Source organism: Parafrankia soli (genome assembly GCF_001854695.1).
In the GTDB taxonomy this organism is placed as follows: Bacteria; Actinomycetota; Actinomycetes; order Frankiales; family Frankiaceae; genus Parafrankia; species Parafrankia soli.
Genome location: NZ_MAXA01000091.1, coordinates 1 through 57,671 on the forward strand (window position 1 = coordinate 1; position 57,671 = coordinate 57,671).

Below are 57,671 nucleotides of genomic sequence, written 5' to 3' on the forward strand. Positions count from 1 at the left end.
GCGCGTCGACTCCGCCGTCGGGGTGACAGTCGAATGATGTATTCTGCCGGTCGTGGGGAGTCGGGTTGTGAAGCGGGCCTACAGGTACCGCTTCTACCCGACTGCCGAGCAGGCCGAGCAGTTGGCGARAACGYTCGGCTGYGTGCGCTACGTGTACAACCGGGCGTTGGCGGAGCGGCACCGGGCCTGGTTCCAGGAGTAGCGCCGGGTCACGCATGCCGAGACGGACACGATGCTGACGGCRTGGAAACGCGACCCGGAAACAGTGTGGCTGGCCGAGCCGTCGAAGGGGCCGYTGCAGGCGACGCTGCGGCATCTGCAGRCCGCCTACGTGAACTTCTGGGAGAAGCGGGCCGGCTACCCGTCCTTCAAGAAGAAGGGCAGGACCCTCGACTCGGCGACCTACTTCCGCAACTGCTTCGKTTTCCGCGACGGGCAGGTCAGGCTSGCGAAACAGGAYCWGCCGYTGGACATCGCCTGGTCGCGTCCGCTGCCCGAGGGYGCGGCGCCGTCCCAGGTGACGGTGTCGCGCAACGCCCGCGGCCAGTACCACMTCTCGATCCTGGTCGAGAAGACCATCACCAGCCTGCCTCCGTCGCCGGAACGGGTGGGGGTCGATGCGGGYGTSACGTCCCTGGTCGCCTTGTCGACGGGCGAGAAGGTGACCAACCCGCGGCACGAGCGGGCCGACCGTGCCCGGCTCGCCCGCGCGCRGCGGGAGCTGTCCCGYAAACGGAAGGGTTCGGTGAACCGGGCCAGGGCCCGGCTCGCGGTGGCGCGTGTCCACGGGCGGATCGCSGACCGGCGCCGGGATCATCTGCACAAGCTGTCCACGAGGATCATCCGCGAGAACCAAACGGTGGTCATCGAGGACCTGGCGGTCCGCACCATGGTCCGYAACCATTCGCTGGCACGGGCGATYTCSGACGCTTCCTGGTCGGAGCTGCGGCGGATGGTGGAGTACAAGGCCGACTGGTATGGCCGCACGGTGATSGCGGTCGACCGTTTCTACCCGAGCAGCAGGACCTGCTCGGCCTGTGGGTCGATCGTCGARARGCTGCCGTTGCACGTACGGGAGTGGGAGTGCCGCTGCGGYGCGCRCCACGACCGGGATGTCAACGCYGCGMRGAACATTCTGGCCGCGGGGCTCGCGGTGTCTGCCTGTGGAGACGGAGTGAGACCACCTCGCTCCTAGAGCGAGGAGGCGTCCGTTGGTGAAGCAGGAACCCGTATCGCAAGGTACGGGAATCCCCGGCCGTCAGGCCGGGGAGGATGTCAACCAGCTGATCGCGGCGGACGGCGTGGCCACGACCCGGGCCTGCCGGGGCAGCGGCGGCCGGTCGACCATCACGACCGGCAGCCGGAGCCGGCGCGCGGCCACCAGCTTGGCCGCCGTCAGCGAGCCGCCGCTGTCCTTGGTGACGACGGTGTCGACCTCGTGGCGGCGCAGCAGCGCGGTCTCCGCATCCACGGTGAAGGGGCCGCGGTCGAGCAGTACGCGCAGCCGTCGCGGGACCGGCCCCGGCGGCGGTTCGACGGATCGCGCCAGGAACCAGTGGTCGAGCCCGGCGAAGGCGGCGACCCCGGAACGGCCCACAGTGAGGAACACCCGGCGACCGCGCCGCTCTCCGGGCTTGCCGGGCTCGCCCGGTTCACCGAGTTCACCGGGATCGCTGGGCCCGCCGGGGCGGCCAGCGGCGAGCAGCGCGGCCGCCGCGGGCAGCGACGGCACCCGCCGCCAGTCGTCGCCGTCGCTCTCCGTCCAGCCGGGACGGCGCACCACCAGCAGCGGCACGCCGGTCGCGGCGCATGCTGCGACCGCCGCCGCCGTGATCCGCGCCGCGAAGGGATGGGTCGCGTCGACCACCGCGGCCACGTCATGTTCCCGCAGGAACTCGACCAGGCCGTCCGGGCCACCGAACCCACCGCTGCGGACGGTGGCCCCCGCCGGCACCGTCGACGCTGTCGGGGGCCACAGCCGGCCGGCGAGGGAGTAGACCACGTCGAGATCCGCGCGGTCGGCGAGGGCGGCGGCGAGCCGCCGGGCCTCGGCGGTGCCGCCCAACAGCAGCACGCGCCGGGTCATCGGCCGGCACCCGGCCGGCAGGCCCCGGGTGCTCGGTAGGGACCGGCCGGCTGCACAGCGCCAGTCTCTCCCATCCGCCCGTCTCATCAGCTCCGCTCCGCCCCATCAGCTCCGCCTCGTCTCGTCCGCTCCGTTCCGCAGGCCGTTCTTCACGGCCGCGCCTCCTCCCTTCCTCCCGGGTCGCCCGGTCGTCTTTCCCTGGTATTCGATCTCGCCTCTGCTGTCTCTCCGTGTGGTTCCTGGTGCCGTGCGCATCCGGGCATGCGCGAGGTCGCGCCGTCCGGCATTGGCGGGCTCGCGGGTTCTCACCCATCTGGGCGATGCGGCGGGCCGTCGGACGCGCGGCCGGGTGCCGTCCGGATACCGACCAAGTGCCGACCGGTGGGCGCCGCTGCGGCCATCCGGCACCCGACGCTTCGACTCCGTGCAGGTCATGGGACTGAAAGCCGTCGAACCGCGGCCGTCAAGTAGGCCGTAACGCGATCCACACGAGCGCACGGTCACACCCCGACCGGACCCAGACCACCCGCCCGAACAGGCGGTTGGCACGGTAGCCACCCATAAGATGCACGTGACTGCCTTAAACCCATTTCTTACGACATGGTCGTTCTTCCGACATGGTCGATTCGATTTGGGCGCGGCCCCGGGAGGGGGACGATGAGCGACACTCCGCAGAGCGCGGTCGGGGTGGGTCCAGGCGAGCCGGCAGCGCCCGCCAGTCGGATCGAACCCGTGCGCGATGCGGTGTTTACCCCGCTGACGCCGCACGATCCACACAGCGTGAGCCGATATCTGCTGCGAGCCCGGATCGGCGAAGGCGGCATGGGCGCGGTGTACCTGTCGTACACCCCCGGCGGACGTCCGATCGCCCTCAAGGTGGCCCGCCCGGAACTCGCGGCGGACCCCGACTTCCGCAGCCGGTTCTCGAAAGAGGTCGCGATCGCGCGGCGGGTCCAGGGGCCCTACACCGTTCCTGTGATCGACGCTGATCCCGAGGCCCTGCGCCCGTGGATCGCCACAGCCTATGTCGCCGCCCCCTCGCTGGCGGTCGCCGTGGTGCGCCAGGGCGCGCTCCCGTCGGCGACCGTGCTGATGCTGATCGCGGGCGTGGCCGAGGCACTGCAGTCCATACACCGGGCGGGTGTGATCCACCGCGACCTGAAGCCCGGCAACGTCATCCTGGCCGACGACGGGCCGCGCGTCATTGATTTCGGTGTGGCCCGCGCCATCGAGACATCGACCGCGGCCATGACCCAAACGGGTGTACGCATAGGAACACCCGCATTCATGTCACCGGAACAGGTCCGGGGAAAGCAGATCGACGCCGCGGGCGATGTCTTCGCACTCGGCTCGACCGCCTATTACGCCCTGACCGGACGTCCCCCGTTCGGGTCAGATGCCGCGGTGTTCCACCGCATCGAGCACCAACAGCCCGACTGGGACCACTGCCCGGACAACGTGCGGGAGGTACTCGCCCGTTGCCTCGCGAAGGACCCGGCGGAGCGGCCGACGTCCACGCAGGTCATCGAGCTGTGCCGATCCGCGATCACCGACGACCTGTACCTGCAGACCGGCGGCGGATGGCTGCCGCCCACGGTCGCGGCCGAGGTCACCCGGTACCGGATCTCCACGGTGCCCTCGCCGACCGCGAGCATGTCGGCGGTCCCGCCACCCACGTTCCAGTCGGCGCCGACGGGCGCGCCCGACGCGATGGACGCGCTGGGCACGCCGTTCCCGAGCGAGCCGAGCGACAACGTCGCCGCCCCCCACTCGGCGTCGTCCTACTCGTCGGCGTCGATCACCCACATCGCGCGTGCCCCTCATCCGCCCCATGCGCTCAACGCGGGGAACTCCCCGCGGGCCCTCAACGCGGCCCGCCAGCCACGGGCCCTGTGCGCACCCCGCGTCCCCCGCGCGATCGGGGCGGCGAGCGTCGCCGCCGGCGGCGCGGCCGGCGGCGCACAAGCCCTGGCCGGCCCACCGGCCGGTGGCTCCGGTGGCCTCAGCGGCCCTGGTAGCCCTGGCGGTGCCGGTGGTCCTGGCGGTGCCGGTGGTCCTGGCGGCCCTGGTAGCCGTCGCGGCGCCGGTGGCCCTGAGTCATCCGGCGCACCCGGCTCGCCGGGCGCGGCCGGTGCGTCCGACGAGCCCGGGAGGCTCGACGCCGCGGGTGCCGCGGCCGGTTACGACACCTCCGGTGGACTCGGAACGCCCGCCCCCAGTCCCGAGGACGGCGCGGGTATGCCGGAGTCCGTCGCGAACGGGATGAACGGTGCGCAGGCCGCGTTCGGGTCGTCCGCGGTTCGCGGCGCCCTCGCGGCCGCCGGCCCCTCCGCCCCCGCGAACGCTCCGGCTCAGCCATCCGGCAGATCCACACCGGACGGCCCTGCCGAGCCGAGCGCTCCCGCGGGGCCGAGCGCTCCCGCGGGGCCGAGCAAGGCCACCGGATCTCCGGGCACCGGCTCCTCCGGCCCGGCGGGTTCCCCCAGGCTCACGGACTCCCCCGGGCCCGGGCCCGCGGGCTCCGGCGGACTCACGGGTTCCGGCGGTTCCGGCGGTTCCGGCGGTTCCGCGGCGCCGGGCGGATCCGCGCCCCGGGCCGCCGCGGGCTCGGCTTTCCCTGGTTTGGCCCCGTCCCCGGGTTCGCCGGGTTCCGCCGGGGGCGCCGGCGCCCCCGGCCCAGCCGGGACCACCGACTCATCCGGCCCGGCCGCCCCAGGCGAGCAGGCCACGCCACGGAACGCACAGGACTCCCAGGACTCCCAGGACTCCCAGAACGCTCGGGACTGCGGGGGCGAGCGGGGTGCCGGGGGCGCGTCCGGGTCAGCCGGGTCGGACGGGCCACGGCAGGCCGGTGACCCCGCGTCCCCGTCCGACTCGGGCGACGGCGACCCGTCCGGGGCCCGCCGCCGCGGCCGCCGTCGGCGTCGCCGTCTGGTGACCGTCGTGCTGGCCCTGCTCGTCACCGTCAGCGCGGTGTTCTTCTGGCTGGCCTCCAAGCCGGCTGGCGGCGAGCCCGTCGCGCTCGTGGTCACCCCGTCGCAGGACGTCGGTACGGACGGTCCGGGCTCCCCCGAAGCGTCGCCGGGCGCCATCCGCCGGGAGTCGAGGACGACGCCGAGGGCTGCCGAAGCCTCGCCCACGGCCACGCCGACGCCGACCGTGGCCCCCGCCCCGAAGCCGGCGACCGGCGAGACCCCGCGGGCGGCACCCGTCGTCCCGCGGGTCTCCCCCACGCCCACTCAGCGGCTCAGCTGCCCCGCCAAACCCGCCACCAGGGCCAACGGTGACGGGACCGGTGTCCTGATCAACGCGAGCGTCCTGCGAGAGGGCCCGGCGGACACCTGCGGAGCGGTCGTGACGCTCGTGCGGGGCCGGAAGTTCTGGCTGTGGTGCAACGTCGTGACGAAGACCAACGACACGTGGTGGTGGGCACGCCTCGACGGGACCGAGACCTACGGCTGGGTCCGGGACGACGACATGAAGGTCGACTACACGGACGACGACGGCGACGGCAAGGTCCTCGTCTACAGCTGCGACGGCAAGGTCACCAAGAAGTAGGCCGGACGGGATCCGCGAGGTCAGCGGCCGCCGGGCGGCGCCCCGATGCCGGAGACCCGGGCCCCAGGACCTCCGCCACCAGCAGCGCGACGTCGTCGGTGAGCGCCGAGCCCGTCCACTCCCGGACCCGGGCGACAAGATCACCCAAGCAGTTGTCGAGGGTGGCGGGCCGGGCCAGCGCCGCGCCCACGGCCGGTAACAGCGGGAAGAACTCCCCCGACCCGGGATGGCGGGCCTCGGCGATGCCATCGGTGTAGAGCAGCACCCGGTCCCCGGGCTCGATCACGATCGAGGTGCTGTCGGCCCCGCCGACCAGAAGCCCGAGCGGCGGCCGCCTGCTGACCGCGGTCAGCGGTCGCGCGGACGTCCGGCGTACCAGGATCGGATCGGGGTGCCCGGCGTTGACCATGTCCATCCGGTCGCCGCGGATCTGCACGACGACGGCGGTGACGAAGTCGTCCAGGACGCTGATCTCGGCGACGACCCGGAAGCAGCCGAGCACCCGGCTGGCGATCCCGACCGCGTCCAGGCCCTTGCCGCGCACATCACCGATCAGCAGCCGGGTGCCCCACGGGCTGTCCACCACCTCGTAGAGATCACCGCCCACCATCGCCGCCAGCGGGGCTCCCCGCACCGCCCACCTGGCGATCAGGCGGCGTGCCCGCGGCCCACGCCCCTGCTGATCTGCCCCCCGGGGCGCGGCATCCGGCCCGCGTTCCGTCCCGGTCCCGGGCTCGGGCTCGGGCTCGGGCTCGGGCTTGGGCTCGGCGCCGGTGCGACGCTCGGTTTCGGTCCAGCGCGCGGGGTCGACCAGTCCGGTGCGAGGGCGGCCGGCCGGTCGCCAGTTGGGTGGGGTGCGGGGAGCGCGGGGTGGGTGATCAGGGGAGGAGGAGGGCGGGGGCAAGCTCGCCGAGGATCAGCGCGGCCAGCAGGACGGTGACGGCGTTGGACTCGCGCGGGGTCAGGTCCTGCTCGCCGACATGGTCACGCCGGCCGGTGTAGCCGGCGAAATACCACTTCATCACCGTCGCACCGGCTCCGGCGATCGCGAGGACGAGGGCGCCGGTCACCGGTAGCGACCAGCCGCCCACACCGTCCAGCAGCAGGTCCTCCCAGATGAAGCCGAGGGTCGCCGGGAACCCGATCGACGTCAGCCCGAACAGCAGGAACGCGACGGCGAGCCGCGGCGTGCGGGCGAAGCAGCCACCCGGGCCGGTCAGGAGCATCGGACCCCGCCGGGCCTCGGTCGCCGCGGCGATCATCGTCGCACCGCCCGCGGCGACGGCGCCGACCTGCCAGGCCAGGACGGCCCCCGACCGCGCCGGCTCGGACCCGATGAGAACTCCGCAGCTCACGATGCCGGAGAGCACCAGGCCGACCTGAGCCAGCGCGGACCGGACGTCCCGGGCGACGAGCCCGAGTCCGGCGCCCAGCAGGGCGGTCATCGCGGCCGCGGCGACGACCCAGCCGCGGTCCGGCACGGCCCGTCCGACCTCGGGGAGCAGCAGAACGCCCGCGGGCCCGGCGGCGAAGGCGACGACCAGCCCGGCTGGGGCCGTCCGGGCGAAGGGCTCGAACCACAGGTGCAGTGGCAGTAGGCACTGGCGGACACCAACGCCGGCCACGAGCAGCAGTGCGGCCGCTGTGCCGCCGAGCCCGTCGGCCAGGAGCAGCCCGGCGGCGCAGGCCCCGACTCCCACGAAGTGGTGCAGGGCGAACAGCCGGGTCGGGCCGCGGCCGGGGGCGCGCTCACGCATTTCCCGCCACACGACGCAGGCCGAAAGCGCCCACGAGATCACAGCCGCGACCGGATCAGCCACCGCCGTCGCCGCCGCGCCGCAGGCGAGAACGAGCATGATCCGCGCGAATGTCGCCTGGTCGTGAGAGGCGACCGCCCGCGCGTCGCCATGCGTTGCGGCGGTCAGGGGTGGGGTGATCGGGGCCAGTGCGGTGGCGCCGAGACCGGCCAGGCAGGTCACGAACGGCATCCACCACCCGGACCCGGGGGCGAGCAGGCCCACCTGGTGGCCGTCGGGCCACCCGGTCCAGCGGGTGACGGCCATCGTCGCGGCGACGCCGAGGGCCGTGACGGTGACGCACCCGGCCGCGGCGGCCCGGGCGGCCCGAGGGTCCGGCGCCCGCCGCGCCGCCACCGAGCCGGCGAGCAGGAAGGCGGCCGCGACGAACGGGACGACCGCGACGGTCACCAGGGCCCTCCTCCCCGGGGGCGGACGGGGCGGACATCCGCGGGGAACCGGGGCCGGTCCTCCTGGTGGCGCCAACGCGAGGCGCCGACGGTGGGCGAACCGTTCCTGGTGCGGAGGCGGTGCGTGGCGGGATCGTCGTCCCGGCGCGCCAGACCGCCCGGCCCCGGCCTCTCCGGCGCCTCCGGACCGTCGACCGTCTCCGGACCCCCGGGTGTCTCCGGACCGTCGACCGCGTCCGGACCGTCGGTCGCCTCCCGGCCGTCGACGGCCTCCGGACCATCGACCGTTGCCGCGGCGTCGGCAGTCCCTGGACCGTCGACCGCCTCCGGGGCGTCCGCCGTACCCACGACATCTACCGCCGGATCGCCAACCGTGCCCGGATCGTCCACAGCCTCCGGGGCGTCGGCCGTCTCCAGACCATCGACTGGACCCGGGCCGGTGACTGGGCTTCGGTCGCTCACCGAGCCCCGGTCGTCGGCCGCGCCCGGCCGATCGTGCTCGTCGGGGGCCCCGTCCGAGGGTGCGGCCGACCGCGCGGTACCCGACAGCGCGACATCCGACGGCGCGGCGCCTGGTGCGAGGTCGTCAGCCGCCGGGCGCGGGCCCGGCAGCCAGGGCGGTGCGGACGGTTCCGCATGGCGCGAAGGCGCCCCGGGACGGGACACCGCCGGCGGTAGGGCCTGGTCGGGAAGCTTGCGCAGGTTCGGTAGCCGGGACGAGGCCGCCGGCCGGGTCACCGGCGCAGACTCCTCGGCAGGCCCGCCGTGCTCCCCCGCCCCGGGGCACGCCGGATCCTCGGCGATCTCGGCGATCTCGGCACTGCCGGCGCTGCCGGCGGTCTCGGCCGCGGCGGGGGCCTCCTGCGGACCCGAGGCCTCCGCCACCTCAGCGACCTCCGCACCGGCAGCAGGCTCCGCCGTCTCCCCGACGATCGGCCGGGTCGTCAGGGCGGCCTCGCCCGGGACCGCGTTGTCCGTGCCGCACGGGTCAGGCCCGCACGGGTCAGGGCCGTAGAAGTCCAGGGCGTAGGAGTCGGCGCCGTAAGGCCCGGATCCGTGCCGGGCCCTGGGGTCGGCCGCGGGACGGCGCTCCGGTTCCGCGGGCGCGGTCCCAGCCCCAGCCCCGGCCGGCGGCTCCGCCCGCGTGTCGGCAGGCTGCCGCGGCCGGGCCCCGGCCGGGAGGTCCCCGGCGGCCCTGGCGGAGGCATCGCCGGTGGGGCTGGCCGGGACGTCCTCGACGGGCTTGATCGGGCCTGTCAGTGGCCGCATCGGGGGTCCCGGGGGGCGGGCCGGAGAGGGCGGGCCGGGGTCGGTGCCCCGGCCACCGATCAGGTCGGCGGCCTGTCGCTGCCAGCGGTCGATCGCCGTCAGCGCACGGGCGGCGGCTCCTCCGACTCGGCGAAGCACCACGTCTGCGTATCCCTTCTCGAACGCGTGCCGGTAGAGCCGGGGCTGCCACCGTCCCGGCGTGATCCGCCCCAGCCGCGATACGGGCACGGGGGCCTGGCCGCCCAGCGCCTGCTCCAGGCGCTGGCTGTCGCGCAGCGCGCTGGGCGAGCGCAGGATCTGCGCGCAGCGCAGCGTCGCGTGGGCGAGGATGTGCAGGATCGCCAGCGTGTGCAGCCCCAGCCCGATCTCGGCGACGATCAGCCCCACCTGGGTCATCGACCCGTAGGCGAGCGCGCTCTTGACGTCGCTCTGGGCCCGGCTGACGAGCGTCGCGTGCAGCGCCGTCAGTGCCCCGACGCAGACGAGGGCGGCGCGGACGGCCGGCGCGTGGTCCAGCATCGGCTGCGCCCGCAGCAGGAGGTAGGGGCCCAGGTGGATCGACACCGCCCCGTAGAACACGGCGCTGGACGGCGTCGGTCCCTCCATCGCCCGCGGCAGCCACCCGCCGACCGGGACCAGCGCCGACTTCCCCAGCACCGCGGTCAGCAGCAGGAAGCCCAGTATCTCCGCGTGGGCGGTGGCACCGGGTGACGACAGGACGTCGTCCCAGCTGAGGCCGTGCCTGCCGCCGTGGCCGCCGCTGTCTCCGCCGGCCGTGCCGGCGAGGTGCCCGAGCCAGACCGTCGCGACGAGCAGGCCGGCGTCGCCGGCGCGGTAGGTGAGGAAGGCCCGCAGGCCGTGCCGGACGGGCCCGGGCCGTTCCACGAAGAAGGCGATGAGCAGCGCCGAGGTCAGCCCGACCAGCTCCCAGCCGAAGAAAAGCGCCGGAAGCTCGCCCGCGACCAGGGTGAGCTCCACCCCCGTCCCGAACAGGACGAGGAGAAGGTGGAAACGGGCGAATCCGGGTTCTCGGTGCAGGTAGCGCGCGGAGACGGCGCCGGTGAGCCCGATGAGGACGGCCGCGACGAGCGCGAACGGGACGGACAGCATGTCCGCCGTCAGGCTCCAGGCGAAGGTGTGGCCGTGCGCGCCGAACCACGGGCCGATGCTGGCGTCGACCGTGTCCCGGCCGGTCGCCATCAGGCCGAGGGCGAGCACCGCGCAGGCGAGGGTCGAGACGGTGAACGCGGCGGCCACGATCATGCCGATGATCCGTTCGGACCGCAGGCGGCCGAACCACATGGGCACCGCCAGCGCGGCCACCGCCGTGCCCGGCGCGGCGACGCTGGTGATCAGCGCGGCGGCGAGCAGCGGGTGGGACGGGTCGGTGGTCACTGGCCGTCCCGCCGCACCGGCAGCGGCCCGCTCGCCTGCTCCGGCAGCTCGATCGCCTCCCGCGTGGGCTGGACGGCTCCCGCGCCCGTCACGGCCACCGTGCCCGGGCGGTCGATCACGACGTCAGGGGATTCACCGAAGACGGCGAGCACGTGCGCCGGCGGGAGATGGTCGCGCTGGCCCGCGTAGTAGTGCTCCGAGCGGGCCACCACCGGGAAGCGCAGGTTCTCGGGCTGGTGCTGCTCGAAGGCGCCGTCGCGGTAGAGGTAGGTCTCGGGGCCGGACGGGTCCCAGGCGGCGAGCTGGATCCAGCCGCCCTCCACCAGCCCGCGCAGCGGCGGGTTCTCCCGCACGATGCGGGCCAGCCGCTCGGGCTCCGCCTCGGCGATCACCAGCAGCCGCATCGGTTCGTGGATCTCGACCGACTGCCACGGCATCCCGGTCCGCAGGTCCGAGCCGTGTCCGTCCATCACGCCGACCAGGCCGGTGATGTTGTGCGGCAGCTTCGACCCGGCGCCGTACCCGATCGGGTCGATCCGGCTGAAGTAGTACTCGAGGTTGATGCCGGCGCCGACCGGGGCGGCCGACAGGAGCAGCCGGGTGAGCACGGCGCCGTCGGGGTCCGCGGTCGGGTCGTAGGAGACCAGGAAGGAGCGGCGGTCGAGGTACAGGCCCCGGGTCCGCGAGCGCCGGCCGATCACGCAGGTCGCGTTCGTGCTGTGCCCGTACTCCGGTCGTGACTGCCCGAGGTCCTCCGAGCGCCCCCGCACGTGGGCGTGGGCGGTGCCGGCGGCGACGTCCGGGCCGACCGACTCGAACCGGCGGCAGCGCTCGTGCGCGTCGAGCTGGACGGCGGTCAGCAGCGCGTCCGTGGCTGTGGTGAGGGCCGGCCGCAGGTGCGCGGGCACCAGGTCGGTGTCGTAGTAGGCCAGGGAGCTGTCGCAGGTGTCGTGGTGGCCACCGACGAACCAGGTGTCCGGGCCGATCAGGCGGCCGCGGTGGGCCAGGGCGGCGCGCACCCGCGGATGGTTCGCCATGGCGGCGAACGCGCGCGCGTTCGGGCCGCTCTGGCCGCCGCCGGTGGCACCGCAGTCGTAGGCCGCCGCGTGCGGGTTGTTGACGCTGGACGAACCGTGCCCGATCACGAACACGACCGGGCCGAGCGTGCCGCTCATGCCGATCGTCGTGAGCAGCGTGTCGACGATCTCGGCCATCTCCTCKACGGTGAACCCGAGGCGCAGCGGCCCCGCCCCCACGCCCGGCACGAGCTCCCCCGCCTCGCCCGCCTGCGCGTCATCCCCCGCCGGTCCGGTGGACGGTGTGTGGTCCTGCGCCGCCTCGATGACGAGCCGGGTGAGCGGACGCGCCGGCTCCCGGCGGCCGAGCATCCGCACGCCCTCGCCGGCGGCCCTGGGCGCGACCGCGCGGGCGGCCAGCGGCACCAGCTCGGCCAGCCCGGCGATGGCGGAGTACGCCGCGGCCCGCGCCGGACGGCCGCGGGCCGCCGAGATCGTGTGCTGGAGCTGGGCCTTCCTGCGTCGGGCCCGCTGGTAGGCGACCAGCTCGCCGTCGTCCACCGCGCGCTCGACGACCAGGCTCCGCGGCGTCATCGTGACCGGGCACAGCGCACGCGGGCGGACGTCGTCGAGGCCCTGGTAGGCCATGGCGACCCCGAAGTACCCCGAGGCGCCGTAGGTCCGGACCTGGGGATGGCTCTCCTCCAGGTGCCGGCGCAGCGACTCCTCCCGCTCGTCCATGCAGAACACGGCCTGGAAGTCGGGGGGCGGCACCGTCCCGGGGAAGCGCCGGTCGTGCGCCGACAGCGCGTCGAGCACCTGGGTCCGGTAGCGGCGCTCGTAGGCGAGGTGCAGCAGCCAGCGCCGCCGGCCCGCGTCGAACTCGGCGACGGCCCGCAACCAGGCCCGCGCCCACCGGGGATGACAGAGCACCTCGGTCTCGACGTCCATCACCTGCGCGAGGACGAACGCCTCGTAGGCAAGCTCCAGGTCGCCCCCGCGAAGTTCCTGCTCACCCTGGGTGAGATCGTCCTGGACGGTGGTGCCGGTCGCGAGGACACCCTGGGCCGCGCCTGGCGCGCCGAGCGGGCCGAGGTCCTCCGGCCGCGCGTCGGGGCCGATCAGCCGCGCCAGGACGTTGTGGGAGACGACGACCTCGAGCGTGAGCTGGACGGCGAGGTAGTCCATGAGCCGGGCGGGTGCCGGGCGCGACGGCGCCCGGTCGGGACGGCACTCGAACTGGTGGACCATCCCGGCCCAGCCGCGTAGCGAGACCAGCGTCGCGCGCACCGTGTCCGCCCAGGCGTGCACCGGCACCTGCAGCGCCCACAGCGCCCAGGCGACCGTCCGCTCGGCGGACCAGTTCATCCGGAGCTGCTGGCGCAGCTGGCCGCCGAGGCCGGCCCAGCACGCCTCCCGCGGGGCGCCGAGCGTCCCGAACAGGTGCCGGAAGGCGGCCAGCAGGCCCTTCTCCCGGTGCGGCATCTCCCAGGCGGCGACTCCCTGGTCGAGGAAGGCGGCGCAGAGCCGGATCAGCACCGGGTGGACGGCCTCGTCGGTGTCGACGCCGAACTGTTCGAGCACCTGGTCGCGGCGGCGCAGCGGTACCGGCCGCGGCGCCGGCGGCGGCGCGTGCCGGCGCAGGTCCTCCCACAGTTGCGCGAGCAGCCGGGCCCGCAGCGCCTGCAGCCGGGCCGCCCGGCCGCGCCGGGTGCGCCGCTCCGTGGTCGCGAAACGGCGCCGGCCCTGGCGGGTCAGCTCCTCCCGCCGCGCCTCGGTGACCAGCGGGTGGACGCGGTGCAGCTCACCGCCGTCGGCCAGCGCCCACAACGCCCCGGCGCCACGCGGCACGTCGATGAACAGCCCGAGCCGGGCGAGCCGGAACTCGTTCCACGTCGGCCCGCCGGGGACGACCTCGGCGTCACCGTCGAGCATTTCCTCCCCGGCCCCGCGCGTGCCCTGGTCTCCCACCGGCAGATGCCGGCCGGGGACAGCGCCCGCCCGGTCGCCGTGATGCTCGAGGACCGCGGCGAGATCGCGGGGAAGGATCCGGCCGGACGCGAGATGCGCGGCGAAGGCCTCCTCGGTCTGCAGCGCCTCCGTGCCCAGCATCGCCGAGGCGTGCTCGACCGCGCGCTGGAACGGGAGCTCCTCCAGGGCGTGCAGCGGGTTGTGATGGGAGAAGTACCCCAGTGGGGCCTGCGGCGGCAGGAGCTCGCCCGCCTCCTCCACGATCCGGGTGATCATCTCGATCTGGTCCGCGGCGTAGGCCATGTCCCCTCCCATCCCTTACCGGCGACGAATCCGGGGTTCTGTTCTTCTTTTCCGAACGACCGGTTCCCCCGCCATGGCGGTGAGCACTCACATGTCTTCCAGCATCGCGACGACCGTGTCGGCCCAGCGAGCTCCCGACCGCCGTTGGACGGGTTAACCTGATAATCCGGGCGGGTGGCCCGGCGCCAGAGAGAAGTACTTTGTTGAACGCGGCCGCGAATCCAGCGACGACGCGCGGCCGGTTCCGCCCATCCGTGGGCCGGCCAGGCTGACCGGTGTACCGCCGGCGCCAGACCGCCTGTCCCACATCAGTATGAAGGACCCTGGCCCCCCACGGACCGCGCCGGTCATGGCGGTGGCGAGAATCACCGTGAACGCTACTCGCGAACCTTGCCGGCCGACAGGTGGCATGAACCTCGAATATGTCGCCGATCACCGGCGAAGGCGTTCACCAATGCTGCCCGGCAAACACAGGACTACCTTTTCGAGCGGTGACATTGTTTACATCGCGAACACCCGGAGGCGTTCCGCCCCACGCCACGCCCGCCCCTCACCAGGGTATTTACCGGCCGACTTGTCACCCGGCCGTGCCAGGGTTCCGTCACGGGCCGCGCGACCCGCCCGCGTGGGTGGGGGAGCGCCCGGCACCTCCGTAGCCGGCGGCGGGCCGGCCCCGCGGTGCGGTGGTAAGTTCGAAATTTGGATGGACTTGGTGCCCGGGACCCCTGCTCCCGGGACCCTGCTCCAGGACCTTCGCCACTGTCCCGGGGACGTCCATGGCCATGGAGGAGGCCCGCGATGGGCAAGACCGCGCGGGAGTGCTCGATCGCGAACGCGCTCGCCGTCGTCGGGGAACGCTGGAGCCTGCTCGCCCTGCGGGAGGTCCTGCTCGGCGCGCGCAGGTTCGACCAGATCGTGGAGAACACCGGCGCGAGCCGGGACATCCTCGCCACCCGGCTGCGCTCGCTCGTCGCGGCGGGGGTGCTGGAGAAGCGGCAGTACAGCGAGCATCCGCCGCGTCACGAGTACGTGGCGACCGAGTCCGGCAGGGCGCTGAACACGGTGCTGCTCGGCCTCATGGACTGGGGCGACCGGTACGTGACGCCCGGTCCGCCACCGACGGTGTGGGCGCACTCCTGCGGCGCGGAGCTGCGGCCCCGGTGCGTGTGCGCGAGCTGCGGCGAGCAGGTGCGCCTCGGCGACACCACGGTCGTGCGGCTCGGCGAGGTCCGCCCGAGCCACTGACCGCCACGCGTGTCCGCCGCCCGGCGGTCTGCCGGGCGGCGGACAGCTACAGCGCTACCGGGTCAGCGACAGCGCTCCCGTCAGGCCAGGGAGGTGTCGAGCTCGCCGCGGAGCTCGTCCGGGGTGACGGTGGGCTCGAAGCGGCGGACGACCTTGCCCTCGCCGTCCACCAGGAACTTGGTGAAGTTCCACTTCACCTCGTCGGTGCCGATCGCCTCGGGCCGCGAGCGCTTGATGTGCTCGTAGAGGAAGCCCGACTCCGGCCCGAAGTCGCCGGGGGCCTCCGAGCGCAGGTAGTCGTACAGCGGGGCCGCGCCGGGGCCGTTCACCTCGATCTTGCTGAAGACGGGGAAGGTGACGTCGAAGTTCGTCGAGCAGAACTCCTGGATCTCGGCGTCGGTGCCCGGCTCCTGGCCGCCGAACTGGTTGCACGGGAAGCCGAGGATCTCCAGCCCGCGCCCCTTCAGGTCGCGGTAGAGCGCCTCCAGCCCCTCGTACTGCGGGGTCAGGCCGCACTTGCTGGCGACGTTGACGATCAGCAGCGTCTTGCCGGCGTAGTCGCGCAGGGATCGGGAGGTGCCGTCCGTCGCCTCGACGGTGAAGTCATGGACAGTCATGATCGACCTAGCTCTCGGTGGTGCGGACCCGACGACCGCAGGTCCGGCGGCGGGGACGCCGACGCGTAGCGGGAGCCGGCCGGGCAGGACCGGACACAGCCTTGGCCCGCACGGGTGGAGCCGGACGGGCCGACGCGGACGGCGCGCGGACACATCGGACGCTACCCGGCCTCCAGGGATTCTGTCACCGCCCCGGTGACAGAATCAGCCGCGGCGTCAGCTCGACGGGGTACGCATCTGCACGAACGAGACCTCTCTGCGCGGCGCGAAGCCCAGCGCCTCGTACAGCCGGAGGGCATCGGTGTTCGACACCGAGACGTGCAGGAAGGGCTGTTCGCCCCGGGCCCGCACGCCCACGGCCACCGCCCGGACCAGCCGGCTCGCCAGGCCCTCGCCGCGATGGGCCGGATCGGTGCACACGGCGCTGATCTCCGTCCACCCCGGCAGCCGCATCCGCTGGCCGGCCATCGCCACGAGGCGCCCCCCGCGGCGGATACCCAGATAACCGCCGAGCTCGATGGTGCGCCGCGAGAACGGGCCGGGCCTGGTCCGCGCGACCAGGTCGAGCATCTCCGGGACGTCACCGGCCCGCAGCGGGACGGCCTCCGGGTCGGGCCGGTCCACCAGGTCGTCACCGAGGAACTGGAGGGCGGGCACCGCCATCGTCACCTCCCACCCGGGCGGCGGGAGCATCCGCAGGCCGGAGAAACCCAGCAGGACTCCCGGCCCGGCGAGTTCGGCCAGCTCCGCCCAGGCGCCAGGGTCGGCGCCGTCACCCACCGCCGCGAACGGCGAGATCTCGGGTGGATAGCGCGCCGCGCGAGACGTGGCGATGGCGAGATGAGCGTGCGCGCCCGCGAGTGACTCCCAGACCGGGTTGTCGAGAACCGACTCGGCGACGGTCACCGATCCCGTGGCAGGCTCCGGCAGCGCGCTCGGGCTCACGCCCGTCGGACCCATCGAACCTCCCGCCGGCGACGGGCGCGGACAGCGCGCCCGGCCGTCAGACTATGCGCCGGCTCCGAATCAGTGCGAAACACCCACCCGCTGCCGGTCCGGGCGATACCCCACGACCTGGGAACACGCCCCGGGAGCACGCCCTGTGAGTACGCCACCGGCGCACCGCCGCGGCATACCAACGCCGCGGCGACCGGGCCCGCCGTCGAACGGCCACCGCGGCCCCGGCGAGCGGCCGGCGAGCGGGACGCGCGGAGCGGACGGCACCCCCGGAGACACCCGTCGGCGCACCCCCACCCCAACCGGGAGCCGGCGGTCGGGTGCGCCCGGGACGGCGGCACGCCCCACTGTCAGGCCACGTTCCGCTTGACAGACAGCGTGGACACGCGGCGATCTTCCGGCGCAACGGCCCCTCCGAGCGTCCCCGGTGCACCCGTGCGGGGGTGATCGCGGCGCCGGCACCGCCGCGGGGCGGGAGCCGGGCGGTGCCCCGAGCAGGGCGATTCCCCGCCGGCACAGGATGAACCGACGCGCGACCGTCCTTAACTGAGAAGGAATTCAACAAGTATCCGCCCGGGCCACCCCACCCGCCAAAAGTGTCGCCGCAATTGCCACAAGCGACCCGTGACGCCCCGAACCGGGCGGCAGCAATGCCAGGCTGTCAACTCTTCAAGCACCCGGAATCCTTCTCTCCGGGCGACCGAACGGGATTCCAGCAAAACAGAAACAAACCTTACACACTACAGACGAACAACAGTAACACTCCGATACCACTTGCGGCTATCACCCGACAGCGCCGCCCCGCGCCTGGCGCGCGACCCGTCCGAGGTGTCCCTAGCATGTGCGACGCGCATATGACCTGCACTGATGGTTCAGCTTCGGCCCGGGGGCGATCCCGGGCGCGGACGCGGATCACGGCGCAGGGCGGCGACGGCGAGGGGGCGAAGATCGACGTGGTCAGTACGGCCGGCGGCGCGACCCACACCGGTGCTCCCACGCACCGGGAATCACGGTCGCGCGACCGGGAGGACGTATTCCGCCGCAACGGCACGAACAGTTCAGAAAAAGGCCGGGAGGGGGTCCCAGCCGTACCTTTTCAGGATTACCGAGAAGTATCCGAGAACTCTTCCCGACAGACGACTCCGACCATGATCTTCCCGTGGGACGTTGGATTTTCCGTGGTCCCTCCCGACCGCGGCAGGCCGGCCCTGGCCCACCGACCACCGACGACGAGGACCTGATCGATGTCAGAACACGCAATCGCTCGTCATCAGGTACAGCGACCAGCGACGGCCCGGGACCTGATCGTGCCGCCGGCCGCGGCCGTGCTCGTCGTCATGGTCATCGGCCTGGTCGCGGCGGCCGTGTCGCCCGCCGAGGGCCGCGGCGCGATCCTGTTCTGCGTCTCGGTCGCCGCGCTGCTCGTCGGCTTCGCCAGCACCGTGGCCGTCCGCAACCGGCAGACCGTGCGGGAGCTGCGCGGCCGGGTCGTCGCCCTGGAGACGCGCGCCAGCCGCTCGGCCGCCCAGACCGAACGGCTCGCCCGCGAGGTCCTCCCCGCGGTGGTGGAACGCCTCCGCGAGGGGTCGTCCGTCCAGACGGCGCTCGGGGAGGCCCCGCGCGGCACCGAGGGCACGCACCAGCACATCCTGCGCACCGTCGCGGAGGAGGTCAGCCGCGGGGAGCGGATGCGCAGCGCGGCCATGGCGGCCTGCGCGAACGCGGCCGGCCGGATGCAGGCGCTGAGCACCAGCATGCTCGCCGACCTGCGGGCCATGGAGGAACGGCACAGCGAGGAGGTCCTCGGCGACCTGCTCCGGCTCGACCACCTCACCGCCCAGGCCGGCCGGCTCGCGGACAGCATCGCCGTGCTCACCGGCGGGCGCTCCGGGCGCCGGTGGACGAAGCCGATCGTGATGGAGAGCCTCCTGCGCGGCTCCATGGGACGGATCAGCGCCTACCAGCGGGTCCGCCTGCACTCGGTGAGCGCGGTCGCGGTGGTCGGCTACGCCGCCGAGGGCATCATGCACGCCCTCGCCGAGCTGATGGACAACGCGACCAGCTTCTCGCCGCCCTCCGAGGAGGTGCATGTCTACGTCGAGGAGGTGCAGGCCGGGGTCGTCATCACCATCGAGGACGGCGGCCTCGTCATGGGGCCGGCCGCCCTCGAGCGGGCCGAGCGTGCCGTCTCGGCGGAGGTCCTCGACCTGACCACACTGTCCGGGACGCGGCTCGGCCTGGCGGTCGTCGGCGTCCTCGCCCGCAAGCACGGGCTGACGGTGTCCTTCCGGCCCTCCTCACGCGGCGGCACCGGGGTCGTCGTCATGATCCCGCGCCAGCTCATCACCGCGCCGAGGTCGGTTGTCGCCCCGCCGGCGGTCGCCGACTCCGCGGACACGGTCACCGCCGGGCTGCCCACGGTCGTGCCGTCCAGGCTGCCCGCGCTCCTCTCCCCTGAGGCGAACGCGACGAGCGCGGGGACCACGGGCAAGGTGGGGAGCGCGGCGGGCGCGGCCACGGCGCGAATCGCGGTCGACCCGGTCACCGAGTTCATCTCGCTGCCCCAGCGGACGCCGGAGCACCCCGCGCGGCTCGACGCCGGCCACGCCGCCGCCTCGGCGCGCGAGGCCGGGGCGGCCCGCGAGGCCGGGGCGGCCCGCGAGGCGACGCCGGACGCGACCACGGTCGCCAGCGCCGTCCCGAGCCCGGCGCTGGCCGCGGATGCCGACGGGAGCACCGACGAGGCGGGCGCTCCGCCGCTGCTGACCCTGCCCAAGCGTGAGCGCGGGCAGTCCCTCGCGGCGAGCGCACGCGCCGCGGCCCTGCTCGCCGCGCCGCCGCGCACCCACCGGCCACGCCGCAACTCCAGCGCGAACTTCGCCGCCTTCCGCCGGGCGATGCGCGCCGCCGGAACCAGCCACGTCCGGCCCGCCGGTCCGGCGCCCGGACGCGCGGGCGCGCTGGTCACGGCAGCCGCCACCGGCACCACGGCCAGCCCGTCGGCAGCCCCCGGGGATGCGGACGTCCCCGATGGCACCGGCGAGCCGGACCAGCAGGACACGTGACCTGCCAGCGCCGCGTCACGACGAACGTCCCGCATGACGACCAGCGCCCTGCATGACGACCAGCACAGCACTGGACGACCTGATTGGAGGCAGGGGCACGACCGGATGGGACCCACCCGCCCGGCGCCCCGCGATCCCGATGAACACCACTGAGCGCGATCTCGACTGGCTGCTGGAAAACCTCCTCGCCCGCACCCCGGGGACCCGCCACGCCCTGGTGCTCTCCAGGGACGGGCTCAAGCTGTGCCGCTCGTCCGGACTGAGCATCGACCAGGCCGACCAACTGTCCGCGATCGCTTCGGGGATCCAGAGCCTCGCGCACGGCGCGTCGATCGAGTTCGGGGACGGCACCGGCGGCGTGCGGCAGTCGATGACCGAGTACCACGGCGGGCTGCTGTTCATCGTCGACGCCGGCCAGGGCGCGCACCTCGCGGTGATCGCCACCGACGACGCCGACGCCGGCATCATCGGCCACAACATGAGCGAGCTCGTCGAACAGATCGGCGAGTACCTGAGCGCGGCGCCACGCGATCCCGTCCAGCCCGCGCTACTGCCATGATCCGTCGGCTCGTCGACAGCGAGGACCCGGACCGCCTCTACACCGTCACCGGCGGCCGCAGCCGGGCCGGAGACACCGCCTTCGACCTCGTCACGCTCGTCACGAGCAGGAGCGAGCCGACGCCCGGGATGCAGTCCGAACACGTCCGGATCCTGCGGGTCTGCCGCGCGCCGACCGCGGTGGTCGAGCTGTCGGCGGACCTGAAGCTGCCGGTGAGCATCGTGAAGATCCTGCTGTCCGATCTGCTCGAGCGGGGCCGGATCTCGGCACGCCACCCCTCGACCCCGAACGACCCCTCGCAACTGCCCGATCCCGCGTTCCTGAAGCAGGTGCTCGTTGGACTCCAGAAGCTCTGAGCCCGCCGCCCGGCCGCCGCTGCAGACCACGGCCCGGGACGGCGTCAAGATCGTGATCGTCGGTGGTTTCGGTGTGGGCAAGACCACGATGGTCCGTTCGGTCAGCGAGATCCGGCCGCTGAGCACGGAGGAGGTGATGACCGAGGCCGGCGTCGGCATCGACGACAACGGCGACGTCCTCGAGAAGAACACGACCACGGTCGCGTTCGACTTCGGACGGATCAGTCTCGACGCCGAGATGGTGCTCTACCTGTTCGGCGCCCCCGGCCAGGAGCGGTTCTGGTTCCTGTGGGAGCGGCTGTTCGCGGGGACGCTCGGGGCGGTGGTGCTCGTCGACACCCGGCGGGTCGCCGACTCGTGGTACGCGATCGACCGGCTCGAGCACCACCGGATGCCCTTCATCGTGGCGCGGAACAACTTCGGCTCCCCCGAGCACTCGCTGGAGGACCTGCGCGAGGCGCTCTCGCTGTCACCCAACGTCCCCGTGATCGACTGCGACGCCCGGGCCCGGTCGTCCAGCAAGGACGTGCTGATCACCCTCGTGCGCCACCTCTGCGAGCTGTCCGCGGCGCGCGAGGAGCGCGAGGCGGAGGCGTCGTGACAACCGCCCGCGAGCCGGCGCGCGAGTCAGTCCGCGAGCCGGCACGCGAGCCGGCCGGCGCGGCGCGGGAGCGGCCGCCCGGCGGCCGGACCCCGCCCTGCCACCTGGGCGAGGCGCAGTTCCAGGGTGGGCCGGCGCGGGCCTACCGCGACCTGCGCCGGGAGCACGGCGCCGTCGCGCCCGTGCTGCTCGACGGCGGCCTGCCGGCCTGGCTGGTCCTCGGCTACCGGGAGCTGCACTACGTCCTGAGCCATCCGGAGATCTTCGCCCATGACCCGCGTCACTGGGCCGGCTGGGACGACGTCCCGCCCGACTGGGCCGCCCTGCCCGGTGTCGGACACCGCCCGTCCGTGCTCCGCGCCGAGGGGGCGGAGCACCGGCGGCGCTACACCGCCATCCAGGACGTCCTCGGCGCGGTGGACCTCTTCGAGCTCCGGGCCCGCGCCGAGGAGATCACCGACGACGTGATCGACGCCTTCGCCGGGCGCGGGGAGACCGATCTGATCGACTCGTTCGCGCACCGGGTGCCCGCCCTGGTCCTGGCGTCGCTGTGCGGGCCGCCCGAGGTCGACACCGCGGGCCTGGTGCACGACCTGATCGTCCTGATCGACGACGGCCCGGACGCGGCCGAGAGCCACCAGCGGGTCCTGGACCGGCTGCGGTGGCTGCTCGCCGACCGGCGCGAGCATCCCGACGACGACATCGTCTCGCGCCTGATCGCCCACCCGGCCGGGCTCGCCGACGAGGAGGTCGTCGAGGACCTCGCCGTGGTGTTCGGGTTCGGCGCGCGCGCCGTGGCCGGCTGGATCGGCAACTCGCTGCGCCTGCTGCTCACCGACGGGTCGTTCGCCCTCGACCTGTCCGGCGGACGGCGCAGCGTCATGCAGGCGCTGAACCAGGTCCTGTGGGAGGACACGCCGATGCAGGTCGTCGCCGGGCGGTGGGCGACCCGCAACACCCAGCTCGGCGGGCAGCGCATCGAGGCCGGCGACATGATCGCGCTCGGGCTCGGGGCCGGCAACGCCGATCCGCAGGTCCGCCGCGGCCACGCCCCGGACACCCAGACGGGCGCGGGGACCAGCGCCAACAGCGCCCACCTGTCCTTCGGCCACGGCGAGCACCGCTGCCCGTACCCCGCGCAGGAGATCGCCGAGGTCGTCACCCGGACCGCGGTCGAGGCACTCCTCGACCGCCTGCCCAACATGTGGATCGCCGTCCCGGCCGATGCCCTCGGCTGGCGGCGGACCGCGTGGAACCGCGCTCTGACGGCGTTGCCGGTCCGGTTCAGTCCCGTGTGAGGACCGCGACAGGCCGCACCGCGCGGCACCACGCTGACCCGGAGGCCGGAGACAGCACATGACCCATCCCAACCCCCGCCAGCTCGGCACGTGCGCGAGCGGCATGCCCCGCGCGCTCGGCGCCGTCCGCCAGCTCGGCACGCTGCGCCAGTACGGCGCGTCCTGCCCGGCACCGACCACCCGCCGCGGCGGGCCCGAGGACACCCCGTCCGGCGAGCCCGTGCCCGGACCATCCAGCGGCCCGCCGAGCGGACCGCGCGGCGGGTCGGTGCGCGGCGCGGCGGGCGCCCACCCGCCGGTACGGCCGGATCTCGACGCGCGCTGGCCGGCGCACGCCACCGCCGTCCGGCTACCGGCCGACGGCCCCGGGGACGACCGCGCCGCGTTCTACCGGCGTATCCGCGACGAGCACGGCCCGGTCGCCCCGGTCCTGCTCGAGGGGGACGTCCCGGCCTGGCTGGTGCTCGGCTACCGCGAGGTCGTCTACGTCGCCGGCACCCCGGCCCTGTTCGGCCGGGACTGCCGGATCTGGAACGCCTGGGATCTTGTCCCGCCGGCCTGGCCGCTGCAGTCGGTGGTCGGCCAGCGGCCGTCGCTACGCGCCCTCGACGGGCCCGCCCACGCCCGCCGGCTGGGCGCCGTCGGCGACGTGCTGGGCATGTTCGAGCCGCACGGCCTGCGGGCGCAGGCGGCCAGCGGCGCCGACGCCCTGATCGACGCGATGGCCGGCGACGGCCGCGCCGAGCTCATGACCCAGTACGCCAGCCCGCTGCCGGCGATGGTCGCGGCCGGGATGTGGGGGCTGCCCGACACCGACCTGACCGCGCTCGCCCGGGATCTGACCCTGCTCGTCAGCGGCGGGACGGGGGCCCGCGACGCGCGTCGGCGGGCCCACGCGATGCTCACCCGGGTGGTCCGGCGCCGCCGCGCGCAACCGGGCGACGACGCGGTGTCGGCGCTGCTCACCCATCCGGCCGGCCTGCGCGACGACGAAGTCGTCGAGGACGTCATGGCGACCCTGATCGCCGGCCAGGCGCCGACCGCGGACTGGATCGGGAACACGCTGCGGCTGATGCTGACCGACCCCCGGTTCGCCACCGACCTCGCCGGTGGACGGCTCAGCGCGGGGGACGCGATGGCCGAGGTGCTGTGGGCGGACCCGCCGATCCAGAACCTCGTCGCGCGGTGGGCCCGGCGCGACGTCCGGCTCGGCGGGCGCTGGATCCGCGCGGGCGACCTGCTCATCTTTGGCCTGTCGGCCGCGAACTCCGATCCGTGGGCACGTCCCCAGCCCTCCGGGCGCCCGTCAGGCAACCACGCCCACCTGGCGTTCGGCCACGGCGAGCACCGCTGCCCCTTCCCCGCCCAGATGACGGCCGAGACGATCGCGACCACCGCGATCGAGGTGCTCCTGGACCGCCTCCCCGATCTCGAACTCGCCGTGGAGCCGCGGGACCTGCGCTGGCGCCCGTCGGTGTGGGCACGCGGGGTCGCCGCGCTCCCGGTGCGCTTCACGCCCCCCTGAGCGGCCCCGGCCAGGGCACGTCCGCCCCGCCACCTGTCCCGGGGATCGGCGGGCGCGGCATCCCGACGGCGTCCAGGATCCCGGTCACCTCCGCCAGCACGTCCGCGGCCGGCGCGTCCGCGTCGATGACGACACAGTCGACGCCGGACATCACCTCGTCGTAGCGCGCGCACGCCTCGACGGCCTCCCGCAGGGCCGCGGCCTCGTCCACCCGGCCCGCGGACTCCCGGCCCGCTGAGGCCGACCCCCCCGACTCCTGCCCCGCTGAAGCCTGTCCCGCCGGCCCATGCCCCGCTGTGGCCTGCCCTGCCGACGCCCGGCGTGCCAGCCGCGCGGCCGCCACCTCGGGCGAGACGCGCAGATAGAGCACGAGGTCGGGAACGGGCACGTACGAGGCGATCTGCAGGTACCACTCGGTGTACTCGCCGAGGTCCCCGCAGTAGACCTCCCAGGTCTGGATCCAGCGGTCGGCCACCACCAGGTCGAACCCCGCCAGGAACTCCTCCAGGTACCGGAACTGGACGGCGGCCTCGATCAGGCGAGCGGCGTGGACGAGATTCGCCGGGACCGCGCCGAGCGGCTCACCGAGGGTACTCAGCCGCCGCATCAGGTCCCGGAGCACCGCGTCGGTCTGCGACGCCAGGTGCAGGTGCAGCGCCGCCGGTGCCGCGGTCAGCCGCCGCACCAGGGCGAGCTTGCCCGCTCCGGCCGGGCCTTCGACGGCCAGCAGAGCGTAGGGACGCGCCGGCGCGGCGCCGAAGGTGAAGACGTCGCTGGCCAAGAGCATCCCGACCGGATCGGCTGCCGCCCGACGCGGACGCGGACCGGCGCGGCAGAGTTCGTCGACGGCGCACCGAGCTCGATGGGCACCGAACCAGCTGGTGCACCGAGCAGGGAGCGAATCACCGCCGCGGATGGTCCCGCGGCGAGCTGTGCCCGTCCGATTCTGGTACCGGTCGGGCGAACCGGCAATAGACGGCAGCCGCATTTACGGCGTCGTAACACTCCGGTGGGCCCCGCTCACCCGAGCGGCGGACGCGCCCGCCGCCGGCGATCTACAGTTCGGGCATGAGCCGGAAAGATCCACTGCTTGTGGCCGTGGAGGGTGTCGACGGAGCCGGGAAGACCACGCTCATCCGCGGCCTGGAGACGGTGCTGCGCCCGCTGCGCGGAACCCGGCCGGCGCGCGTGTGCGTGGAGATCTTCCGTGCGATCGCCGAGCCCGACGACACCGTCCTGCACCAGGCGGTCATCCCCGGCCCGGTGCGGCGGCTGGCCCACCTGATCGAGCTCTCCGCCCAACTGCGCTACCGCACCGGCCCGGACGGCCGTCCCGACCTGCTGTTCGACCGGTGGATCCAGTCGTCAGAGGTGCACTGCGGCCCCTACGGGGAGCAGCACCGGCCGTGGCTCGAGCACATGGAGGATCTGCTTCCCCGCCCCGACCCGCTGCTGTGGCTGCGCGTACCGCCCTCGCTCGCCTACGAGCGGATGGTCGCCCGCGGCGACCGCCGCACCCGGGCCTTCACTCCGGCGGCGCTGCGCGCCCACCTCGTCGAGCAGGCCGACGGCTACGAGAAGATCATGGCCCAGGCCGACAACGTCGTCGAGCTGGACGGGACGCAGTCCCGGGAGAGGCTGCTCGAGCAGGCGGCCTCGGCGATCGAGGCCGTCGCCGCGCGGCGCGAGCAGGCCGCACGGCGCGGGCAGACCACGCGGGCCGGCGGGGCCGACACCGCCCCGAACGTGCTTCAGGGCCCGTGGGATGTTCCCCACGGGCCCTGAAGATCACTTACCTACGGCCTACTCGCGGCCGAACTGCTCCCGCAGACGCCGCAGCGCCTCCTCGTCGATCGCCGAAGCGGGCTGCTCCGACTGCGACGAGGTGTAGGAGGACGGTGCCGCCGCGGCGGCGTCGGCCTCCTGCGCGGCCCGGATCTGGGCCTGGTGGGCCTCGAACCGGGTCTGGGCCTCCGCGTACTGCCGCTCCCACTCGGCCTGCTGCTCCTCGAAGCCCGGCAGCCACTCGCCGGTCTCGGGGTCGAAGCCCTCGGGGTACACGTAGTTGCCCTGCTCGTCGTACTTGGCTTCCATGCCGTACTGGCTCGGGTCGAACGAGTCGCCCTCGGCGACCAGCGAGGACGCCTCGTTCGCCTGCTTCAGCGAGAGGCTGATCCGGCGCCGGTCGAGGTCGATGTCGATGACCTTGACCAGGATCTCGTCGCCGACATTGACGACCTGCTCGGGGATCTCGACGTGGCGCTCGGCCAGCTCCGAGATGTGCACCAGGCCCTCGATGCCCTCGTCCACGCGGACGAACGCGCCGAACGGCACGAGCTTGGTGACCCGACCGGGTACGACCTGGCCGATCGCGTGCGTCCGGGCGAACTGGCGCCACGGGTCCTCCTGCGTCGCCTTCAGCGACAGGGAGACCCGCTCACGGTCCAGGTCGACGTCGAGAACCTCGACGGTGACCTCCTGGCCGACCTCGACCACCTCGGACGGGTGGTCGATGTGCTTCCAGGACAGCTCGGACACGTGCACGAGGCCGTCGACGCCACCCAGGTCCACGAAGGCACCGAAGTTGACGATGGAGCTGACCACGCCCTTGCGGATCTGGCCCTTGGCGAGCTGGGCGAGGAACTCCGACCGCACCTCGCTCTGGGTCTGCTCCAGCCAGGCGCGGCGGGACAGAACCACGTTGTTGCGGTTCTTGTCCAGCTCGATGATCTTGGCTTCGAGCTCACGGCCCACGTAGGGCTGGAGGTCGCGGACCCGGCRCATCTCCACGAGGGAGGCGGGAAGGAAGCCGCGCAGGCCGATGTCGAGGATGAGACCACCCTTGACGACCTCGATGACGGTGCCGGTGACGACGCCGTCCTCCTCCTTGAGCTTCTCGATCGTGCCCCAGGCGCGCTCGTACTGCGCACGCTTCTTGGACAGGATCAGACGGCCTTCCTTGTCCTCCTTCTGGAGGACGAGGGCCTCGACGTGGTCGCCGACCGTGACGACCTCGTGCGGATCGACATCGTGCTTGATCGAGAGCTCCCGCGACGGGATGACACCCTCGGTCTTGTAACCGATGTCGAGCAGCACCTCGTCGCGGTCCACCTTGACGATGATGCCGTCGACGATGTCGCCGTCGTTGAAGAACTTGATCGTCTTGTCGACCGCGGCGAGGAAATCCTCCGCCGAGCCGATGTCGTTGACCGCAACCTGTGGTGTGGTCGGGCTGTGCGAGGTGGTCACGGTCTCCACGGGTCGTACGTCGGTGGTGCTCGTCAAGGGGTCGGCTCCGACTGGGAATCGTCCAAAGCGCGAGGGCCGGATCGAACCGCCGGGACGGAGKGACAGGCACCGAACGCAAGAACGACACTGTCAGAACCGATAACGACCGCTCGAGTGGATCCGCTCGGTCTGAGACCCACGAACCCTCGTGCAACTCCCAAGTCTAGGGAGCGGTGTCCCACGAGGTCAACGGGAGGGCACACAGACGCGGAGCCAGTCCTGCCGAACCCCTCACCCTGTGGGGCTTTCATAGTACGAAAAGTCACCAGCCATCGTCCCGCCCGCCGTCGAGAATGTGGCCCAGTCGGCTCTCGGCTGCGCCGTCCGGGCCGGGCCCGCCGGGCCCGCCAGACCCGCGGGCCGGCTCCCGGCCGGGTCGCCGGGCGCGGTCGCCGGCCGGGCGCCGCGGGGCGGGGGTGACCGGCGGCGGCTACGCGGAGCCGCCGGGACCTGGTACCCCACGCTCCCGCGCCCCGCGCCCCGGCTCCGCGCGCGGCCGGGGAGCCGGGCCGGGCGACCGGTCCGCCGCCGGGGCACCCGGGCGCGTGCCGGGTCCGGCACCGGGCGCCCGGCCGGTCCGCAGCGGCATCGTCCGCGCCGACTCGCCGTCGGGGGCACTGTCCGCTCCGCGGTGTCCGCCAGCGGCTCCGTGGTGTCCGCTACCGGACAGTTCCTGGCGCCACCTCTCGTCCACCCGGGACTCCACCGACCAGCGCTCGTCGGTGCCGGCCGGCGCCCCCGCGCCGGCCGGGACCGGCTCGGCGGGCCCCGCCGGCACCGGCCGGGACCGCGCGCGCACCCGCCGGGCCCACTCCCGACCCAGCGTCATGCAGGGCCGTTCCACCAGGAAGTAGGTGATCGTGGAGACCGCACAGGTCAGCACGAGCACCAGCAGGAAGAACGGGGCGAACGCCAGCTCGCCGGCGGCCGTCCCGGTGTGCTCGGCGACCACCTCGATCACGACCGTGTGCCACAGGTAGATCCCGTACGAGATGAGGCCGAGGTAGGCCATCGGGCGGCAGGTCAGCAACCGCCGCACCAGGCCCTGGTCGGGCGGCCCGAACACCGCGGGCAGGATCAGGAAGAAGCCGAACAGGCCGTAGAACAGGTGCCGGCCCATGTCCTGGGTGCGGTCCGGCACGAACAGCGGCTGCAGCGGGAGGTCGACCTGGGTGCTGGCCACCCAGTAGAAGAACGCGGCGATGAGCCAGCAGGCCCCGCCGGACCACCGCCACCGCGCCCACGCCGGCGTCCGCCCGTTCTGGACGTACCAGGCCGACAGGACGGCGATCAGCATCCCCATGGCGAACAGGTCCCACCAGACCGGCAGCCAGACCGTCCAGCCGTCGGCCCACCAGATGTGCGAGCCGATCAGCGCGTAGTGCAGGACCCGGCTGATCACGAAGATCACGGCGAGGGCCACAAGCTCGACCCTGAGCTGGGAGCGGGCCGGGCGGCGCCGGCGGACGAGCAGCCAGGCATAGAACGGGACGGAGATGTAGAAGGCGAACTCCACGTTGAGGGTCCACGCCTGGGTGAGGCCCTGGATCGCCCAGTGCTGCCGGTAGCCCTGCATGAAGAAGGCCGTCTGCAGCAGCCCGGCGAAGCCGTGGACGCCCATCTTGTCGTTGGGTACGACGTTGAGCGCGACCGCCAGCGCCAGCCAGTACAGCGGGATGATCCGCAGCAGCCGGCGGATGTAGAAGCCGGCGGCGTCCGGGGCTCCGCGGCCGCTCAGGTGCGCCACGGCGAACGGGCGGTAGAGCAGGAAGCCCGAGATCAGGAAGAAGACCGCGACGCCGATCTCACCGCGGGCGGTGTAGACGCCGATGGAGTTGCCGGTGGTCAGCCCGCTGTTGAACGACACGTGCACGACCAGGACCAGCAGCGCCGCGATCGCGCGCAGCCCGTCGAAGCCCGCGAACACCACCGGCGCGGACCGGGCCGCCTCCGCCTGTGCGGGCACGGCCGGTCCCGTGCTGGCCGTGGCCGCGGAGCCCGGACGGCCCGGCGCCCGGCCACCGCTCCCACGGTCGAAACCGGCGGTCACCGACCGTGACCACTACTGTCGGCGATGTCTGGCACGGTCGCAAGGTACCAGGCGGTACCCGACGGCTCGGCGGCCCGCGCCACCCCAGCGAGCCGGGCGCGACCCCCGAAAACGGTGCCGGAAGGCAGCCGTGTCGTCACTTTACGCGCTCACGCTGGGCCTCGGCGGTGGCCAGGCCCGCCCGGCGACGGCGCAGCGCACCGACGACGGCCGCGATCCCGACCGCCGCGAGCAGGACGACCRCCGGCTCGGCGCACGCCCGGAACCGGGTAGTGCCGTAGACCAGCACCGAGGCCAGCGTGAGTGTGACCGGTACCGCCAGCAGCGGCAGCAGGACGACCCCCCGTCGGCGCAGCACCACCGTGCCGGCGACGGCGGCCAGCTCGAGCACCCAGAGGCAGACCATGCCGAGCCGGCTCAGCCCCAGCGGGCGCAGCTCCACGCCGTCGAACTCGGTCTGCTGCCACGGCCGGTAGAGGCCCCACGTCCGGCCGGCCCGGGCGGCGGCGACACGGGGCAGCTCACCGGCGTTGTCACCAATGAACCGGTAGGCGGCCTCCCGGTAGTAGACGTCCCGCTCGGACCGCTCCACCGGCGCCTGGTCCAGCGCCTGGATGCAGTCGAACGACCACCACCCCGTGTACTTGCCGAAGTAGCTCGCCTCGCAGTGGGTGACGGCCAGCGTCGAGCCGAGCCCGGACGAGAGGAACTCGGGCTCCTCGAAGCGGGACAGGTTGTAGGCCGTCCAGGGGGCCACCACGGCGACGCTCGTGCCGGCGGCGGCCGCGAGCAGGCCGAGGCGGCGACGCCACGGCAGCGGACGGCTCATCGCGATCAGGGGCACCACGAGCACCAGGGCGAGYAGCGCGAGCTCGGCGCGGGCGAGCATCGCGGCGGCCAGCGCCGCGCCGAGCCAGCAGGCGTCCGCCACGGTCCGCCGGTCCCAGAAGCGGTGGGCCGCGGCGATCAGCAGGGCGCAGGTCAGGATTCCGGTGGTCTCGGACATCACCAGGGCGTCGTTGAGCCACATCCCCGGGTAGAGCGCCGCGATGCCGGCGGCGAGCAGGCCGGTGGCCGGGCCGGCGGCGCGGCGGCCTACCAGGCCGACGACGCCGACCGACACCGCACCGAGCAGACACGAGAAGATCTGGTGCGACAGGAACCCGGTGAAGCCCAGCACGGACGGGATGGCGAGCAGCGCACTCGTCAGTGGTGGGTGCTGCGCGTCCGGGACGTATCTGTCGAAGTACCTCAACTCGAACGGATCGGGCCAGCCGTGCCCGTCCGCGAACAGGTTCGCGGCCTGGTGGTAATAGAAAGGGTCACCGTCGACGACCGCGGGATGCATCCATCCGAACAGGTAGCCGAGGCGGACACCGAGACCGACGGCGACCACCACCAGCAGGCCGATCCACCACGCCCGCCCGGCCGGCGCGAGCCGGGGCGGTGCCGCGGACCGCGCGCCGGGATCCGATGACCCCTGTGTCGGGGGCTGGCCGGACCCGGCCAGGCGACCCCTGCCGGGGCGCCCTCCGGACCTCGACCATCGGCCCGCGGCCGCCGACCGATGCGCCCCGGGCGGGCGGGGCGTCGGCGCGAGTTGACCCTCATCCGACAGAACGTCCGCGGCACCGTCTGATCGATCCGTCGTAGCCTCGACCACGGAACCCGGCGATCTGGACATACCAGATGAATCGCGCGGAACTGGGGGACCGTCGGGATCACCGGCGGTGACCGACGGTGAGCTGCTGTCAGGCACCCGCGGAAGGTACCAATGCTGGCCCATTGGAGGTATTGCCGAGCCCGACATCTCCGGTCTGGGACTACCACGCGTTTCCCCTGACCGGAACCGCGGATTAGCCTTGCCGATCGGGCCCATGTGCTGCTCCCGGTACGCGAACGGACACGGCACCGTCCGTGCCAGGCCCCGTCCGGCTCGATCCGGTGGCCTGCCGCCACACCTGCGCACCTACGACATCGGAAGGGGACCGGGCTGAGCCGCCGAGACACCGACACCTACCCGCTGGCTCGCCCCCGCCCCGGTCAGCCGGAGGACGGCCACGCCGCCGAGCGCAACCCGCGGCGCCCCGCCCGGGACCGGCGCAGAGCCGCGGACCGCCGTGCGGAGCCGGACTCCGGCACCGACGCGGCCGGCGGTCCGGGCGCGGCCACGGGCCCAGGTGCCGACATCGATCGTCCTGCCGCAGGCCGACGCGCGGACACGGGCAGTGGCACGGAGTACGACGAGGCCACAGACCATTTGGACGGCCTGTATCTCGACCGGTCCCGGCTCGACGCCGCCTACCAGGACGACGCCTACCCGGACCCCGAGGGCCGCCTGCGCCGGGCCGGCGCGTACAGCGGCGACGAGACCGAGCACATCGAGCGCCGGGCCGCCGCCTCACGCGACCCACGCGAGGCGGCACGCGACGCCGACGATCACACCCGCGTCATCGCCCGCCCCCGCGTCCCAGCCCGTGCCGGGCGAGCCGCCCGCACGGGGAGCCCCGCGGGCGACCGGAGCCCGCGGGGCGGCCACGAGCTCGTCGGGAGCGGCCCGCCGCGCCCGCACGGCGCCGAGCCGGCCGAGGCCCGCCGGGCCGGTTCCCGCCAGCCGGTGGCCGACCCGCATGCGACCGGCCCGCTCGAGACCGGGCAGCCGGACGACGGATCGCCGGAGACCGGGCCGCTCGAGACCGGACCACTCACGGCACCGGTGCTGGCACCATTGGGCCACTCTCCCGCGCTGGACGGCCTGCGCGCCCTCGCCGTCCTCGGGGTGATGGCCTACCACGCGGGCCTGAGCTGGATGCCGGGCGGACTGCTCGGCGTCGACGCCTTCTTCGTCCTCTCCGGATTCCTGATCACCGGCCTGCTCGTGGCCGAGTACCGGACCACCCGGCGCATCGACCTGAAGTCGTTCTGGATCCGCCGCACCCGACGTCTGATGCCGGCACTGCTGACGATGATGCTGGGCGTGGCGGCCTACGCCCGGTTCGTCGCCCAGCCCAGCGAGGTCGAGACACTGCGCGTGGACGCGCTGTCGACCCTCGGGTACGTCGCCAACTGGCGGTTCGCGCTGTCGGACCAGAGCTATTTCGACCACTTCTCCGCCCCGTCCCCGCTGCTGCACACCTGGTCGCTGGCGGTGGAGGAACAGTTCTACGTCCTGTGGCCGCTCGCCGTCTACCTGCTGATGTGGCACAGCGGGCGCACCACGGCGCGGTGGCGCAACCAGCGCCACAAGGCGCAGACCCTGATCCTGACCGTCGCCGTGCTGGGCGCGGAGGCGTCCGCGCTGCTCGGGCTGCTGCTGGTCGTGCTGGGCGCGGACGCCTCCCGCATCTACTACGGCACGGACACCCGCGCGCAGGCGCTGCTGGCCGGCGCCGCACTGGCTGTGTGGCGGATCCAGCGGCGGACACCGCTCACCGAGCGGACGAAGAAGGGCCTGTCCGTCGCCGGCTGCCTCGCCGGGGTGGCGATGCTCACGGTCTGGGCGACCGTCGACGGCGAGAGCCGGGTGCTCTACTCCGGCGGCTTCCTGGGCGTGGCGGTGATCGTGATGCTGCTGATCGCCTCGATCGTCGAGGTGCCCCGCGGGCCGGCCGCGCGGGTGCTGTCGCTCCCGCCGCTACCCACCATCGGCCGGGTCTCCTACGGCCTCTACCTGTGGCACTGGCCGGTCTTCCTGACCGTCACCGCGGCCCGCACGGGGCTGAGCGGCGCGGCGCTGCTGGGCGTGCGCGTGGCCGTCACGGCGGCGATCACCATCGCCTCGTTCCACCTGGTCGAAAACCCGATCAGGCGACGGAAGATCCGTTTCCCCATGCCGCGGGTCACCGTCCCGGCCTCGATCTGCGCGGTCGTCGCCCTGGTGATGGTCGCCACGATCGCGGACCCGTCCGCCGGCCGCGGCGCGGCGGACCTGGAGCAGCTGGCCGCGCGGGCCGCTACCGCGGCACCGCCGACGGCCCGGGCCGAGCCGGTGACGGGCCGACCGCTGCGGGCCGTCCTGGCCGGGGACTCGCTCGCGCTCACCCTCGGCTTCAGCGAGTTCTCCACGTCCGCCGCCCGCGAGGGCCTGGAGATCCACGACGGCTCCCAGCTCGGATGCGGGGTGACCCGCTCGCCGCGCCGCCTCCTCATGGGCGAGGTGAACCTGCCACCTCCGGGGTGCGACCAGTGGCCCACCCGCCTCAGCCGGAAAGTCGACGAGCTCCGTCCCGACCTGGCCATGCTGCTGGTCGGGCGCTGGGAGGTCACCGACCAGGACCTCGAGGGCCGACGGACCCACATCGGTGATCCGGCGTTCGACGCCTATCTCGGGCGCGAGCTCGACCTGGCGATCACCACCCTCTCGGCCCGCGGAGCGAAGGTGGTGCTGCTGACCGCCCCGATGTTCGAGGAGGGTGAGGCGGCGGACGGCAGCATCTACCCGGAAACCCGGGCCGACCGGGTGATCCAGTTCAACAAGCTGCTTCGCCAGACCGCCGCGCGGCACTCCGCCGTCACCACCGTCATCGATCTCGCCGCGGTACTCAGCCCGGGCAACGAGTACCGCGGTGAGATCGACGGCGTTCGCGTGCGCGACGACGACGGTGTTCACATCAGCAACGGCGGTGGAGCGCGGGCCGGCCAGATGGTGCTACCCGAGCTTCTCAAGCTGGCCCGCCCGGCCACGGCGCGTGGTGCCGACGGGCCGGCCCCGGCACCCGAGTGACCCGGCCGCTTTACCTGACGCTAACCTTCCGCAGCAGTACTCCACGGGCCACAGGAGGATGATCGTGCCTCGCGCGCTGATTACGGGAATCACCGGCCAGGACGGGTTGTATCTGGGGGAGTTGCTGGTTGGGCGGGGTTATGAGGTGTTCGGGCTGGTGCGCGGGCAGTCGAACCCGAAGGTGGCGACCGTGGAGCGGCTGGTGCCGGGGGTCGTGTTGTTGGAGGGTGATCTGACGGATCTTCCGTCGTTGATCGGCGCGGTGGAGATCTCCCAGCCCGACGAGGTGTACAACCTGGGCGCGATCTCGTTCGTCGGACTCTCCTGGAAGCAGGCGGAGCTGACCGGGGAGACGACGGGTATGGGGGTGCTGCGGGTTCTGGAGGCGCTGCGGATCGCGGGCGGTAACGACCTGTCCCGGGTGCGGTTCTACCAGGCGTCCTCGTCGGAGATGTTCGGAAAGGTGCGGGAGACGCCGCAGCGGGAGACGACGCCGTTTCATCCGCGTTCCCCGTACGGGGTGGCGAAGACGTTCGGGCATTACCTGACGGTGAATTACCGCGAGTCGTACGGGTTGTTCGCGTGTTCGGGGATGTTGTTCAATCACGAGTCGCCGCGGCGGGGAATCGAGTTCGTGACGCGGAAGATCTCGCGGGCGGTGGCGCGGATTTCACTCGGTCTGCAGGACTCGGTGTCCCTGGGGAATCTGGAGTCGCGGCGCGACTGGGGTTTCGCGGGGGACTACGTGGACGCGATGTGGCGGATGCTCCAGCAGGACACCCCGGACGACTTCGTGGTGGCGACCGGCGAGACCCACAGCATTCGTGAGTTGTTGGACGTCGCCTTCGCCCGGGTGGGCATCGAGGACTGGTCCGGCTACGTCCGCTCCGACCCGCGGTTCTTCCGCCCGGCCGAGGTGGATGTCCTCGTGGGCGACGCGTCGAAGGCCCGTGAGGTGCTGGGGTGGAAGCCGCGGGTCGGCTTCCACGAGCTGGTGGAGATGATGGTCGACGCCGACCTCGCCACCGAGGCCGCTGCGGCGGACAGACACTGACCAACCGGTGACCGACGTTCCCCGGGTGCCCGCCACCGAGCCCGCACGACTGGCGCGGGCCGCACCACCCGCGCCGAGACCTGGCGCGGGTGAATACACACCCGGGCGCATGTCACGCCGTGTGACGGGGAGGGTACGCGCGTGCGCGACTCCGGGGGACAACCGATGAACCAAGGTCCAGCCACCGAGTCTCTTCCCCCGCAGGTGCGCGGGCGGCACCGTTCGGGCCGGCGGGATTCCGCGCCGGCCCCGTCCCAGCCGCTCGGGTCGGCGCAGGTAGCGGGCCAGGGGCTGCAGGAGGAGCCGCCGCCCGGCACGCGGGGAGTGCCCGGTCCGGCGATGATTCCCGGGCAGGCGACACAGCCGCGTCGGCAGCACCCGAGCCTCGCGGCCTTCCCCGGGCTCGCCAGCCTCGCGCCCGAGCGGCTGCGCGGCCAGAGCGACCGGATCCGGGCGGCCATGCGGGGCGCGATCCCCCTCGCCCTCGCCGGGCTGATCGCCAACGCGGCCAACCTCGGGGTCACCCTGGTCATCGCGCGGGCCATGAGCACCCGCTCCTACGGCGCCGTCGCGCAGCTTTTCGCGATCTTCTTCGTCGTCTCGATGCCGGGCAGCGCCCTGCTCGTCGGCGTCGTCCGGCGGATCACGAACTGGCAGCACACCGGCCAGGCCGACCTGATCGACGAGTGGATCGGCCGGGTCCGCCGGGCCGGGGTCGTCCTCGTCCTCTCCGTCGCCGTCCTGGCGATCATCGCGCGCGGGTTCGTCGCCCGCGAGCTCTCGCTGCCCGGAGCCGGCGGGGTCGCCGAGATCATCATCGCCGGAGCGGCCTGGTGCCTGCTGTGCGTCGACCGCGGGCTGATGCAGTGCGGGCGGCTTTACCCGTCGCTCGCCACGAACCTGCTGGTGGACGCGGCGGTCAAGAGCGGCTCGACGATCGCGCTGGTCCTGGCCGGACTGGACGAGGCCGGCGCGGCCATCGCCGTGCTGCTCGGGGTACTCGCCGCACTCGCGCACACCCGTTACAGCCTGCGCCGGCACCCGTCGGCGATCATGCAGGCCGACCCGACCCGCCCCCAGGCCCAGGCGCCGCCGGCCCCCACCCAGCTCCCGGCCCCAACCCAGCTCCCGGCACCGCCGGCCCGCCAGCGCCGGCTCACCGGCGGCCGGTTGGGATCGCATCCGGCGGCGGGGCGTGGCGACGCCGACACCGGGGCGACGACGCTGCCGCTGCCGGTCGCCGGGCCGGCGGCCACCGCGGAGCCGCGGCGGCTCGCCATCGAGGTCGGCGCCGCGCTGGTGACACTGGCGTTCCTCGGTGTGCTGCAGAACATCGATGTGCTGCTGCAGGGCCGGCTCGCCCCGGACGAGTCGGGCTCCTACGCGGCCGTCTCCGTGGCGGCGAAGGTGATCGTGCTGGCCGCGATCGTCCTGGCCGGGTTCCTCCTGCCCGAGGCCGCGGACCGCAACCATCTCGGGCAGCATGCGCTGCATCAGCTCGGTGCGACGCTGGCGATACTCGCGGTGCCCGCGGTGGGGCTGCTCACCGTAGCGGCGATCGCACCCGACACACTGCTGTCGCTGRCTTTCGGGCCGCGTTTCACCAGTGCCTCCGGCGCTCTCCTCCCGCTGGCCGGAGCTATGACCTGTCTCGGAGCGACCGTGTTGTTCTCCCACTATCTGCTGGCTCTCGGCAAGCGTGCCGTGCTGGCCGTGCTCGCCGTCGCGACCGGCACCGCCGTCGCCCTCATGGCCTGGGCGCAGGGCTCCCCCGTGTCGACCGCGCGGGCGAACTTCGGCTGCCAGGCCGTGCTCGCCGTCGTCACCGGGCTGATGGTGCTCGCCGCCGCCCGCCGGACGGCCCGCGCGTGAGCACGCTGCCGGAGGGCTCGCTGCGCCCCACGACCATTCCGCCGCTGCCGGCACCGCCGTCCGCCGCCGGGCAGGTGCCCCTCGTCGGCACCGGGATGCCCGGGCTGACCGAGCAGTTCGTCCCGTCGGCGACGTCCGAGCAGCTGCTGGCCGGCCTCGCCGACGCGCTGCCAGCACAGCCCACGCTGGCGGAGCTCGTCGAGACCTCGGGGATGCGCCGCATCCACATGCTGGCCTGGCGGGATCTGGACGACCCCGAAGCGGGCGGCTCCGAACTGCACGCCGACAAGGTCGCCGAGCGGTGGGCCGCCGCCGGCGTCGACGTCAGCCTGCGCACCGCCGAAGCACCCGGCCACCCCGAGACCACGCGGCGCAACGGCTACCAGATCGTCCGCAAGGCCGGCCGGTACTCGGTGTTCCCGCGGACGGCGACGTCCGGCGCGCTGGGCCGCACCGGCCCGTGGGACGGCCTGGTCGAGATCTGGAACGGGATGCCGTTCTTCTCCCCCGTCTGGGCGCGCTGCCCGCGGGTGGTGTTCCTGCACCACGTCCACGGCGCGATGTGGCGGATGGTGCTCTCCCCCAAGCTGGCCCAGGTCGGCGAGACCATCGAGTTCAAGGTGGCGCCGCCGCTGTACCGGCGCACCCGGATCCTCACCCTCTCCCAGTCGTCCCGGGACGAGATCATCGAGCTGCTGGGCCTGCCGGCCGGCAACATCTCGGTGATCCCCCCGGGCATCGATCCCTCGTTCAGCCCCGCCGGGGAGCGCTCCCCGCGCCCGCTGGTGCTCGCCGTCGGTCGGCTGGTGCCGGTGAAGCGGTTCGACGTGCTGATCGACTCGCTGATCCGGGCGCACGACGAGCACCCCGCGATGGAGGCCGTGATCGTCGGCGAGGGCTACGAGCGCCCGGCGCTCGAGGCGCGCATCGCCGCGGCGGGCGCGGGCGACTGGCTGCGGCTGGTCGGCCGGGTGGACGACGCGGGTCTTCTCGACCTCTACCGGCGTGCCTGGGTGCTCACCTCGGCCTCCGCCAGAGAGGGTTGGGGCATGACGATCACCGAGGCGGCCGCCTGCGGGACGCCGTCCGTCGCGACGAAGATCGCCGGGCACACCGACGCCGTCGCGGACGGCGTGTCCGGCCTGCTGGTCGAGGACCCGAACGACCTGGGCAAGACCCTGGCCGGCGTGCTGTCCGACCACGAGCTGCGGGCCCGGCTCTCCGCCGGCGCGCTCGCGCACGCGGCGACGTTCACCTGGGAGCACACCGCCCGCTCGACCTACCTCGCGCTGGTCAACGAGGCCGCCCGCCGCCGGCTCGTCCGCCGCCCCGCCCCGAGCTCGCGCTCGGGCGCGCCCCGGTGACCTTGACCGCTCCGGCGTCCGGAGCCGCCCATCCCGACGGGCCGGCCCCGGGCGCCACGACGGGCCCCGGCGGCGCGCCGCCCTCCGATCACCCGCGCCGGCAGGGGCGGCTCGGCCGGGTCCGCCGGCTGCTGCCGTCCTGGCCCGCGCTGGTACTCGCCGCGCTGGCCTACATCCCGCTGCTGGCGACGGCGCCGGGGCGGATCGGCGCCGACACGAAGGCGTACCTCTACCTCGACCCGGGCCGGATGCTGGCCCGCGCGGTGTCGATGTGGGACCCCGACGTCGGCATGGGGACCGTCACCCACCAGAACATCGGCTACCTGTTCCCGCAGGGCGCGTTCTACTGGCTCGCCCAGCTCGCCGGGCTGCCCGACTGGGTGGCGCAGCGGCTGTGGACGGGCTCGATCCTGTTCGGCGCGGGCGCCGGCGTGCTGTTCCTGCTGCGCACGTTCGGCTGGGCGAACCGCTACGCGTTCATCGCGGCCCTCGGGTACATGCTCACCCCGTACACGCTGGAGTACGAGGCGCGGATCTCGGCCATCCTGTTGCCGTACGCGGGCCTGGGCTGGCTGATCGGCATCACCGTGCGGGGGCTGCGCGAAGCCGGCGCGGACGACCGCTCCCGCGCCGCGGACGCCCCGCGCCTGGTGCGCTGGCGCTCGGGCTGGCGCTGGCCGGCGGCGTTCGCGCTGATGGTCACCCTGATCGGCAGCATCAACGCGTCCAGCCTGATCTTCATCCTGTTCGCGCCGCTGCTGTGGGTGCCGTTCGCGGTGTGGGGCACCCGGGAGGTCCGTCTCGGCACCGCCCTGACGCTGTGCGGGCGGGCGGTGGCGCTGGTCGTCGTGACGTCCGCCTGGTGGATGGCCGGTCTGTACACCCAGGCCGGCTACGGGCTGAACGTGCTCGCCTTCACCGAGACGGTGAAGACCGTGGCGAGCAGCTCGCAGGCGTCCGAGGTGCTGCGCGGCCTGGGCAACTGGTTCTTCTACGGCGAGGACGCGCTCGGCCTGTGGATCGGCCCGGCCAAGGACTACACCGGCAGCCTGGTGATCATCACGATCAGCTTCGCGGTGCCGATCCTGGCCCTGGTCGCCGCGTCCTGCCTGCGATGGGGCCAGCGCGCGTACTTCGTGGCACTGATCGCGCTGGGCACGACGATCGCGGTCGGCGTGTACCCGTACGACCACCCGTCCCCGCTGGGCCGGGTGTTCCGCGACTTCGCCGAGGGCTCCACCGCGGGCCTGGCGCTGCGGTCGCTGCCGCGTGCCGTCCCGATGGTCGTCCTGGGGCTGTCGGTGCTGCTCGCCGGTGGGCTCGCCGTCCTGGACCAGCGGTACGCGGCCCGCCGCGCACAGGCCCGGGCCGGCACGTCGTCCGCGACCGATACCCCGCGGCCCGCGGCCGGTGCTCTACGGCTGCGCGGGCGCGCGGTGCCGACGCTGGCGTTCGGCGGGGTGGCGCTGCTGCTCGTGCTGAACATGTCACCGCTGTTCCGCGGGCACTTCATCGAGCCGCTGCTGGACCGGCCCGAGGACATCCCCGGCTACGAGCAGGAGCTCGCCAGCGCGCTGGACGCCGTCGCCCCCGACGCCACCGGGGAGCAGACCCGGGTGCTGGAGCTGCCCGGCGCCGACTTCGCGCACTACCGCTGGGGCACGACGCTCGACCCGGTCATGTCCGGGCTGATGGACCGGCCGTCCGTGGTCCGCGAACTCATCCCCTACGGCGACGCCGGCTCCGTGGACCTGCTGCGCTCGCTGGACCGGCGGATACAGGAGGGCGTGCTCGACCCGGCCTCGATCCCCGACATCGCCCGGCTGATGAGCGCCGGCGACGTCGTGCTGCGCAGCAACCTGGCCTACGAGCGGTTCCGGACCCCGCGCCCGCGCGCGACCTGGGACCTCGTGGCCAACCAGCGCCCCGCCGGGCTGGCCGAGCCGCGCACGTTCGGGCCTCCGGTGCTGGAGGACCCGGGCATCCCCTACACCGACGAGATCACCCTGGGCACCAACGCCGACGTCATCGACCCGCCGGCCCTCGCCGACTTCCCCGTCGACGACCCGCACCCGATCGTGCGTGCCGAGCGCACCGACGCCCCGCTGCTGGTCAGCGGCAACGGGGAGGCCCTCGTCGACGCGGCGGCCACCGGCCAGCTCGACGCGGTGCTCAACGACGGCCGCACCATCCTCTACGCCGGTGACCTCGCCAGCGACCCGCAGCGGCTGCGCCAGGCCCTGGACGACGGCGCCGAGCTGCTGGTCAGCGACACCAACCGGCTGCGCGCCGAGCGCTGGACAGGCATCCGGGAGAACTTCGGCTACGTCGAGCAGCCCGGCGTCACCCCGCTGGCGAAGGACGCCAACGACAACCGGCTGGTGCTCTTCCCCGACGCCGGCCACTCGTCGCAGACCGTCGCCCAGATGCACGCACCGGGCTCGGAGGCCCAGGTCGCGGACGTGCGGGCCACCGACTACGGCAACACCTTCTCCTACGGGGTCTCCGACCGCCCGGTGCTCGGCATCGACGGCAGCCTGGACTCGGCCTGGCGGGTCGGCGCGTTCACCGACCCGGCGGGCGCCGCCTGGCAGGTCGACCTGGCGAAGCCGACGACCACCGACCACATCCGCGTCGTCCAGCCGCTCAACGGCCCGCGCAACCGGTGGATCACCAGGGCGACCCTGACCTTCGACGGCGGCTCTCCGATCACCGTCGACCTGCGGGACTCCTCCCGCACCCAGGCCGGCCAGACGATCACCTTCCCGTCCCGGACGTTCACCACGCTGCACATCCACGTGGACGCCACGAACTTCGGCGTGCGGCGCACCTACGACGGGCTGTCCGCAGTCGGCTTCGCCGAGGTGGAGATCCCCGGCACCGACGGGAAGCCGCTGACCGCGGAGGAGGTGCTGCGCCTGCCCACCGACACCCTCGACGCCGCCGGCGCCTCCTCCCTCGACCACCGGCTGAGCCTGCAGATGTCCCGCGACCGGGCGAACCCCGCCGAGCCGTTCCGCCGCGACCCCGAGCCGACGATGGCACGCTCGTTCACGCTGCCCACGGCGCGCACGTTCGCGCTCACCGGCACCGCCCGGATCTCCGCCTACGCCTCCGACCAGCTCGTGGACGCGACCCTCGGCCGGGCCGGAGCCGCGCCGACGGTCACCTCCTCCGGCCGGCTGCCCGGCGCGCTCGCCGCACGCGGGTCGAGCGCGTTCGACGGCGACACCACCACGGCGTGGAGCCCCGGCATCGGCGGCCAGATCGGCTCCTGGCTCCAGGTGACCTCGCCGACCCCGGTCACGTTCTCCTCGATGAACCTCGCCCTCGTCGCCGACGGGCGGCACTCCGTACCCACGAAGATCGGCATCATGGTGGACGGACGTCGGGTCGGCGCGGTCGCCGTCCCACCGGTCGCCGACACGCCGGTCAGCTCGCAGACCCGCAACGCCGCCCAGAACGTCAGCCTCACCTTCCCCGCGGTCACCGGCAGCACCATCCGGCTGGTCGTGGACGACGTCCGCACCGTCACCAGCATCGACACGATCAGCGGCGCGGTGATGGACCTGCCGGTCGGCATCGCCGAGGTCGCCGTACCGGGCCTGGACGGCACCGCCGGCGGAACGGGCCGCGGCTCGGCCGCGACCACCGCCCCCGGCACCGCCGGCTCACCCGCCACCGCCACGGCCACCGGTGCCGACACCGGCGCTGTCACCGGAGCCGCAGCCGGCCTGACGATCACCGCGGTTCCCGGGACCACCGGAACGGCGGCGACCGGTACCGCGGACATTCCCGCCCCCTGCCGCACCGACCTGCTGACCGTCGACGGCGCACCGGTCGGGATCCAGGTCACCGGAAGCATCAAGGACGCCGCCGGCCGCGCCGGACTGACGGTGCGGGCCTGCGGGACACCGGTCGCCCTCAACGCGGGTGACCACGTGGTGCGCACCTCCAACGGCGCGCTGACCGGGATCGACGTCGACCGGCTGCTGCTGGCCTCCGCCGCCGGCGGCGGAGCCTGGCTCGACGCCACCGGCAGCGGCACGGACGCCACCGCCGGTGCGACCACCGGGGCGGGCACCGGGACTGCCGCCGTTCCGGGCGGGACCGCACCGACCGTGAAGGTCGAGGCGACCAGCGACACCTCGTTCCGCGTGGATGTCAGCGCCGCGACCCCGGGCAAACCGTTCTGGCTCGTGCTGGGCGAAAGCCGCTCCCCCGGCTGGACGGCCCGCGTCAACGGCCAGGACCTCGGCGAATCCCACCTGGTCGACGGATACGCGAACGGCTGGCGGATCGACCCGAGCGCCGGGAGCTTCACCGTCCTCCTCGACTGGGCACCGCAGCACGTCGTCGGCATCGCACTGAAACTGTCGGTGGTGACGGGCATCCTGAGCCTGGCGATCCTGCTGGTCGGGGCGTACCAGCGCCGCCGCGGCCGGAGCTGGCGCCATCTCGTCGGCTACCAGTACATCCCCGCGGGCACCGGCACCGGCGGAGTCGCCCGAGCGGGCACCGCGGGTCCAGGCCGGGCTGATCTGCCGACGGCGGATCCCTGGCGGGCCGGGCCGGGCCCGGCTCTCCGGGTGTCGGGCCGGTCGACGCTGCTCACGGCCCTGGCCACCGGGGCGGCGAGCGTGGTGCTGGTCGCCCCGCTGGCGGGACTCGTGGTTGCCGTGCTGACCGCCGCCGCGCTGCGGATCCCCCGCGCCCGGCCGCTGCTGCGCGTCGCCCCCGCCGCGTGCCTGGCTCTCAGCGCGCTCTACATCCTCCAGGTGCAGGCCCGGCACGACCTGCCAGCCAACGGCTCCTGGGTGGCCGCGTTCGACCGAGTCGCCATGATCTCCTGGCTCACGGTCCTCCTCCTGGCCGCCGACATGATCGTCTCGCTGGTCCGCGCCCGCGCCGCTGCCCGGATCGCCTCGGGCACCACCCCCGGGACCCCCACCGCTCCCGCCGCACAGGGCTCCCCGTCCGAGCTGTGACCGACGGGCTCTAGCTCGGAGGTCGGTCGGCGCCCCGGAGGTCGGTCAGCGGGGGTGGGAGCTGGGGCCGGCGTGGCCGGGGCCCGGGCCTCCGTGGGGTGTCGGGGCGGGTGTCGGGCTCGGCGGGGGCATGTCCGGTACGGCACCCCGAATCTCCGGTCGAAAAGTTACCGAGAGTAATTTCATCTCACCCTCCGTATAGCATCACCGCGTCATCGGCTACGAGCGGCTCTGGTCGACGAGCTTGCCGACCACGGGCCCTGACGAAGGGATGAGGCGCGGGGTGCCACAGGAAATCACTTCGGATCGGGGAACATCGCCTCAGGAGGCTGCCAACTCCGGCGAACGCAACCCGAAACACGCGCGACGCGGTCGCCACAGGCGTCCCACGCTCTGGCGAAGCCGGGCCCGGACCCGGGCCCAGCCCGTGGGACCGAGCGATATGGAACCACGTATCGGCGGGCCGCCCGCCGGGCACCTGGATCAGCCGGGCGGCGGTACCTCGGGGCGGCAGCGTGGACAGCGCGCGCGGCCATCACATCGTCCGCGCACCAACCGGTCGTCGGCGGTCCTACCTGCGATCGACGATGCTGCGTCTCGCCGTCCTCGCGCCGACCCTGTTGGCCGGGGCGACGATCGCCGGCAGCGGCGCGGAGGCCCTGCCGGTGCCGGGAGCCCTCATCGAGGACACGTCGATCGGTTCGGGGGTCTCCCAGGTCAGCTACTTCGGCGACTGGTCGGCGTGTACGCGGTGCGGCCCGGCCACGCCCAACAATAGTTACCGGGAGTCGGTCCAGCCGTCGAGTGGCGCGGTGCTCCGGTTCTCCGGGACACAGGTTGACGTCTACGGCGTCCTGGGCCCGTCCGGGGGCATCGCGACGATCAGTGTAGATGGCGGGACACCGACCGCCGTCGACACCTACGCGGCGGCCGGTACGGTGAGCCGCATCTACCAGTCCGGGTTGCTCAATCCCGGGATCCACACCGCGGTGATCGTCAACATCGGCTGGCGCAACCCGGCTTCCAGTGGTGTTCGGGTCGCCTTCGACCCTGTACCGGCCGACCGGGCCGTCCTGTCTGTTCATCAACAACGCCTCCGCCCAGCGCTACACCGATCTGTGGAGCAGCCCTTAGAACTGACCGGTGACGGGGCGGGGCCTCCCGGCCGGCCCTGACCGGCGCGTCGCTCGCGGGCACGTGGGGGGCCCGCGAGCGACGTCGCCTCAGCCCCGCGGCGGACCGGGGCGGGCGACGAGCAGCTCGACCAGCCGGTCCAGCTCGGCCGCGGGGTCGTCGGTGAAACCGGTGTGGACGGCCGACGTCTGCACCACGGTGCTGCGCGGGGCCGTCAACCAGCGGAACCGTTCCCCGCCGGGGAGCCGGCCAGGCGGTCCGGCGTCGAGGCCGCCGGCGCAGACCCGGCGCAGGGCCGCGAGGCTCGCCGACACCGCGTCCTGGTCGAGGAACGGATCGAGGCTGGCGAGGCGCTCCCGGTCGACGACGCACCGCGAGCCGAGGAAGCCGGCCCGTTGGCACCACAGCAGGACACCGACGTTGACGCACTCGCCGCGTTCGACTCGCGGCACGACGCGGATCATCGCGTACTCGAACAGATCAGGCACCGGAGCCTCCCAGCAGCCAGTCGGGACGTCCGGTACGCCGCTCGGCGGCGACGAGCGGTTCGGCGGGGGTGAGCATCGCCGCCAGCCAGGGACGGTCCCCCTCGACGCGGGACAGCAGCCAGTCGACGTAGGCCGAGYCGGACACGTCCGTCCACTCCGCCGGCACCAGCTCGACGATCCGGGACAGCAGGTCCGCCGTGACCGCGGGTGCGAGCTCCCGGTCCGCGGCGGCGAGCAGCTCCGGTGCGTCCGCGCCCAGCAGGGGGAGCAGGACGTGGTCGGCGAAGCCGGGCAGCGGCCGGTCGACCGCCGCCGCGGCGCCCGGCCAGTCATGGTGCGGGTACAGGGCCGCCCCATGGTCGATCAGCCACAGGTGGGAGCCCCACACCAACAGGTTCGGATTCCGCCAGGAGCGGTCGACGTTCAGCGTGAACGCGTCGAGCCAGACGACCCGGGCGGCGAGCGCCGGCTCCACCGGGAACGCCAGCGGGTCGTAGGTGATCGAGCCGGGCAGGTAGTCCATGCCGAGGTTGCGGCCGGGGCTCGCCCGGAGCAGGTCCTGAACCTCCTGGTCGGGCTCCGTTCGGCCGAGATCCGGGTCGACATCGACGAGGACCAGCTCGGGTACGGCCAGGCCCAGGCCGCGCGCGAGCTCGCCGACGATCACCTCGGCGACGAGCGCCTTGGGCCCCTGCCCTGCGCCGGTGAACTTCACCACCCACGTTCCGAGGTCGTCGCCCTCCATGAGGCCGGGAAGACTGCCGCCCTCCCGCAGGGGCGTGGCATAGCGGGTCGCGAGGACATGACGAAGCACCGCACCAGCATGYCCGCCGGCCCACGCGGCCAGCCGAGCCGGGCCAGACACCGAGGTGCCGGGCCGCACCGGACGTCGGACTGGGCCGGGAGGGAACCGCGGCGCACCGGAACCGGTGCGCCGCGCCCCCCCGACTGACGCGTTCTAGGCCCCCGCGCGGCTGGAGGTGTCGCGCTCGGCCGGGCGCCGCCAGGCGAGGGCCGGGCGGGTGGGCGGCGGAGCGGGGGCCAGCACCCACGCCAGCGCGCGCTGGCCGCTCTCGGGCACGTCCAGGGTCACCGGCCGGAAGTCGGCGCGGCACAGGTCCGGCGGATGACCGCCCGAAACGTCGTCGCCGGCCACGTCGTCGCCGGCCACGTCGTCGAACAGCTCGCCGGAGACGATGAGCACCAGGTCCGATTCCGGGTGCTCCGCGAGCTCCCGGTCGAGGATGTCGGCGTCGCGCAGCCGGCACGCCTTCACCACCGCGCGCCCCCCGTAGCCCTGCTCGTCGACGCGGGTGATGCCCTGGTGCAGCGCGACCCGCAGCCGCAGCCGCGGCGCCGACCCGGCGTTGGCCTGCGACCCGGCGTTGGCCCGCAATTCGGCGTTGGCCCGCAATTCGGCGTTCACCCGCACCAGGGTGCGGCGCAGCTCGCGGACGAAGTCGGAGACCACCCGGCCTTCGTCGATGCCGGGCGGGAACACCGCCAGCTCGCCCCCGGTCGGCCGGTTGACCCAGTGCGCGCACCGGACGTCGGCCGCCGCGCAGGTCTCGTCCAGGACGGCCCCGAGCGGCGGCGAGGCCGGCGAGCCCTCCGGGAGCGGGCCCTCCCGGCCGTTGTCGTATGCGGCGACGGCGATACACAGCCGCCGGATGCCGGGCATCGTCTCGTTCACGCACAGCCTCCGATGGTCACGGTCCGTCGGAGGCAACTGTTCACGCTGTGGGCACGGAACACATCGTCATGCGATGGGATTGTCCGAGCGACGACGATCAGCCCCGGCGATCAGCGATAGGCGATCAGCGGGGGCGTGTCGTCCCGGCGGCCCGGTGCAGGGCCTCGACGTCGCGGATCACGATGGAGCGGTAGCGGGTATCGATGACTCCCTGCTGGCGCAGCTCGCGCAGGACCTTGTGCACCGTCGGCTCGGCGGCGCCGACGAGCGCGGCGAGCTCGGGCTGGGTGAGGGCGATCTGGACCCGCCGCCCCGGGCCGTCCGTCGCGTCGGCCCCGTAGGCGCGTTCGAGCTCGACGATCACGCGGGCCAGCCGGACGGCTACCGAGCACCCGCCGAACTCGACGCGGCGCCGGGTCGCGTTGCGCAGCTTGGCGCTGACGGACTGCAGCACAGGAGGGCCCGCGTCGGGATGGGACCGCAGGAAGGCGAGGAACGCCTCCAGCGGAATCACCTTCGCCAGCACCGCCCCGGCCGCGGTGACCGTCGCCGACCGGGGCTCACCGTCCAGGCCGGCCTGCTCGCCGACGAGGTCGCCACCGTGGCGGATGGCGAGCAGGGCGAAGCCGCCGTTCTCGGTGGAGGCGGTGACCTTGACCCACCCGTTCAGCAGGAGCACGACGAAGTTGGTGCCGTCGCCCTCCCGCAGGACGATCTCCTCGCTGGCGTACTCACGGTAGGGGCCCAGACCGACGAATGCCGCCCGGGTCTGTTCGGGCAGCCGCCCGAGCAGGGTGGTCGACGGCCAGTCGCGCCGCCGCGGGCCTTGTTGCTCCGGACCGGTCCGGCCGATCTCCCGAACCATGATCCGCTCCCTTGCTGCCGGGTGCCGCCCATGCCGGAGCCCGACCGATGATCCACGAATTGCCCGATGTACCGGTTGATATCATCACGGCCGTTCCCTTATGTGAACGACCGGGTGCGGTCCGCCGGCATCCTCGGTTAAATCGTGGTCGGTCCCGGGCCGGGCAGCGGCAGGCTCACCCGCGGTGCGGCATCAGGGCGTTCTCCGGGATCACACCCAGCCGACCGGCCTGGAAGTCCTCGATCGCCTGGCGGAGCTCGTCCTTTGTGTTCATGACGAACGGCCCGTACATCTCGACGTGCTCGCGGATCGGCCGGCCACCGAGCAGCAGGACCTCCAGGTTCGGGGTGTGCGAGTCCTGCGCCGCGCTCGCCGCGAGGGTGATGCGGTCTCCCGCGCCCAGCACGGCCGTCCGGCCGAGGTGCACGGGCGCGCCGTCCGCACCGACTGTGCCCTGACCGGCCAGGACGTAGACCAGCGCGTTGTACTCGGGGTTCCAGGGCAGGCTGACCCGCGCGCCCGGGCTGACCGTGGTGTGCACCACCGCGATCGGCGTGTGGGTCGACCCGGGGCCGCGGAAGCCGCCGACGTCACCGGCGATGATCCGGACCAGGCTGCCACCGTCCGGGGAGGCGATCAGCGCGACGTCCTCCCCTTCGATGCTCTGGTAGCGGGGCGCGCTGAACTTGTCCTTCGCCGGCAGGTTCACCCAGAGCTGGACGCCGTGGAACCGGCCGCCGCTGACGACGAGCGCCTCGGGCGGGGTCTCGATGTGCAGGATGCCGGAGCCGGCCGTCATCCACTGGGTGGCGCCGTCGGCGATCAGGCCGCCGCCGCCGTGCGAGTCCTGGTGCTGGAAGGTGCCGTCGATCATGTAGGTGACGGTCTCGAAGCCGCGGTGCGGGTGCCACGGCGTCCCCTTGGGCTCACCGGGCGCGTAGTCGACCTCGCCCATCTGGTCGGCGTGGACGAAGGGGTCGCGGTCGGCCAGGCTCACCCCGGCGAACATCCGGCGGACGGGGAACCCCTCCCCCTCCAGCCCGGACGGGGCGGTGACGACCTTCTTCACCGGGCGCTCGACATCGCCGAGACCCGGTGCGGGCAGCCTCGGCAGCGTGAGGGCGTCGGCGGTGACGGCTGGCATGGTGACCTCCTACGGAACCAGGCAGATCCTCTCATCGGACCCCTGCCCGGTCGACGGGGCGAGACCTCGCTCCCACCCGACCTAACAGTTGCCGATGCAACTACCCCCCTCAACCCACCGGGACGCCCGACCCTTCCCGACACCTCGAGCACCTTCACATCCCGCGCATCACGGCCCGCACATCACATCTCGTGACATCTCGCGACATCTCACGCAGACAGCGGCGTTCGCCCAGGGCGATCAGGTTCGGGAACAACGATCCACTCCGATGCCTTGAGCACAACAGGCTCAACGAGAGTGGGCCCAAGCCGCTCGACACGAGGGATGAAGGCCGCATGTCACACACCAGGCTCCTCCCGCTGCTGCCGCTGGACGACGCGGTCGTCCTGCCCGGCATGGTGGTTCCGCTCGACCTGTCGGACGCCGGGACCCGCGCCGCCGTGGACGCGGCCCGCGGCGGCAGGCCCGACTCCACACCCGACGCCAGGGCGCCGGGCATCTCCAGCCGCTCCTTCCAGCGCACCGCCGAGATCCTGCTCGTCCCCCGGGTGGACGGCGACCTCGCCGACATGGGCGTCCTCGCCGTCGTCGACCAGATCGGCCGGCTGCCGAACGGCGGGACGGCCGCGCTCGTGCGGGCCGTGTCCCGCGCCCGGGTCGGCACCGCCCCCACGCCGCCCGGCGCCGCCGACACCGGTGTCGTGTGGGCCGAGGCGACCCCCGTCGAGCCGGTCCTCCCGGCCGGCTTCACCGGCACGATCAGCGCGACGGCGACCGCGGGCACGCCGGGTGCCACCGGCGCCACCGGCAACCCCGACGGCGCGGCCGCCCGGCTGGTCGAGCTCGCCCGCGAGTACCGCACGCTGGTGACCGGGGTGCTGCGCGCCCGCGGGGTCGGCCAGGTCGCCGACACCGTCGAGGCGATCGAGAACCCCGACACGCTGGCCGACACCGCCGGCTACTCGTCCTACCTGTCGACCGTGCAGAAGCTGGAGCTGCTGCGCACCGTCGACGTGACCGCCCGGCTGGAGCTGCTCGTCCCGTGGACGCGGGAGCACGCCGCCGAGGTCGACGTGGCCGAGACCATCCGGCGCGACGTCCAGGAGGGCGTCGACCGCCAGCAGCGGGAGTTCCTGCTGCGCCGTCAGCTGGAGGCCGTCCGCAAGGAACTGGCCGAGCTGGACGGGTCACCCGCGTCCTCCGAGCAGGAGGACTACCGAGCCCGGGTCGAGGCCGCCGACCTGCCGGAGAAGGTCCGCGCCGCGGCGCTCAAGGAGGTCGACAAGCTGGAGCGGACGGCCGAGTCCTCCCCCGAGGTCGGCTGGATCCGCACCTGGCTGGACACCGTCCTGGAGCTGCCGTGGAACGAGCACGCCGAGGACACCTACGACATCGCCTCGGCGCGGGCCGTGCTGGACGCCGACCACGCCGGGCTCAGCGACGTCAAGGACCGGATCGTCGAGTACCTGGCGGTCCGCCGCCGGCGGGCCGACGCCGGGCTCGGGGTCGTCGGTGGGCGCCGCAGCGGCGCGGTGCTCGCGCTGGCCGGGCCGCCCGGGGTCGGCAAGACCTCGCTGGGCGAGTCCGTGGCCCGCGCCATGGGCCGCCGGTTCGCCCGGGTGGCGCTCGGCGGCGTCCGCGACGAGGCGGAGATCCGCGGCCACCGGCGCACCTACGTCGGTGCGCAGCCCGGCCGCATCGTGCGGGCGATCCGCGAGGCCGGCTCGATGAACCCGGTGATCCTGCTCGACGAGGTCGACAAGGTCGGCTCCGACTACCGCGGGGACCCGACGGCGGCGCTGCTCGAGGTGCTGGACCCGGCGCAGAACCACACCTTCCGCGACCACTACCTGGAGGTCGAGCTCGACCTGTCGGACGTGCTGTTCCTGGCCACCGCGAACGTGCTGGAGTCCATCCCGGCGCCGCTGCTGGACCGGATGGAGCTGATCCTGCTCGACGGCTACACCGAGGAGGAGAAGGTCACCATCGCCCGCGACCATCTGCTCCCGCGCCAGCTCGAGCGGGCCGGGCTGACCCCCGACGACGTCACCGTGGACGACGCGGCGCTGCGGCTGCTGGCCGGCGAGTACACCCGCGAGGCCGGCGTGCGTGACCTGGAGCGGGCGACCGCCCGGGTGCTGCGCAAGGTCGTCGCGAAGGTCGCGCTGGACGGGACCGCCCTGCCGGTCACGATCGGCGCCGGCGATCTGGCCGGATACCTCGGACGGCCGCGGCACACCCCGGAGTCGGCGGAGCGCACCGCGCTGCCGGGGGTGGCGACCGGGCTCGCGGTCACCGGGGCCGGCGGGGACGTCCTGTTCGTCGAGGCGTCACTGGCCGACCCGGAGACCGGGGCCAGCGGAGTGACGCTGACCGGGCAGCTCGGCGACGTCATGAAGGAGTCGGCGCAGATCGCGCTGTCCTACCTGCGCTCGCGCGGGGTGGAGCTCGAACTGCCGGTCGGCGACCTGCGTGACCGCGGGGTGCACATCCACGTCCCGGCGGGCGCGGTGCCCAAGGACGGGCCGAGCGCCGGGGTCACGATGACCACCGCGCTGGCATCCCTGCTCTCCGGGCGCCCGGTGCGCGCGGACGTGGCGATGACCGGCGAGGTCTCGCTGACCGGTCGGGTGCTACCCATAGGTGGGGTCAAGCAGAAGTTGCTCGCCGCGCACCGCGCCGGCATCACAACGGTGCTCCTGCCGGCGCGCAACGGCCCGGACCTTGACGACGTCCCGGCAGCGGTCCGCGAGGCGCTGACCGTGCACCTGGTTGCGGACGTCCGCGAAGTGCTTGAGCTGGCGCTGGAACCGGCCTTCGACACGACGCACACCCACGCCGTGGCGGCCTGAGATTGTCCGTTGGCAAATCGTTGGGTGCCGCCGCCGCCTCTCACAACGGCGGCAGCGGCACCTACGTGCCGACGCGACGCGCGGGTCCGGAACTCACGCGACACGCCGGCAGTTCGGTTAACACCTTGTGACGGCGCCCACGAAGGGCCGTCCGGCCCGCTACCTTCGGGGCGTGGATCGTGGCCGGTGCCTTCGGCAGGAGCGCGTCGCACAGGAGCGCATCCTGGCAGTGAGTCGACTACGGGGACGCCAGCGTCCGCGGGACAACCGCGGCCCCGGGCGCAGGCCGACCAGACCACCGGGCCGCAGGCCCCGCTGATCTGGTCGCCCCGCCGGGGTGGCGGTAACGCACGGGCTAAACTCGGTGCTTCACCGCAACCGTGGCGAAAGGTGCGCGCGGCGTGGACGCCTTCCGGCGCGGCTGGGTCGGCCTGGCACTGTTCCTCGCCGCGCTGATCATGATGCCGGTGCTTGTGGTCGAGTACCACAGTCGCCTGTCGGACGACGCCCGGTACTCCGGGGTCGACGCGGAGAGCATCATCCCGCCGGTGACCAGCACGGCGCCACCGCGGACCGCGCCCCCCGGCGTGATCGTCGGGTTCAACGGCGTCCTCGAGAACGAGACGCTGCGCGGCTTCCGGCACATCAGCCTGGAGACGACCGGTGACATCGGTGAGATCCACTACACGCTGACCGGCCCGACGGGCAGCCGCTATCCCATGACGGCGAGCGTGGCGCCCTACCTGTTCGCCCCGCACCAGACCGGCTGGGAGACGAGCGCCGTGATGGACGGCGTCTACTCGCTCGAGGCCAGGGCCGAGCGCCCCGGTGTGCCCGCGCGCAGCATCACCTTCACGATCCAGAACTCCACCCCGGCCGACGCCGGTGCTGGTACCGGCGCAGCCGCTGGTGTCGGCGCCGGGCCGGTCGCGAGCCGGCCGCCGGCCTGAGCACCGCGACTGGAAGCAACCCCACCTCACGGTGACTATGGAGGCAGGTCGGGACGTGATGCGGTGGGCGGGGCCGGATCCGGAGGCGGTACGTGACGACAGCGACGGAAATCCCTAATGTGAACGGGATGGATCGCCTGGTTTGGATCGACTGCGAGATGACCGGCCTGGATGCCGGTTCCGACCTGCTGCTCGAGGTCGCCTGCCTGGTGACCGACAGCGAGCTCACCGTGCTGGACGAAGGCATCGACCTCGTACTGACGGCCCCGGACGCGGCCCTCGACCAGATGCTCCCGGTGGTCCGCGAGATGCACGAGACCTCCGGGCTCACCGAGGCCGTGCGCGGCTCCGACCTCAAGCTCGACGAGGCCGAGGAGCAACTCCTCAGCTACATCCGCCGGTTCGTCCCGGAGGCGCGCAAGGCACCGCTGTGCGGGAACTCGATCGCGACGGACCGCACGTTCATCGCCCGCTACCTGCCCCAGCTCGACACCTTCCTGCACTACCGCATGATCGACGTCTCCTCGATCAAGGAGCTGGCCCGGCGCTGGTACCCGCGGGCGTACTACGCGGCCCCGGTGAAGTCGGGCGGGCACCGCGCTCTGGCCGACATCCGGGAGAGCATCGAGGAGCTGCGGTACTACCGCGAGATCCTCTTCGTGCCCCAGCCCGGCCCGACCACCGACGCGGCCCGCGCCGCGGCCGCCGCGATCCGCGCCTCCTGACAGCCGCGCCGCCGGCGTTCACCGAACCCCCGCCGGGGCCCACCGGGCGCACCGGAGCCACCCGCGGACCGCCGCCGGATGGGAATCGGACGGATTTCGGCACTCGATCGTGACCCGGCTGCCGCACGGGCGCGTTCACCCGGTACGATGGCTGCGCCCGGTGAGATTCGGGCGATGGTGGGTGTAGCTCAGTTGGTAGAGCACCGGGTTGTGGTCCCGGGTGCCGCGGGTTCAAGTCCCGTCACTCACCCCAGATAGAGGGGGCCGCCGCCTGCGGGGGACCCCCTCTCTTCGTCGCGGGATGGCGTTGCCGCCCTTCTCGGCGGCCACGGTCGCCAGCACCCGGATGTCGCGATCCGACCTGAATCCGAGCATGCGAAACGCGCGCAGCCGGTCGATCTCCGCGAGTGCGGACCTCTCCATGCGATAGCGGCGCGCGGTGGCGCTCCGGCGGCCGTGGTGGGGGACCGTGCTCCTCGGCCGCCGGAGCCCGGTTCACAACATCGGAAATATGGTCATACCGGCGGGATGAGGCCTACGTGTCGGCCCTTTCCCGCGCAGTGGCGGCAAGGCTCGAGATGCGGCGCGGTGCCGCCCTGGTCGGCGGCCCGAAGCTCGAAGACAGCTCGCCCGCCTCGACAGGTGAGGCAGATCTGATTGATGATGCTCGGCCGCCCCGGGCTCGTGTCGGCCCCGGACGGCTGCTCCGCTGTGGTCACCGGTGAACTCACCTCCCCGGTCAGGACAGACCGTGGGACGAGTGGTCGCGCGGACGGCCAGCGCTCGACGAACCCGACGGATGGCGAACCCGACGGACGCTGACAGATCGCGGGCCGGAGGAATCCGGCCTAGGACGTGGCCCTCGCCGAGGACCGGGCTCCTCACCTCCCCGATGGCGCTGTCCCGGCGTTCGAGCTGCTCGATCGATCTCGCCGGACATCCGAGCGTGCTGGTCGACCGATGACGCTAGCCAACATCGACATCGTATGGGGTGGAATGCAGGAAAGGACCGCACAACTCTGTCTGCCACGTCTCGCGCTGAACCAGGCGTGGATACACCACCGGCCCGGAAGTGTGGCCCGTGCCGGGCGGTCCGGCATGGCGAGCCCTTCCAGATCCGTCCATCTCCCGCGCCGCCGCGGCGTTCACACCGGACCGACATCCGCTCTACGCGGCTGCCAGGCTTCCCACCTGCCTCTTCCCTGCCGTCCGCCCGCCGATGCCATTCATGGTCACCCCTGGTTCCGTTCCGGGCGACACACGATTTCCAGAACGGACAATTCACCCATTACGGGAAAAGCGTTGTACAGGCCCGACACCACGAAGAAGACGCGCAGAGTACGGATGATCGCGCCGGACACGGCCCGTCGGTGCTCCCGATGGCACGCACCGGCCACGTCCGGAGATCACACGAGGATCACCAGATGATCATCCGGCGAACACCGCCGTTCCCGGCCGCTCCAGCGACACCCACCGCGCCATTCACACCGAACACACTCCCGAAGCACACCGGAGACACTTATTCGATGTCGAACAGGCCCTGGCGGACGGCGTACATCACCGCCTCCATGCGGGAGTGCAGCTGAAGCTTGTCAAGAATATTGCGAACGTGGTTCTTCACCGTGTTCTCACTGATGAAGAGCTTCCGCGCGATCTCGCGGTTCGCCCGGCCCTCCGCCACCAGCTTGAGGACCTCGAGCTCGCGGGCGGTGAGGTGGGGCGCGTGCGCGCGCGGGCGGTCCTCCCCCCCACGGGCCATCGTCGCGAACTCGACCATGAGCTTCGAGGCCATCGAGGGGCTGATCAGGCTCTGACCGTTGTGCACGGCACGCACCGCGTCGGCCACCTCGTGCGGCGGGATCGACTTCAGCAGGTAGCCGACGGCCCCCGCCTTGATCGCCTCGAACAGATCGGACTCCTCGTCCGAAACGGTGAGCATCACGATCCGCGTGCGCGGCACCGCGCGCTTGATGGCGCCGGCGGCGGCGATGCCGTCGCGGCCCGGCATCCGCACGTCCATCAGGACGATGTCCGGCGTCGTGCCGGACGCCAGGGTCAGTGCCTCCTGCCCGTCCGCCGCGCGCCCGACCACCGAAATGTCCTCCTCGGTCTCCAGCACGGTCTGCAGGCCCTGAAGGAAGAGCTCGTGATCGTCCACGACGAGAACCCGTATCGGCGTCACGTCACGGGTCGGGTCGGCATCAGCGGCCGACGGCGGCACCACACTGGCCGTCATCACACATCCGGAAATCGAGTTCGGTTTTTGCGCCACGCGGCTTCTCCACCGCAGGCGAAAGCCGGTTCGGACACCTGCCCACTCTACGTGATGCACTACACACATGAGGTCGCAGGCGCGCTGAAGTCACCTCCGACTTCCATGTCCTTAACGCATCCGACATGCCGGAAATAGTACGCGGCTTCACCGCAAGTTTGGCGTAGTGGGACGTTCTGCTCTCCGTCCGGAACGCGACCCCGGCCCGCCAACAGGCTCGCGAGCTGTGCGGACGTCCGCCCACGGCCCCGGCGGGCGCATTCATCCGGCTGCTCAGCACAACCAGGCAACGACGCGCGGTAGCAACACGATCCGGGTAACAGGTGCTTCATAACCAGTTATCTGAGTCTCCTGGATGTACCGCGTGCGCGACGGCATTGAAGGCTGTTTGGTGGCGCCGCGATCGGATCAGAGAGACCCTCGTCAGATGGACGCCGCAGCCAGCACTCCCCCGTCCCGCCTGCATCTCAAGCCGGGCACCGCCTGGGCCGACGCCTACTCGCGCGCCCGGCAGGAGGCCCCGGAAGCGTTCCACGAGGACCGCCTGCTCAACCTGTGGGGYGGTCAGTGGCGTCGCACCGGCAACCCGCTGCACAGCCTCACGCCGGTGGACGGCACCCCGATCGCCGGCCCGCCGATGATCGAGCCCGACGAGGCGCGCGAGGCCATCCGCGCGACCCTCGACGACCACAAGGAATGGCGCGACGTCCCGCTGGCCGACCGCAAGGCCCGGGTGACCGCCGCGATCGAGGCGATGGAGGAGCACCGCGACCTGCTCGCACTGCTGCTGGTCTGGGAGATCGGCAAGCCGTGGCGGCTCGCCCGCACCGACGTCGACCGCGCCCTGGACGGCGTGCGCTGGTACGTCGACGAGATCGACTCCATGATCGGCGGCCGGGCGGCCCTGCCGGGCCCGGTCAGCAACATCGCGAGCTGGAACTACCCGATGAGCGTGCTCATGCACGCCATGCTCGTCCAGGTGCTCGCCGGCAACGCGGCGATCGCCAAGACGCCGACCGACGGCGGGGCGGCCTGCCTGACGCTGGCCTGCGCGCTCGCCCGCCGGGCCGGGCTGCCGGTGTCGCTGGTCTCCGGGTCGGGGTCGCGGCTGTCGTCCGCGCTGGTGCGGGCCCCGGAGATCGGCTGCCTGGCGTTCGTCGGCGGGCGCTCCGCCGGCGGCCAGGTCGCCGCCGCGCTCGTCGACACCGGCAAGCGGCACTTCCTCGAGCAGGAGGGCCTCAACGCCTGGGGCATCTGGGACTTCTCCCAGTGGGACCTGCTCGCCTCGCACCTGCGCAAGGGCTTCGAGTACGGCAAGCAGCGCTGCACCGCCTACCCGCGCTATGTCGTCCAGCGCCAGCTCTTCGACAAGTTCCTGGAGATGTACCTGCCGGTGGTCTCCTCGGTGCGATTCGGGCATCCCCTCGCCGTGGCGGACGACTCAGACCCGCTGCCCGACCTCGACTACGGGCCGGTGATCACCGCGGAGAAGGCGGCGGAGCTCGCCGCCAAGATCGACGAAGCGGTGACCAAGGGCGGCGTGCCGCTCTACCGCGGCGACCTCGCCGACGGCCGGTTCCTGCCCGGCCAGGACCGGGCCGCCTACGTCCCACCGGTGGCGATCCTCAACCCGCCGCCGTCGGCCGCGCTGCACCACGCGGAGCCGTTCGGGCCGGTCGACAGCATCGTGGTCGTCGACTCCGAGGCCGAGCTGCTGTCCGCGATGAACGCCTCGAACGGCGCGCTCGTCGCCTCACTGGCCTGCGACGACGACACCACGGCGCGCCGGCTCGCCGGGGAGCTCGCCGCGTTCAAGGTCGGCGTCAACAAGCCCCGCTCGCGAGGCGACCGGTCCGAGCCGTTCGGTGGGCGCGGCGCGTCGTGGAAGGGCGCGTTCGTCGGCGGGGAGCACCTCGTCCGCGCGGTCACCGTCGGCGCGGACCCGAACGAACGCCTCTACGGCAACTTCCCCTCCTACTCCCTCTACCCGGAGACGTGATCAGGCTCCACCCCAGGACCTGTTCAGGGTGCCGCGGCCAGGGCCGAGCATGCTCGGGCCGGGCCGTTACCTCGAGACGGGGCGCAGGCCGTGCTCGGCGAGCGGCCCGAGGCACAGACCCGCGTCGTCGCAGCGCGCCGCCAGCTCGGGCAGGGCGCCCAGCGCGCTGTGCCAGGCCCCCGG

Annotated in this window: 38 protein-coding genes, 1 tRNA gene and 1 pseudogene (1 of these 40 running past the window's edge); 22 read left to right on the forward strand and 18 right to left on the reverse strand. The window is 73.2% G+C overall.

Annotated features, from left to right (window positions below; translation table 11 throughout):
• Positions 1 to 67: 67 nt before the first annotated feature.
• Both BBK14_RS42745 and BBK14_RS09130 read left to right on the forward strand, forming a co-directional pair.
• Positions 68 to 202 carry a helix-turn-helix domain-containing protein gene (locus BBK14_RS42745; RefSeq protein ID WP_476739388.1) on the forward strand — a complete coding sequence of 45 codons (135 nt, stop codon included), beginning with the start codon at positions 68 to 70 and terminating at the stop codon, positions 200 to 202.
• Between the two features lie 21 nt (positions 203 to 223).
• A pseudogene (locus BBK14_RS09130) lies at positions 224 to 1,195 on the forward strand (RNA-guided endonuclease InsQ/TnpB family protein); the annotation flags it as partial.
• 63 nt (positions 1,196 to 1,258) lie between these two features.
• Here the strand turns inward: BBK14_RS09130 and BBK14_RS09135 are convergent.
• On the reverse strand, positions 1,259 to 2,086 hold the full coding sequence (locus tag BBK14_RS09135; RefSeq protein WP_071061000.1) for a cobalt-precorrin-6A reductase: 828 nt from the start codon (positions 2,084 to 2,086) through the stop codon (positions 1,259 to 1,261).
• 657 nt (positions 2,087 to 2,743) lie between these two features.
• Here BBK14_RS09135 and BBK14_RS09140 point away from each other — a divergent pair.
• A complete protein-coding gene (locus tag BBK14_RS09140) occupies positions 2,744 to 5,644 on the forward strand; it encodes a serine/threonine-protein kinase (RefSeq protein ID WP_241831332.1) in 2,901 nt (966 codons plus the stop codon).
• Here BBK14_RS09140 and BBK14_RS09145 read toward each other — a convergent pair.
• The 4 genes from BBK14_RS09145 to BBK14_RS09160 form a co-directional block, all read right to left on the reverse strand.
• A complete protein-coding gene (locus BBK14_RS09145) occupies positions 5,631 to 6,278 on the reverse strand; it encodes a PP2C family protein-serine/threonine phosphatase (RefSeq protein ID WP_071061003.1) in 648 nt (215 codons plus the stop codon). The genes BBK14_RS09140 and BBK14_RS09145 overlap by 14 nt on opposite strands.
• A gap of 244 nt (positions 6,279 to 6,522) precedes the next feature.
• Positions 6,523 to 7,851, reverse strand: coding sequence for a proton-conducting transporter transmembrane domain-containing protein (locus BBK14_RS09150; RefSeq protein WP_071061005.1), 1,329 nt, complete (start codon positions 7,849 to 7,851; stop codon positions 6,523 to 6,525).
• Positions 7,848 to 10,514 (reverse strand): proton-conducting transporter transmembrane domain-containing protein, encoded by a 2,667-nt coding sequence (locus BBK14_RS09155; RefSeq protein ID WP_071061007.1) that lies wholly within the window; start codon positions 10,512 to 10,514, stop codon positions 7,848 to 7,850. Before BBK14_RS09155 ends, BBK14_RS09150 begins: the two co-directional genes overlap by 4 nt.
• Positions 10,511 to 13,804 (reverse strand): DUF2309 domain-containing protein, encoded by a 3,294-nt coding sequence (locus tag BBK14_RS09160; protein WP_071061009.1) that lies wholly within the window; start codon positions 13,802 to 13,804, stop codon positions 10,511 to 10,513. Before BBK14_RS09160 ends, BBK14_RS09155 begins: the two co-directional genes overlap by 4 nt.
• A 798-nt stretch (positions 13,805 to 14,602) precedes the next feature.
• On the opposite strand from BBK14_RS09160, the gene BBK14_RS09165 reads away from it, so the two are divergent.
• Complete coding sequence (locus BBK14_RS09165; RefSeq protein ID WP_071061011.1) at positions 14,603 to 15,049, forward strand: winged helix-turn-helix transcriptional regulator; 447 nt, start codon at positions 14,603 to 14,605, stop codon at positions 15,047 to 15,049.
• Between the two features lie 80 nt (positions 15,050 to 15,129).
• Here the strand turns inward: BBK14_RS09165 and BBK14_RS09170 are convergent, their stop codons facing one another.
• Both BBK14_RS09170 and BBK14_RS09175 read right to left on the reverse strand, forming a co-directional pair.
• Entirely contained in the window at positions 15,130 to 15,666 is a 537-nt protein-coding gene (locus tag BBK14_RS09170; RefSeq protein WP_020462948.1) for a glutathione peroxidase, read from the reverse strand.
• Positions 15,667 to 15,882: 216 nt separating this feature from the next.
• On the reverse strand, positions 15,883 to 16,626 hold the full coding sequence (locus tag BBK14_RS09175) for a GNAT family N-acetyltransferase (RefSeq protein WP_198541216.1): 744 nt from the start codon (positions 16,624 to 16,626) through the stop codon (positions 15,883 to 15,885).
• Between the two features lie 1,241 nt (positions 16,627 to 17,867).
• On the opposite strand from BBK14_RS09175, the gene BBK14_RS09180 reads away from it, so the two are divergent.
• The 6 genes from BBK14_RS09180 (at position 17,868) to BBK14_RS09205 (ending at position 24,027) form a co-directional block, all read left to right on the forward strand.
• On the forward strand, positions 17,868 to 19,688 hold the full coding sequence (locus BBK14_RS09180; RefSeq protein WP_071061012.1) for an ATP-binding protein: 1,821 nt from the start codon (positions 17,868 to 17,870) through the stop codon (positions 19,686 to 19,688).
• A gap of 139 nt (positions 19,689 to 19,827) precedes the next feature.
• Positions 19,828 to 20,247, forward strand: coding sequence for a roadblock/LC7 domain-containing protein (locus BBK14_RS09185; RefSeq protein ID WP_041256585.1), 420 nt, complete (start codon positions 19,828 to 19,830; stop codon positions 20,245 to 20,247).
• A complete protein-coding gene (locus tag BBK14_RS09190) occupies positions 20,244 to 20,603 on the forward strand; it encodes a DUF742 domain-containing protein (protein WP_041254845.1) in 360 nt (119 codons plus the stop codon). Before BBK14_RS09185 ends, BBK14_RS09190 begins: the two co-directional genes overlap by 4 nt.
• Positions 20,584 to 21,204 carry a GTP-binding protein gene (locus BBK14_RS09195; RefSeq protein ID WP_071061014.1) on the forward strand — a complete coding sequence of 207 codons (621 nt, stop codon included), beginning with the start codon at positions 20,584 to 20,586 and terminating at the stop codon, positions 21,202 to 21,204. Before BBK14_RS09190 ends, BBK14_RS09195 begins: the two co-directional genes overlap by 20 nt.
• Positions 21,201 to 22,502 carry a cytochrome P450 gene (locus BBK14_RS09200; RefSeq protein ID WP_071061016.1) on the forward strand — a complete coding sequence of 434 codons (1,302 nt, stop codon included), beginning with the start codon at positions 21,201 to 21,203 and terminating at the stop codon, positions 22,500 to 22,502. The genes BBK14_RS09195 and BBK14_RS09200 overlap by 4 nt, the downstream gene beginning before the upstream one ends.
• A gap of 58 nt (positions 22,503 to 22,560) precedes the next feature.
• Positions 22,561 to 24,027 carry a cytochrome P450 gene (locus BBK14_RS09205; RefSeq protein WP_071061017.1) on the forward strand — a complete coding sequence of 489 codons (1,467 nt, stop codon included), beginning with the start codon at positions 22,561 to 22,563 and terminating at the stop codon, positions 24,025 to 24,027.
• On the opposite strand, the gene BBK14_RS41225 is transcribed toward BBK14_RS09205, so the two are convergent.
• Positions 24,014 to 24,814, reverse strand: coding sequence for a hypothetical protein (locus tag BBK14_RS41225; protein WP_071061020.1), 801 nt, complete (start codon positions 24,812 to 24,814; stop codon positions 24,014 to 24,016). The two genes, BBK14_RS09205 and BBK14_RS41225, sit on opposite strands and share 14 nt — an antisense overlap.
• Before the next feature lie 281 nt (positions 24,815 to 25,095).
• Between BBK14_RS41225 and BBK14_RS09215 the strand changes: the two genes are divergently transcribed.
• Entirely contained in the window at positions 25,096 to 25,812 is a 717-nt protein-coding gene (locus BBK14_RS09215) for a nucleoside/nucleotide kinase family protein (protein ID WP_071061022.1), read from the forward strand.
• Between the two features lie 18 nt (positions 25,813 to 25,830).
• Here the strand turns inward: BBK14_RS09215 and rpsA are convergent, their stop codons facing one another.
• From rpsA to BBK14_RS09230, 3 genes are all read right to left on the reverse strand, one after another.
• Positions 25,831 to 27,312: a 30S ribosomal protein S1 gene (gene rpsA / locus BBK14_RS09220; RefSeq protein WP_071061024.1), complete on the reverse strand. Its 1,482-nt coding sequence runs from the start codon at positions 27,310 to 27,312 to the stop codon at positions 25,831 to 25,833.
• A gap of 433 nt (positions 27,313 to 27,745) precedes the next feature.
• The gene (locus BBK14_RS41230) at positions 27,746 to 29,281 is read right to left on the reverse strand and encodes an acyltransferase family protein (protein ID WP_275078465.1); all 1,536 of its coding nucleotides are present in this window, start codon (positions 29,279 to 29,281) and stop codon (positions 27,746 to 27,748) included.
• 220 nt (positions 29,282 to 29,501) lie between these two features.
• Positions 29,502 to 30,764: a glycosyltransferase family 39 protein gene (locus BBK14_RS09230; protein WP_338045443.1), complete on the reverse strand. Its 1,263-nt coding sequence runs from the start codon at positions 30,762 to 30,764 to the stop codon at positions 29,502 to 29,504.
• A gap of 480 nt (positions 30,765 to 31,244) precedes the next feature.
• On the opposite strand from BBK14_RS09230, the gene BBK14_RS09235 reads away from it, so the two are divergent.
• The 6 genes from BBK14_RS09235 to BBK14_RS09260 all read left to right on the forward strand — a co-directional run bounded on the left by BBK14_RS09235 (position 31,245) and on the right by BBK14_RS09260 (position 44,541).
• Complete coding sequence (locus BBK14_RS09235) at positions 31,245 to 34,088, forward strand: acyltransferase family protein (RefSeq protein WP_071061026.1); 2,844 nt, start codon at positions 31,245 to 31,247, stop codon at positions 34,086 to 34,088.
• 64 nt (positions 34,089 to 34,152) lie between these two features.
• Positions 34,153 to 35,142: a GDP-mannose 4,6-dehydratase gene (gmd, locus tag BBK14_RS09240; RefSeq protein ID WP_071061174.1), complete on the forward strand. Its 990-nt coding sequence runs from the start codon at positions 34,153 to 34,155 to the stop codon at positions 35,140 to 35,142.
• A gap of 165 nt (positions 35,143 to 35,307) precedes the next feature.
• A complete protein-coding gene (locus BBK14_RS09245; protein ID WP_071061028.1) occupies positions 35,308 to 37,014 on the forward strand; it encodes a lipopolysaccharide biosynthesis protein in 1,707 nt (568 codons plus the stop codon).
• The gene (locus BBK14_RS09250) at positions 37,011 to 38,378 is read left to right on the forward strand and encodes a glycosyltransferase family 4 protein (protein ID WP_071061030.1); all 1,368 of its coding nucleotides are present in this window, start codon (positions 37,011 to 37,013) and stop codon (positions 38,376 to 38,378) included. The genes BBK14_RS09245 and BBK14_RS09250 overlap by 4 nt, the downstream gene beginning before the upstream one ends.
• On the forward strand, positions 38,375 to 43,366 hold the full coding sequence (locus BBK14_RS09255; protein ID WP_071061032.1) for an alpha-(1->3)-arabinofuranosyltransferase domain-containing protein: 4,992 nt from the start codon (positions 38,375 to 38,377) through the stop codon (positions 43,364 to 43,366). The genes BBK14_RS09250 and BBK14_RS09255 overlap by 4 nt, the downstream gene beginning before the upstream one ends.
• Positions 43,367 to 43,953: 587 nt before the next feature.
• Complete coding sequence (locus BBK14_RS09260; RefSeq protein WP_241831335.1) at positions 43,954 to 44,541, forward strand: hypothetical protein; 588 nt, start codon at positions 43,954 to 43,956, stop codon at positions 44,539 to 44,541.
• A gap of 48 nt (positions 44,542 to 44,589) precedes the next feature.
• On the opposite strand, the gene BBK14_RS09265 is transcribed toward BBK14_RS09260, so the two are convergent.
• The 5 genes from BBK14_RS09265 to BBK14_RS09285 form a co-directional block, all read right to left on the reverse strand.
• Entirely contained in the window at positions 44,590 to 44,988 is a 399-nt protein-coding gene (locus BBK14_RS09265; protein WP_020462966.1) for a DUF3037 domain-containing protein, read from the reverse strand.
• Positions 44,981 to 45,802: a HipA family kinase gene (locus BBK14_RS09270; protein WP_071061176.1), complete on the reverse strand. Its 822-nt coding sequence runs from the start codon at positions 45,800 to 45,802 to the stop codon at positions 44,981 to 44,983. Before BBK14_RS09270 ends, BBK14_RS09265 begins: the two co-directional genes overlap by 8 nt.
• 144 nt (positions 45,803 to 45,946) lie before the next feature.
• Positions 45,947 to 46,681 carry a hypothetical protein gene (locus tag BBK14_RS09275; protein WP_071061034.1) on the reverse strand — a complete coding sequence of 245 codons (735 nt, stop codon included), beginning with the start codon at positions 46,679 to 46,681 and terminating at the stop codon, positions 45,947 to 45,949.
• 124 nt (positions 46,682 to 46,805) lie between these two features.
• On the reverse strand, positions 46,806 to 47,546 hold the full coding sequence (locus BBK14_RS09280) for a Crp/Fnr family transcriptional regulator (RefSeq protein ID WP_071061036.1): 741 nt from the start codon (positions 47,544 to 47,546) through the stop codon (positions 46,806 to 46,808).
• Between the two features lie 175 nt (positions 47,547 to 47,721).
• Positions 47,722 to 48,690: a pirin family protein gene (locus BBK14_RS09285; protein ID WP_071061038.1), complete on the reverse strand. Its 969-nt coding sequence runs from the start codon at positions 48,688 to 48,690 to the stop codon at positions 47,722 to 47,724.
• Positions 48,691 to 49,025: 335 nt separating this feature from the next.
• On the opposite strand from BBK14_RS09285, the gene lon reads away from it, so the two are divergent.
• The 4 genes from lon to BBK14_RS09305 all read left to right on the forward strand — a co-directional run bounded on the left by lon (position 49,026) and on the right by BBK14_RS09305 (position 53,470).
• The gene (lon, locus tag BBK14_RS09290; protein ID WP_071061039.1) at positions 49,026 to 51,542 is read left to right on the forward strand and encodes an endopeptidase La; all 2,517 of its coding nucleotides are present in this window, start codon (positions 49,026 to 49,028) and stop codon (positions 51,540 to 51,542) included.
• 401 nt (positions 51,543 to 51,943) lie between these two features.
• Positions 51,944 to 52,492 carry a hypothetical protein gene (locus tag BBK14_RS09295; protein WP_071061041.1) on the forward strand — a complete coding sequence of 183 codons (549 nt, stop codon included), beginning with the start codon at positions 51,944 to 51,946 and terminating at the stop codon, positions 52,490 to 52,492.
• Between the two features lie 128 nt (positions 52,493 to 52,620).
• Positions 52,621 to 53,217, forward strand: a complete 597-nt coding sequence (gene orn / locus BBK14_RS09300) for an oligoribonuclease (RefSeq protein ID WP_198541217.1) — start codon at positions 52,621 to 52,623, stop codon at positions 53,215 to 53,217.
• 177 nt (positions 53,218 to 53,394) lie between these two features.
• A tRNA-His gene (locus BBK14_RS09305) sits at positions 53,395 to 53,470 on the forward strand.
• Between the two features lie 1,266 nt (positions 53,471 to 54,736).
• Here the strand turns inward: BBK14_RS09305 and BBK14_RS09310 are convergent.
• Entirely contained in the window at positions 54,737 to 55,453 is a 717-nt protein-coding gene (locus BBK14_RS09310) for a response regulator (protein ID WP_020572678.1), read from the reverse strand.
• Positions 55,454 to 55,916: 463 nt separating this feature from the next.
• Here BBK14_RS09310 and BBK14_RS09315 point away from each other — a divergent pair, with 463 nt between their 5' ends.
• Positions 55,917 to 57,488 (forward strand): aldehyde dehydrogenase family protein, encoded by a 1,572-nt coding sequence (locus BBK14_RS09315; RefSeq protein WP_071061045.1) that lies wholly within the window; start codon positions 55,917 to 55,919, stop codon positions 57,486 to 57,488.
• A 66-nt stretch (positions 57,489 to 57,554) separates the two neighbouring features.
• Here the strand turns inward: BBK14_RS09315 and BBK14_RS09320 are convergent, their stop codons facing one another.
• Positions 57,555 to 57,671: the 3' portion of a polysaccharide deacetylase family protein gene (locus BBK14_RS09320; RefSeq protein ID WP_071061178.1), read on the reverse strand. 642 nt of this gene lie beyond the right edge of the window; 117 of the gene's 759 nt are visible here — the last part of the coding sequence; its start codon lies beyond the right edge, outside the window; its stop codon occupies positions 57,555 to 57,557.

What these genes read in the sequence shown, in the direction of transcription:
- BBK14_RS09135 (WP_071061000.1), bottom strand. Translation starts at nt 2,086, where the DNA reads ATGACCCGGCGCGTGCTGCTGTTGGGCGGCACCGCCGAGGCCCGGCGG.
- orn (WP_198541217.1), top strand. Translation starts at nt 52,621, where the DNA reads ATGGATCGCCTGGTTTGGATCGACTGCGAGATGACCGGCCTGGATGCC.
- BBK14_RS09190 (WP_041254845.1), top strand. Translation starts at nt 20,244, where the DNA reads ATGATCCGTCGGCTCGTCGACAGCGAGGACCCGGACCGCCTCTACACC.
- BBK14_RS09170 (WP_020462948.1), bottom strand. Translation starts at nt 15,666, where the DNA reads ATGACTGTCCATGACTTCACCGTCGAGGCGACGGACGGCACCTCCCGA.
- BBK14_RS09175 (WP_198541216.1), bottom strand. Translation starts at nt 16,626, where the DNA reads ATGGGTCCGACGGGCGTGAGCCCGAGCGCGCTGCCGGAGCCTGCCACG.
- BBK14_RS09205 (WP_071061017.1), top strand. Translation starts at nt 22,561, where the DNA reads ATGACCCATCCCAACCCCCGCCAGCTCGGCACGTGCGCGAGCGGCATG.
- BBK14_RS09180 (WP_071061012.1), top strand. Translation starts at nt 17,868, where the DNA reads ATGTCAGAACACGCAATCGCTCGTCATCAGGTACAGCGACCAGCGACG.
- BBK14_RS09140 (WP_241831332.1), top strand. Translation starts at nt 2,744, where the DNA reads ATGAGCGACACTCCGCAGAGCGCGGTCGGGGTGGGTCCAGGCGAGCCG.
- BBK14_RS09165 (WP_071061011.1), top strand. Translation starts at nt 14,603, where the DNA reads ATGGGCAAGACCGCGCGGGAGTGCTCGATCGCGAACGCGCTCGCCGTC.
- BBK14_RS09285 (WP_071061038.1), bottom strand. Translation starts at nt 48,690, where the DNA reads ATGCCAGCCGTCACCGCCGACGCCCTCACGCTGCCGAGGCTGCCCGCA.
- BBK14_RS09185 (WP_041256585.1), top strand. Translation starts at nt 19,828, where the DNA reads ATGAACACCACTGAGCGCGATCTCGACTGGCTGCTGGAAAACCTCCTC.
- BBK14_RS09310 (WP_020572678.1), bottom strand. Translation starts at nt 55,453, where the DNA reads ATGACGGCCAGTGTGGTGCCGCCGTCGGCCGCTGATGCCGACCCGACC.
- BBK14_RS09215 (WP_071061022.1), top strand. Translation starts at nt 25,096, where the DNA reads ATGAGCCGGAAAGATCCACTGCTTGTGGCCGTGGAGGGTGTCGACGGA.
- BBK14_RS09280 (WP_071061036.1), bottom strand. Translation starts at nt 47,546, where the DNA reads ATGGTTCGGGAGATCGGCCGGACCGGTCCGGAGCAACAAGGCCCGCGG.
- lon (WP_071061039.1), top strand. Translation starts at nt 49,026, where the DNA reads ATGTCACACACCAGGCTCCTCCCGCTGCTGCCGCTGGACGACGCGGTC.
- BBK14_RS09260 (WP_241831335.1), top strand. Translation starts at nt 43,954, where the DNA reads ATGCTGCGTCTCGCCGTCCTCGCGCCGACCCTGTTGGCCGGGGCGACG.
- BBK14_RS41225 (WP_071061020.1), bottom strand. Translation starts at nt 24,814, where the DNA reads ATGCTCTTGGCCAGCGACGTCTTCACCTTCGGCGCCGCGCCGGCGCGT.